Origin of the sequence: Francisella sp. 19S2-4, from assembly GCF_036281795.1 — a bacterium.
Taxonomy (GTDB): domain Bacteria; phylum Pseudomonadota; class Gammaproteobacteria; order Francisellales; family Francisellaceae; genus Francisella.
On the sequence record NZ_JAWUZH010000005.1, the window covers coordinates 1 to 57,671 of the forward strand.

Genomic DNA, 57,671 nt, shown 5'->3' on the forward strand with positions numbered 1-57,671 from the left:
TAAAATACTAATATCTGTAACATCTGTATTTTACAAAATATATCTAACAATTTGGGATATTAATTCAACAGTCTTTAAGAGATATCATCAACACAACGGTATACTTCAAAAAAGATCTTAGGGGTTGCATTATATTTTATACTAAATTCTGTCTCATGTAATATTTAGTTTAGCTTATTTATTAAAATTATTTTTAGGAAAAAATTGGAGATACTAAAAGTATGGCGACTAAACAAATTTCAAATTATAAAAAACTATAGTGTAAAAGACTTAATCACTAAATTCATAAACCCTTATAGTATATTTATTTAGGAACACTAAATCCACATTGGTGGAAAAATAATAGGTAAAATAACTATACAGAATAAACTAGCAACTACAGTTAGAATAATTATTAAGTAGCTAATCTTTGATATATTTATATTATCAACTGTTTGTACCTTTACCTTATTGGCAAATATTGATAAACAAAAACCAAATACAAAGACACAACCGAACAATCCTAAAGATGTCTTAAACATCGCATTTAGCATGCCATCTATCATGCCAGCTGTTAGCATCATTATAAATATACAATGGTAAGGGTTTGAGCATATTTCCACTCTATTTTTGAATAAATTCTTACCACTTGTGATAATAACTGTCGCTGCTGCCATAAATGCTGGAATACCCCACTGTGACCATATTTCAAGCAATAAATTATGAGGATAACCATGTTGTTGATATTTTGTAACCGCTATATAATTCCATTGACCGATACCTGTTAAAGGATGATCGATTCCAACCCAAAAAGCTTCATTCCATAAAGGGATCCTACCACTCGCACCAGTTCTTAAAAGATCTTCTGTTGAAACCACTCCAGAATGTACTGTAGACATAATAAAATTAGTATAAAAAAGATCAAGTAAATAACCACAAATCAATGCTGATATTATTAGAGCAAAGGCCAACTTAAAGTACTGACGCGCAAAAATAAAAAGTAATGGCAATATAATAATATACTCGGCAAATATTGTTCTAAATGCATGATTAATTAATATAAACCAAGAAAGAGTTAGAGCGATAAATGCCCCAATCTTATATATAGGCCTTAAATTAACAAACCATGGTAAAAGTAAAAGAGGTAAGAACCAACTAAAGTAATTATCTAAGAAGCGAGGATTTAAACAGTTATACATATACAGTAAAACTTTTTGTATATTTCCAGCTATAGCTGTTCCATAAACTGAGTAATTAGCTAAAGATAATTGTAAAAATAGTGCTCCTCCAAAAAATATCAATGATAATAATATAATTGTGAAAAATACCTGTATACTTTTAATATTGTTGCTAACGTAAGTCGCTATAAATAACACACAAAAGAACTGCAAAAATGTCACTGCAACACCTTTAAAGGCTATTGATGGTGAAATCGCAAAAGCCGATGAGATAATTCCAAATACAAAAAATATAACGATTGCATATTGAGCTATTTTTGAAAAGCTTTTAAATAACTCTACTATTTTTGATAATAACTGCTTATTGAGTAAAATTGCAATACTTGCTATACAAAGACTATAGTAAAATATATAATATCTATCTATAAATAGATAAAGATTTACTGATCGTATATCATTGAAATATTTACCTTTCTCTCTCGAAATTGGCATTATATTTAATGATGTATAATGCATAAATGGCATTAAAAAAACAAAAAATATTGATGCCGTTAAAAAATAAAAAATACAATCACTATATGTTATTTTTTTAAAAAGTTGCTTCATAAAATATTATTTTTAACTAAAAGTATTTATTAATGTAATAGTTTAGCAAAAATATAAATTTTATTCTTGGAAAAGAAGACTTTATTTTACTGAAACAGAGCCTTCAGCTAAGGTAGAATTATCTGACTTATTAACAACTGTTGCTGTCCACTTTCCTTGGCAAGTTTTATCATCACTAAGGACACTTTGACTATCAACTGTATAGTCTTGAGTATCTTTAAATTTAGTAATAGGGAAAGAAGTACTATAACATTTAGTATCTTTAGGAGCAGACCATGTTAAATAGATCGTACCCTGAGGTGCTCCATTCCAATTTGTAATAATTTTAGCATCAATTTCATGAGTTTGAGCTTTATATTTTAGATTTAATGTAGCCGTTGGTTTATCTACAGCTAAGTTTTCTCCATCTTGATCAGGATTATCTAAATGATCATCAGGATTAACTTTTACAGAATCATCACTACCATACAGTCCACTAATAAATGAGCTATAGGACTTACTAAACGAGTGATAAGTATCACTACAACCTGCTAAACCTAAAGCTATTATACAAAGTGCTATTTTCTTCATTAACTTTCACCTATTTATTTTATCTTTATTATTAATTACTAATCTCTTTTTTTAGCTGTTGGATCTGACTTTCAGTTTTCTCAATACTACTTTCTTTTTGTTTAGCTTGCTCTTCTAATTTTTGAGATTTTTCTTTATACATCTCTGCTTTAGTTAGATATCGTTTTAGTCTCTTATGTAAATGAATAGAATCCTGTGCCGCTTTTATAAGTTTGTCTTGGACAACTTTTTCATCATCTTCCGCTTGGGAGTTATTTTTCTTACTTAATTCTGAATATGTTTCTCTAAGCTTTTTAAGTTCCTCATCCTGCTTTGCTACTCGAAGTTTATATTGCTCAACTAACCTCTCATATTTTTCTGCTTTTTGTTCAGCTTCTTGAGCTTCTTGTTTTATAGCATACATTTGGCTTTTGAGCTGCTGATCATTCTTTTGAAGTTTTGCCAATTCCTGCTTCTTATCAACACAACTACTAATTAAAAAACCAGCAAAACAAGTCACTAGTAACAAGCAAATAGAAATTCTTTTTTTCATAAATTTTAAATACAATCTAATATAAACTATATTCTAACATTTGATTAAAGCAAGTAAAGAAGATTGGTATTATAAAAGTAAATATAAACTATTTACTTATCGTTTTTAACTGATTAATTTGCTGAGATATTTTTGCAGACTCATTTGCTTGAGTCTGTGAAGTAACTTTCAAATCATCAATTTTAGTTTGATATTCGTTAGCTTGGGATCTATATTTATTTATCTTTTCATCTAACTGTACTTTTTCTAATGTTTTTTGCACAAGCTCTTTATTTACTGCAATAGCACTACTATTATTTGGATCTTTGAATTGAGAATATGCTGCTTTCAAATCATTAATATCAGTTACCATTGCATTTGATTGTTTCTGCAAAGTATCCGCTTCTTGTCTATAACTTACTATCTTCGCTTTATAAGCTTCTATATTAGCTAGGTTTTGTGAAGCATCTTGATTTAACTGAGTTTGTGTTTGCTGTAGTTGTTGCAGTTGTTTTTGTGCATCTGAAGCACATGATGTTAATACAACAGCTACTACAAAAACCAAAGAGGTTGATATAATTTTTTTCATAAATCTCTGAATACCAAATAAATTAATACTTTAAATACATAATACCAAAGTCTTGATTAAAAATATATAAATAACATTTTTGAGTTTAAAAGAAATAATGATAGATTTTTTTTAAGAAAATTAAACAGTTATTGAATCAGTAGCAATTACATTTTTATCAAATACAACATTTGCTGTCCATGTACCATGGCAATATGTCTTACCTTGCTTGATTTCAACAGAAGCCCAAGTCTTATCTTTCTTATCACTATATTTAGTAATTGGGAAACTAGTATCATAACACTTAGTACCCTTAGGAGCTTCCCATTGTAATTTGACACTTCCTTGAGGGTTATTATTATATGTAGTGTATATTTTAGCAACAATTTGATCTTGGCTATTTTTCTTAAGTTTAATTGAAGCAGTTGGTGCAGTTGTACCAGATACAGTAGTTGTTTCTTGTGTTTTAGCTTGATCAGCTGTTTGCTGACTTTGAGAGTCTTTTGCATCTTTACTATCAAAACCTAGAGTTGAGCAACTAGCCAAACCAATAACAGCTAAAGAAATCGCACTTAATTTTAGTATATTTTTCATAAACAACACTCCTTTAAAGTAGTTTTATATTTTTTAATACCCAGTTAATATTATAACAATAATCAAAAAAAACACACAAATTATTTGCTAAATAATTATACAACTGACATTTCTATTTTCATTAACTAAAAGGTTATATGTTTTGCATGCTACATCACTAGCCATAAAGTCAATGCTTTTACCTCTTTTAGCTAGCTCGCCTATTATCTCAACAGGTGGTATAACCTGTGTCTTACCAGTTCCAATTATTACAATTTCTGGATTACTCTTGAGGATAAGTTGCAAATGACTTTTCTGAATATCTTTAACCTCTGCTATCTTCTCCTCATAATCAAGAACCTCGGTCGAGGATAAAATAAGAGGATAATCATACTCACCAATATTCAGTCTGAACTTACCATTGATATATTCTTTAAAAAAAACAGGGGCAGTTATTTTTTCTTCTTGTAAAGTCATCATAGTAAAAAAACCTTAATTATAATAATATAGTTAGCATATATAGAATTATAACTTATCAATATTATATCTAAACAATATTTTAAGGTGATTATGAACTCAATAACTCAAAGTACTGACTTACCTAATCTTTCACAATTTAAAGTAGATGAAGTAAAACCTGCAATAGATTCTTTATTAGAGATCGCTGATAGAAATTTAAAACAAGCTTTAAAAACTAAGGATCCAAGTTGGAGTACATTATTAAATTTAGAAGAGAATGATGAAAAAATTACCCAGGCATTTTCTTCTATCTCGCATATGAATGCTGTTTGTAATTCTAAAGAGCTCCGTGAAAGTTATGAATATGCCATAGCTAAGCTTACAGAATTTTATACAAAAGTAGGTCAGAATAAAGAGTTATACAACCTATATAAACAAGTTCAAAAACAAGATCTTAATAACGAGCAAGCTCAAGCAGTACGTAAAGCTATAGTTAGTTTTGAACAATCAGGTGTAAATCTCGATGAGGCTAAGAGAAAGCGCCTGCAAGAAATCTCTCAAGAGTTAGCACAACTAAATTCAAAGTTTGAAAATAATGTTTTAGATGCAACAATGGACTGGATATATTCTACAAGTGATGAAAAAGAACTTAAAGGTTTATCAAGCAGTACTATTGAGGCTGCAAAAGCTAAAGCAAAACAAAAAGAGCTAGGTAATGAATATGCTCTTGGTATTGATATCCCGACATATCTTGTAGTTTTACAACAAGCAGAGAATAGATCTCTAAGAGAAAAATTCTATAAAGCATACTGTACAAGAGCATCTAAAGAGGCAGATAACAAAAGTTTTGATAATGATGGAATAATCGAGCAAATACTTAATTTACGTATTGAGAAATCAGAAATTTTAGGCTTTAAAAACTATGCTGAAAATTCTCTTTTCACAAAAATGGCTGAAACTCCGGAGCAAGTCTTAGAACTTCTAAACAATCTTTTAGAAAAATCCACTCCACAAGCAAAAAAAGATCTTAATGAATTACGCAGATTTGCTGAAGATGCTGGCTTAGTTGATGGATTACAACCCTGGGATACAGCATACTATTCTGAGAAACTTAAAAAAGCTAAGTTTGATTTTACAGAAGAGGAACTAAGAGAATATTTTCCTCTAGAAAAAGTTCAACAAGGATTATTTACTATACTTAATAAGATATACGGCTTAGAAATACGCGAAAATACAGAATATGCTAAATATATAGATGAGCAGCAAACTTTCGATTTTTATAAAAACAATGAGTATGTTGGCAGCATAATTTGTGATCTTTTTGCAAGAGATAATAAACGTGGTGGTGCTTGGATGGATGGATCGCGCACAGCATTTATTAAATCAAACTCTCAAAAACAGAAGCCAGTAGCTTATGTTAACTGTAATTTTCTTCCTCCTTCAAAAGATGGCGCAAATTTAACTCATAACGATGTTGTAACACTTTTTCATGAGTTTGGTCATGCTTTACACCATATATTATCTCAAGTTACTATACCATCAATTTCTGGTACAAATGGTGTTGAATGGGATGCTGTTGAATTACCAAGCCAATTTATGGAGAATTTCTGCTGGAGCGAAGAAGGCTTAGAGTTAATATCAGGTTCTCGTGACGGTAAAATATTAACTAAAAAGCAAATTGATAAACTTGTTGGTACAAGAGAATTTCATGCCGCTTTAATGATGGTTAGGCAACTTGAGTTTGCTATTTTTGATATGAATATGCACTACAAAAAATTAACTACTGTTGAAGATGTTCAAAATGAGTTGGATAATATAAGAGAAAAAATAAATCTAATAAAAACTCCTAGCTATAATAAATTCCAAAATGGTTTTTCACATATTTTTGCTGGGGGGTATGCAGCAGGATATTATAGCTATAAATGGGCAGAGATACTATCTTCAGATGTCTTCTCTCGTTTTGAGCAAGAAGGAATTCTTAGTGAGAAGGTTGGCCAAGACTTACTTGAAAATATTATTTCAAAAGGTTCTTCACGTGATGCTATGGATAATTTTATCGCATTTATGGGTCGCAAGCCGAATGAAGAGGCACTACTTAGACATAGCGGAATTAGATAAATTATATTTTTTGTAATCCCGAACTCGTTTTAGGATTTCAATTATCACTTTCATAATAAAACAAATATGCAAACAACAAAAATTGGCAACAAAGCAGAGTTACAGGCTTGTAAGTTTTTAAATTCTCAAGGTTTGAAAATTATAGACCAAAACTTCAAGGCTCTGCCGTATGGTGAAATTGATATTATTGCTTTAGATAAAAATATTTTGATTTTTGTTGAGGTTAAATACCGCAGTAAAACTAAATTTGCCAAAGCTGAAGAGATGCTTACCTATAGCAAACAACAAAAACTTATAAATGCAGCAAATATTTTCTTACAGCAAAATCCTACTTATGAAAATTATGAATGTCGTTTTGATTTGATTGCCATAAATGAGAATGATATTAACTGGATAAAAAATGCTTTTGGAGTAATATGAAAGAACTTATAAACCACTACAAAGATCTGTAAAACTACCTGTTACAAAAGAAGCTTTATCACTTAGTAACCATATGATTGCTTCAGCAACCTCTTCAGGTTTACCTCCTCGATTCATCGGTAGAGTTTTAGCAATCCTATCAACTCTATCAGGCTCACCACCATCAGCATGTATATCAGTATAGATAAAACCAGGTCTGACACAATTTACACGAATACCCTCTGCAGCAACTTCTTTAGCAAGTCCAGTTGTTAGAGTATCAATAGCTCCCTTAGAAGCCGCATAATCGACATACTCAAATGGCGAACCACTTCTTGAAGCACCAGATGAAACATTTACTATAGAACCTCCCTTACCACCGTTAGCTTTAGACATCCTAACTATTGCTTCTTTACAACAATAAAAATGGCTCATAATATTTGTATTAACAACTGTTTTAATACGCTCACCACTCATCTGCATTAATGGCATTTTAGTTCTTAAAATACCGACATTATTTACTAAATGAGTAATAGTTCCCATTTCACTATCAATTGCTTTAAATAGCTCCGAAACTTCTTTTTCATCAGAAACATCCGCCTTTATAGCAATGCACTTAGCACCTATTTCTAAAATTTTGTCTCTAACTTTAAAAGCTGAAGCCTCATCATTTAAGTAATTAACACATACAGAATACCCTTCTTTTGCTGCCTGAATTGCTGTAGCAGCACCAATACCTCTACTTGATCCAGTAACTAGTAAAACTTTATTATCCATACTCATACTAAATTTTTCCATAATTACTAAAGAATATACTTTCAATTAGGTTTTTAAAATATATTAGAGAAATAAACTTAAGATAGACTATTGTATCTATGTAATTATGAGAGATAACTTTTGATTAAAGCACCTCAGAAAGAGCAATCAATTTTTTAGCCTGCAAAAGCTGATACTCATCTGTTTCATCATTAAGATTAAGGTTTAAATGTCCAACCTTACGCCCCTTTCTAGGCTCTTTATTATAATTATGGATTTTAACTCTATCTAAAGCAGATAAATCTTTTGTAGATGGCATACCACCTATACAATTTAACATCACCGTTTTTTTGCTTGTAGTATCACCTAGAATTAATCCAGCTATAGCTCTTACGTGATTTTCAAATTGTGAGGTAACTGCACCATCTATACTCCAATGACCACTATTATGCACTCTAGGAGCTATTTCATTAACAATTAACTCATCACCCTTAACAAAAAACTCTATGGCAAGTGTACCAACATAGCCAAATTCTTTAACTAATGTTTTTGCAATTTGCTGAGCTTTTGCTTGTAAAACATCATTTTCAAAAGGTGCTTCTGACTCAACTATTATTCCTTGCTTATGGATATTTTTAGCTAACGGATAAAACGCAACATTTCCCTTAATATCCGCTGTACATATTTGAGACACTTCATAATCAAAATCGACAAAAGCCTCATAAATAAAACCATCTGGTGCATCTTTTAAAGCATTCCAAGCTTTGGCAATATCATCTTGTGACTTAATCACAAATTGACCTTTACCATCATAACCAAATCTACGTGTTTTAACTATTGCTGGTAATCCATGTTCTTTAACAGCACTTTCAAGCTTATCTAAACTATCAATATTAACAAATTTTGCCGTCTCAATACCATAATCACGCATAAAAGACTTCTCAAGTAAACGATCTTGTGAAATTGCTATAGCTTTAGCAGATGGATAAACATTTACCTCATGATTAACAGCTTTTATAAGCTCATGGGATATATTTTCATTTTCAAAAGTTATCACATCAAATTGTTTAGCCCAATTTACAACATCATTAACTCTGTCTAAATCAATATCCGTAACACTTTTCACAACTTCTTCGGCACAATCACCTAGCTTGCCTAAACAATGAAACTCTAGTCCAAGGGGTGTGCCGGCAATACTTAGCATTCTAGCAAGCTGACCTGCTCCAATAATACCAATTTTCATACTTACTGCTCTCTGGGATTTGGATTTTCTAAAACAGCTTTAGTTTGATCTACTCTAAATTTCTCAAGTGCTTGTCCTATCTTAGGATTTGTATGTTGTAAAATACTCGCTGCAAAAAGTGCTGCATTTTTACTACCTGCCACACCTATTGCAAAAGTTGCAACTGGAATTCCTGCTGGCATTTGCACTATAGATAATAAGCTATCTTTGCCACTTAATGTACTAGATTTAACTGGAACTCCTAATACTGGTAGATCAGTTTTTGCAGCAACCATACCTGGAAGATGTGCAGCCCCCCCTGCTCCAGCGATTATAACTTTAAGACCTCTTTGTTTAGCAGTTTCAGCATAGCTAAACATTTTATCTGGAGTTCTATGTGCAGATACAACCTCACACTCATAGCTTATACCTAAACTATCTAAGATATCACAGCATTCTTTCATTGTGCTCCAATCAGATTTAGAGCCCATTATTACACCAACATCTATACTCATTGATTATATCTCCACATTATAGCCACCTGCTTTATAGTGACATACTATTTTATTTTTTCCAGTTTTTAATAACTTCAACCCAAGCTTTATTTTCTAGAACCTGCACCTTAGTTTTTAGACTTTCAGCAGTTTCACCATTACTAATATCACACTTAAGCTGTAAAACAATATCTCCACCATCAACATCTTCAGTCACTTGATGTATGGTGCAACCTGAATATCTATCATTAGCATTAATCACAGACTGATGAACATCAAGATCCATTAGTCCAGCATGTTTAGGTAAAAGTGAAGGATGAATATTTAGAATTTTATCTTTAAAGCTATTTATAAAAGTCGGACTTAAAATACGCATGAAACCAATTAACAGAATCAAATCGGGATTATGCTTCTGAATTTCATTAACGAGTATCTTATCGTACTCTTCTCGATCTAATCCTTTAGCACTTATAAATTTATTTGGGATATTATAGTTTTCAGCTCTTTCTAATATATATGCAGATTTCCTATTTGAAATAACAAGGTCGATACTTGCATCTATTTCTTTTGCAGATATAGCATCAATTATAGCTTGCATATTAGTGCCTCGAGTTGAACCTAATATTACAAGTTTTAACTTAGCCACAGTTTATAACTCCTGATACTTATTACCACGTAATAAATTCATATGTCTTATACGCTTATTAATAAGCCCCTTTGTACCAATATCTGGGCGATGGTACAACTTACCATAAATATTTTTTACAGCATTTTCAGCCTTTTGTTCTGCTTCTGAAATAGTATCTCCTAAACCAAGTACTGCAATTGCTCTTGATCCTGTACCAATTAATTTACCATCCCTATAATCAACAGCTCCAAGAAATAGCTCAACATTATCAGGGCATTGTGAAATATCAATTTCAAAATTTTTAACAGATTGGTTAGGATATCCCAAAGGTACTAGATACTTACATACACTAGCTTGATTTTTAAAACTTGGTTTTATTTTATCAAGTGTCCCTTCTGTTATGACTTTAATAATTTCAACAAAATCAGTCTCAAGTAAAGTAAGCAAATTCATCGCTTCAGGATCACCGAAACGTGCATTATATTCAATAACTTTAGTATCATTTTTAGTAGCCATAAAACCACCATAAAGAATACCTTGATATGGCTCACCAAATTTTTCAAATAATGCTTGTACAACTTTTTCATTGATATCCTTAGCTTTTTGGATATCTTCTTCAGATAAAAATGGCAAACTATGATTAGCATCAGAATACGTCCCCATACCACCAGTATTTGGTCCTTTATCCTCCTCATAAGCTCGCTTATGATCTTGTACTGCTGGCATATGGATAAAGTTTTTACCATCTGTAAATGATATTAAAGAAAACTCCTGACCAACCAATTTCTCCTCAATAACAAACTCTTTACCTGCATCTACCAATGATTGGCAATGTTTAACAGCCTCAGACATACTATGAAGATGATCTCCCCATACAAGTACACCCTTACCGCCACAAAGACCATCTGTCTTGATTACAAATTGTTTTTCGTATTTTTTTAAAGTTTCTTTAACCCCTTCCATTGAATTAAATTTTTTAAAGAATGGATTTGCTCCAATTTTATAATCATGAATTAAATCTCTAGTAAAACCTTTAGACGTTTCTAATTGAGCTAACTTCTTAGTTGGCCCTACAACACCAATTCCCTGCTCCTTCAACGTATCTGCTAATCCTGCTTCTAGTGGAGCTTCTGGACCAATTATAGCTATATTTATATTTTGAGACTTTGCATATTTTAGAACAGCATCACAATCACAGATATCAGCAATATTATAATCTTTCGCTATCTTATCAATACCTGGATTTACAGCTCCACTAATACAAAAAAGATTATTATCAACAGAGCTTCTCTTAATAGCTTCTGCAATAGCATGTTCTCTACTACCTGAGCCAACTAAAAGAATATTCATTTGCTTCTCCGTATTTAAATAATTTGTAACATTTTCAGCTATGCGCTTCTCTATATTTTCTAAGTCTCTTGGCAGCTCAAATTTCTGGCCTGTTATCATTTCAAAAAGTGTTATATATTTCTTAGATAACTCAATGACTAGCTCTTCTGGTGCTTCAGGTAAGACTTTATCATTATATGGGTCACAATTTTTGGCAAACCAAAGTCTAAAAAATTCTTTGTCAATATTTTCTGGCTCAGCACCATTTTCAAATCTCTCAACATAACTATCCTTAAGCCAAAATCTTGAGCTATCAGGAGTATGAATCTCATCTATAAGGATAATCTCGCCAGTTTGCTCATCAACACCAAACTCATACTTAGTATCAGCCAGTATTAATCCATGCTCTAACGCTTTTTGTTGCCCAAATTCAAAAAGCTCTAATGCCTTTTGTGAAGCAAAATTCCATTGTTCTTGAGTCAACCAACCTTCTTTGACAATGTCTTGTGCTGAAATTGGACGATCATGATCCTGCTCTTTGGTAGTTGGAGTTAAGATGTTTTGTGGAAGTTTTTGGTTTTTAACTAAACCTTCTGGCAAAATATTACCACAATAATCACGACTACCATTTTTATAATGAGTCCATAAAGACGTTGATGTTGAGCCTGTTATATAGCCTCTAACTACAAATTCTATTGGTAATACTTTTGCTTTTCTTGCAATCACAACATTTGGATCTGGGGATGCTATAAAGTGGTTTTTAACAATATGTGCCGTTTCTTTAAACCACCAAACAGATGATTGAGCAAGTATTTGTCCTTTAAAAGGGATAAATCCTAAAGATCTATCAAACGCAGACTGCCTATCTGTGGATATTAATATACTTTTATCATCAGTAAAGTACATATCTCTGACTTTACCAGTATATTTGTTCTTGATATCAAGATTCGTTGACTTTAAAACATTTTTTATATTATTTGCGATGATTTTCTTATCAATCATTAAATAACTTCCACCTTACCTGAGTTTGTAATTTTACCTATTTGATATAACTTTGTATTAGTATGTTTTTCAGCTAACTTTTGCATTTTTTTATACTGATCTTGGCTAGCAACAATAGTCATACCAATACCCATATTAAATGATCTATACATTTCAAATTCGCTAATCTGACCTATCTTTTGCATTACTTTAAAAATAGCGGGAGTAATAAAACTATCTTTAGATATTTCCGCACCCAAACCTTTTGGTAAAACACGTGGAATATTCTCAATAAATCCTCCACCTGTAATATGTGCCATACCCTTAATATCTACTCCATTATCTAAAAAATCATGAATAATATTTGTATAGTTAATATGTGGCTCAAGTAAAACATCACCTATTGTTTTACCCTCTAGCTCTGGATATGTATCTGTATGCTTATTACCAGCCACATCAAAAAACAATTTACGAGCAAAAGAATAACCATTTGTATGTAGTCCTGATGAGCTTAATCCAAATACAATATCTCCCTCTTTGATATTCTCACCATTGATAACATTATTCTTATCAACAACACCTGTAATCACGCCTACCATATCAATCTCACCGGCTTGATATACTCCAGGCATTTCTGCTGTTTCTCCACCTACTAGAGATACTCCACATTCTGCACAGGCTTTTGACATCCCTTTGACAAGCTCTTCCATGATTTCTGGATCTAACTTATCGTGAGCAACATAATCTAAAAAAGTAATTGGTTTAGCTCCCATTACAACAATATCATTAGTAGCAGCAGAAAAAAGATCATAGCCAAGGTTCTCAAATTTGCCACACATAACAGCGACCTTTGTCTTAGTTCCAACACCATCAATAGACTGAACTAAAACAGGATCATCATAGCTATTTATCACGTCTTTTAATGAGTACAACGAACCAAAGCTTCCTAAACCTGTCAAGACATTTTTAGTAAAAGTCTTTTTCACATGATCTTTCATTTTTTCTACAGCTTGGTTTCCAGCTTCGATATTTACACCAGCATCTTTATACTTTAAGCTTGCCATTCTATTTTCCTTTTTAATCATATGTTTTATAGCGACTACACATCTCTGCTAACCTAAGATAAAAGTTAACAAGTAAACTATCACTATTTAATAAATATCAGTTCTCATTTTGCTCTTTACAACATTGAAATGTATTATATAAAAGCTCTGTAATTGTCATAGGTCCAACACCTCCTGGTACTGGAGTAATAGCAGAAACCTTGTCTTTTACCGCATCAAAATCGACATCGCCACATATCTTGCCATCAACATGGTTTATTCCAACATCAATTACAACAGCTCCTGGTTTAACCATATCTTCAGTAAGAAAATTATGCTTACCTACCGCAACAATCAATATATCAGCTTTAGTTGTATGCGATTTAAGGTCTGTAGTAAATCTATGACAAGTTGTTACCGTAGCTTTAGCATTTAATAAAAGCTGTGATACAGGTTTACCAACAATATTACTAGCCCCTACAACTACAGCATAAGCACCTTCTGTTTTTATGCCATATTCTCTTAACATCGTCATTATACCTTTAGGAGTACATGACTCTAGACATTTTTTATCTCTTAGTTGAAGTCTACCAACATTCGTAGGATGAAAACCATCGACATCTTTCTCTGGTTTAATATTATATATAACTTTTTGCTTATCGATATGCGCTGGTAAAGGAAGCTGCACAAGAATCCCATTAACACTATCATCATTGTTTAACTTATGAATCAAATTTAATAACTCTTCTTCTGAGGTTGCTCCTGGGAGTGTAATTACATCAGAATCAATACCGACTTTTTTACATCCTTTCTCCTTAGATGCAACATATGTTTTACTTGCCGGATCATCTCCGACGATAATAGCCACAAGTTTTGGAGTTATGCCAGTACTATCTCGATATTCTTTGACTTGTTGTGATAATCTCTCTTTTAGACTCAGAGAAAGAGCTTTTCCATCGATTAAAATCATAGTTGTTTTTATTAGGAGATAAAATTAAGATTTATGTCCTATATAATAGCAAATTTGAATAAGCTTTTGAGATTTTTTTGAAACTATTTTTCAAGCTAAAGATAGAATAAATTTAGATTTAATTTTACAACATTTTTCTATTCTTCATCCAATAATATATATATGTTGTAGTATACAGTCCTATAGCTACTCCAAATATAACATCGCTCGGGTAATGCGAGCCAATAATAATTCTACTACCCGCAAATATCACTATTAGAACATACCACATATATTTTAGTCTTGGGAACATATACAAAAATGCTAAAAACATTGCTGCTACAGTTATTGAATGTCCTGATGGCATACTTGCAAAATCATATCCTGGGGCATGAAAATGCTCAAAATAATGAGAGCCATACTGTAAAAAATATTTAGGACGTGCTCTACCTATGATCATTTTTAATATTTGTCCAACAATACCACTAATAGCAACTGTCGCGATCATAAATCCCGCATAAACTGAAAACTTATTGAAAAGGATTTTTATTTTCTCTGACATTTTCTCAGGATTACAAACCAATCTTAACAAAACGATAGCTACACAAATTATCAAAATATACTCAGCCTTACCAACATTTGTAATATCTCTGAAGATAGTATCTATAATATGTGGCATAGAATGCTTAATATAATCTTCAACTGGAGTATCAATATTATAAAATGTAAAAATCACAACTAACATTATAGGAATGAAAGTATATTTTAACTGTAAATATTTAGGAATTTTCTCATCCAAAACTTTAGGCTTCTTGAAAAATTCTTTTAATTGATCAAAATTATTTTTAACGATTGATTTCATTTTTTTAAGTTATAAACTATTTTCATAAGGTATAGTATAGCAAAGATTCTATAACCACATCAAAAGATTCCTTATAGGTTTATTTTCACAATACATTTTTTAGTTCTATTTAAAGTAACTTTAATAATTTTCTTTTAAAAAAAATCTTGAATGTTATTTTTTTATCTTTATAATTTAACTTACCTGATGATAAGGGTAATTTATTAACCGAGTTGTCAGCGATATGAAAATAAACTATAAGGAAAATATCATGAAAAATTTAAAAACAAAAACTCAAAAGGGTTTCTCACTTGTTGAGTTAATGGTTGTAATCGCTATTATTGCTATCTTAGCAGCAGTAGCTATACCTATGTATTCTAATTATACAACCCGTGCGAATCTTGGTGCAGAACTATCTAAGCTTGGTAGTGTAAAAACAGAAATTGCTGAAGGAATCGCAAACAACAATGGTAGCGCTTCAGGTGTTACTGTTGATGCCGCAAATAGACCATCTGGAGTAACAGTGGCGGATGGAGTTATTACTGATAGTAACGTTTCTAGTATTGTTTCTGGTGCTAGCTTAACTTTAACTCCAACAGTTGCTTCTGGTGCAATTACTTGGGCTTGTAATATATCTGGAGTAAGCTCTTCTCAAGCACCAAATAACTGTACAGTATCTTAGTATTATTCTTTAAACATCAGTTCTAACTATTTCTTTTAATTTTTTTAAGTTCCTTTTCCTATTCTAAGATATCATTAATGATGTTTATTAACTATCAAATAAACCTTATTAATAATCGTTTTCTTGGAATTAATCTCCTTTACATTTACAATTGTATATACTAAAAGAATTATTTAATATTTTTCTTTTAGATATATTTAAATATTATACAAGGAAGCTATGCCATGAAAACTAAACAAAAAAATATAAAAGGATTCTCACTAGTTGAGTTAATGGTTGTAATTGCTATTATCGCCATACTAGCTGCTATTGCTATACCAATCTACTCCAATCATAGAGAAAGAGTGGAAATGATTGAAGCAATTGGCGTTATAGCTGGTATAGAAGCAAACATATCAAATGATCTTAATAACAATAAAAATATTTCTAATCAAAGCTATGATACTCCTCTAGGCATCTCAGTTATCAATGGCACTATTTCAGGAGCCACTATTGAGATTAATATGAATACTCGTAACTCAACCATCTTTCCAAACGCTAACGATACTCTAAGACTTGTTGGAGTAGTTAGTGGTAGCACTATTGCCTGGTCTTGTTCTCATAATGAGAATGCTTCTGATATTACCACACATAATGTCCCTAATAAATGTAGAAACACTTTTACTGCTTAGACTTCAAAATACTCTACAATCTGTCATACTACGGATTCTGAACTAAGCATCCATTTTCTAGCACTAATTTTTGAATTTTCTACAGTCATACTTCAACAAAAGTTACAGATGCACTTCTTTTGGATGATATCTAGGATCCACAGTCGAAAATAGCAACCTTTTGTTTAGATAAATCATAAAACATAACAAGGTATTTTTTTACAATCACAATCTCAAGAGTTCTTTCGCATGCTTTAGAGTATTCTCTGAAATATCCACCCCACCCACTATTTTAGCTATTTCTGTGATACGCTGATCATAAGTTAACTCTATAATCTTTGATTCTGTTGTATCTTTAAGGTACTTCTTACTTACATGTAAATGTATCTGCCCTTGAGCTGCTACTTGAGGTTGATGTGTGATACATAGAACTTGTAGTTTCTCAGAAAGTTTTTTCAAAAGCTTACCAACTATTTCAGCAGTCGCCCCAGATATACCAACATCAACCTCATCAAAGACTAAAGTTGGATATGATCTTTTTTCAGCAGAAACAGCTTGGATTGACAGCCCTATTCTACTTAGCTCTCCCCCTGATGCTACTTTTTTGACAGGTGCAAGTTGCTCGCCTAGATTAAAATTAATCATAAACTGACAATCATCAAATCCTTTTGATGTATTTGATTCAGTTTTTATAACTTGAGCAACAAAGCTACCTTTAGGAATATTTAAAGAACGAATATTTTTCTCTACTTGCTTCGAAAACTCTTGTGCCGCTTTATTTCGTACTTCACTAAGCTTATTAGCATAATTATTATATTCTTTTTCTAAGCTTTGTTTTTGTTCGTTTAATTGTTCTAATTGCTTATCATTAGAGACAAAACTCTCTAACTCAGTTTGTAACTCCTGAATATATTGATATAAATAATTAGGTTCTACTTTATGTTTACGTGCAAAATCATATATCTGGCTCATTCTTTGTTCTACTTTTGCTAACTCTTCTGGATCTTGCTCTAGAGTATCTAACTTATTTTGCGCCTCTTCATAAGCTTCTTGAGCATATACTTTTGCCTGAGATATTAGCTCTTGTAAGTTACTAAAATCAGCCCCTTCTAATTTTGATGCTTCTTTTTCAAGCTCAGTTAACATTGCTGTAATATTTGTTTCCTCATCATACATTAGACTAGATATAAGGTTTAAGCTATAACTAATATCATCAACATTCGATAGGCTTTTATGTCTTTGTGATAGCTCTTCAAACTCATTTTCCCCTAACTCTAAAGTTACAAGCTCCTCTAACTTATACTCAGCCAATTCTCTTTGGTTATTTTGAGCATCTATATACTCTTGTAGATCCTTTATTTGGCTATCTACTTTTTGTAACTGATAAAAAGATTCTGCTACTTTACTTAATAATTCATCATTATTAGCAAAACTATCTAATAAGCTTAGTTGGAACTTTGAATCTAACAAATCCTGATGCGAGTTTTGGCTATAAATATTGATTAATTTATCAGATACTTTTTTCACATCTGCTGCTTTAACCACACTACCATTTATGAATAAGCGACTTTGTTTTGACTTATTGATAACTCGTCGAAAAGTACATTCATTATTTTCATAATCAATAAAAAGCTCATCAAGAAGTCTCTTTGCTTTTTGGTTATCTTTTATGCAAAAAGTAGCCGATACTTCAGTAATTTGATCATCATGCAAGAATATCTTTTCAAGCCTTGCCCCAAGGACAAAACTTAAAGCATCAAGTAAGATTGATTTACCTGCCCCTGTTTCACCAGTTAAGACCGTCATACCATTTTTAAAATCAATTTCCGTAGATTTTATAATCGCAAAGTTTTTTATTGATAAATGTAACAACATAAGTGATCTTTTATTTTTTTATTGAACATACTTAATATATATCCTAGTCTAGCTTTATACAAGTTTTGTCAACAAATATAATTTATTAGCCTTTCTTTAGTAGATAAAAATATATTATAATTCACAATGTGAAACCCAAAATATAGGATCAACGAAAATGCAATTATCAAAAAGAGTACAGGCAATGCAAGCCTCTCCAGTACGTAAGTTAGTACCATATGCAATTCAAGCTGAAAAAGAAGGTAGAAAAGTTTACCACTTAAATATTGGCCAGCCAGATATTAAAACTCCTCGTGAGTTCATGGATGCTATTAGAGCTTATGATAAAGAAACTATTGCTTATTCAGTAGCAAATGGTGAGCCTAGCCTAATTAAAGCTATATCAAAATATTATAAAAGATTTGGTATGGATTTTGCAGAAAATGAAATCCTAATCACTAATGGTGGATCTGAGGCGCTTATATTTGCAGCAATTGCAACTTGTAATGCTGGCGAAGAAATACTTGTACCTGAACCTTTCTATACAAACTACAATGGCTTTACTACAGCTGTTGATGTTGTTATTAAACCTATTACTACAAAAGCTGAAGAAGGTTTCCATTTACCATCAAAAGAAGAAATCCTAGCATGCGTAACTGATAAAACTCGCGCAATTATGATCTCTAATCCAGGCAACCCAACTGGTGTTGTTTATACTAAAGAAGAACTTGAAACTTTAGCTGAAGTTGCTAAAGAGAAAGATCTATTTATTATAAGTGATGAAGTTTACCGTGAATTTACTTATGACGGGCTTACTTGTACTTCTTTTGGTAATATCAAAGGTGTTGAAGACAGAGTTATAATAGTTGATTCAGTATCTAAGCGTTATAGTGCTTGTGGAGCTAGAATAGGTTCTCTTTGTTCAAAAAATACCGACTTTATTAAGCAGGTAACTAAACTTTGTCAAACTAGATTATGTTCACCAACTCTTGAGCAAATTGGTTCAGCAGCTCTTTATGAAGTATCTGAAGATTATCTAAAAGAAGTAAATGAAGAATATCAAAAAAGAAGAGATATCACTTATGCTGCTCTTTCTAAAATGGAGAATGTCATTTGTGAAAAACCAACAGGTGCTTTTTATGTAATTGCTAAACTTCCAATTGATGACGCTGAGAAATTTGCTCTTTGGTTATTAACTGACTTTGAAGATAACAAAGAAACAGTAATGGTATCTCCAGCAGCAGATTTCTATGCTACAAAAGGACTTGGTAAAGATGAAGTCAGAATTGCATATATTTTAGAAGAAAAGTCTCTTAGAAGAGCTTTAGATCTACTTGAAAAGGCTATTAAAGCTTATAACCAAAGATAACTTAATTTTTCTGATTATTTCAATCTTATTTCTGATCAAGAATCTTCTTAACTTTCTGTTTAGCTTGTTTGACACTTACTTTATATTGATTATTTTGTTCTAGAGCATTCATAACAAAACCAGAAAGCACTCTTGAGGCTTCTATATCACTTTGCCAATGATCTCCACAAATCACTCTACTATCACCATACTCCATACCTCTATGAAGTAGTTGTTCTCTATATTTATTGGGTAATATTTCTGCTAAAACCCTTGCCACTGTTATACCTCTAATAGAGTGCCCAGATGGATATGATAACTCTCGCTTCTTAGATGATGAATCTTCACCAACACAGCTAGATTTCTCATAATAATATGGTCGTGCTCTGTGATATTTTTCTTTTGCTGCTGCAGTAGAATTAGCTGAATCCAAAACAACATTAGTTACTATATCTTTGACAACTTCTTTGATTTTCCTTTTATCTTCATCATTTATACCCACCATAGGATCTATAAATATTTTCAGAAAATATTCAGTACTTTTATTATTATCATCTATTGCTTCTTGTAACCTCTCTTTGGGTATAGGTTTACCATTAAAATAAACCTGATTCTCATCATCGAAAAGCTTTTGTGAGATAGCTTTATCTTGAGCAAATGCTGGATAATTCTTACCATCAGAATCTAACTGCATAATTGGAGGCGCTGGCAAAAGTTTATAACTATTTGGTAACTTATCCTTAGATAAAAAACCATAATTTGTTGAAGCAAAAACACATTCACAAGCAAAAACTGCTAAAGATATTGAAATTATAATCTTTTTCATTTATCTATTTTCATTAAAAAATAATCAAAAAGTAACAACTGTTCTAATATTATTGTGCATATTTTCAAAGCCTTTATTGATATCTTCTATTTTAATATTTGAAGTAATAAGATTATCAATATCTATACGGCCATCCATATACCAATCAACTATCATTGGTACATCTGTTCTACCACGCATTCCACCAAATGCCGAGCCTTTCCATGTACGCCCTGTCACAAGCTGAAATGGTCTAGTACTAATTTCTTGACCAACTCCAGCGACACCTATTATCACACTTTGGCCCCAGCCTTTATGAGCACACTCTAGAGCCTGACGCATAACTTTTGTATTACCAATACACTCAAAACTATAGTCTGCACCTCCTCCAGTTAGACGAATGAGATGCTGAACAAGATCTTCATCTATCTCATTTGGATTAACAAAGTCTGTCATACCATATTTTTCTGCCAACTCTTTTTTATCATTATTAATATCAACACCAACTATCTGGCCAGCTCCTACAAGCTTAGCTCCTTGGATTACATTTAATCCAATCCCACCAAGACCAAATACAACAACACTAGCTCCAGCTTCAACATTTGCAGTTTTAACAACAGCACCAACACCAGTAGTTACACCACAACCTATATAACAAACTTTATCTAAAGGAGCATCTTTACGGATCTTAGCCACTGCTATTTCTGGTAAAACTGTATAGTTTGAAAATGTTGAGCAGCCCATATAATGAAATATCTCTTGACCATTTTGTGTAGTAAATCTTGAACTGCCATCAGGCATTAAGCCTTTTCCTTGAGTTTCTCGAATTGCCTGACACAGATTTGTTTTTGGATTTAAACAATACTCACATTCTCTACATTCTGGCGTATAAAGAGCTATTACATGATCACCTGGCTTTACAGATGTGACATTTTTACCAACCTCAACTACAACGCCTGCTCCTTCATGTCCCAATATTGCTGGAAATAACCCTTCCGGATCTGCTCCTGATAAAGTAAAAGCATCTGTATGGCAGATACCAGTAGCCTTAATCTCAACTAAAACCTCATTATCTTTAGGTAAAGATACATTAACTATCTCAACTGATAATGGTTGACCTGCCTTATATGCAACAGCTGCCTTTGATTTTATCGCCATAGAGATACTCCTATCATTAAAATTTAAATACAATAACTATTGTAAATGAAGGAGTCTAGAATAAATATTTTTTTTGGTATTTTTTTAGAAATTAGTCACGCTTGTAGATATCTTCTAAACGTACGATATCATCTTCACCAAGGTAATCACCTACTTGAACTTCAATAATTTGAATATCACTATCTGTAAAGTTCTCTAGTCTATGTACAGACTCTTTAGGGATAAATATATGCTCACCAACACTATATTCTTTAACACTATCATCAACTGTTATAGTTGGCTTACCTGTTACAACAACCCAATGCTCAGCTCTTTTAAAATGTTTCTGTAAAGAAAGTTGTCCTTTAGGCTTTACTGTGATGATTTTAGTTTGACTTTTTTCTGTAAAATTAATTGTTTGATAAGTTCCCCAAGGACGTTCATAAACTTTACCAACTTGATTCATTTCAGACATTTTGATCCCTTTATTTAATACAATTTTTAACTACAGAATATTATTTAGCAAAACTAAAATAAATTCAAGTTGAATAAAGCTGTAATTTTTTATTGACAAAGTAAATTTCAGGTCTATAATTCGCTCACCTCATACATGAAGTACATGAGAATACAGAGGAACCATATCAAAGTATTTTTGTATGAGCTTAGTACTAAGAATTGCTGATAATAACTGATTTTAAGCAATGCCAAAAGTACTACAACTAAAACAACCAATAAATAAAAAAATAAAAATCTGTATTTTCAGGTACTTTGTGTATAACAATTTTGGAGGTGATGATATGGCGTTAGCTAAAACTCTAAAACCTCGCCATATTGAGCTAATAGCTCTTGGCGGTATTATTGGGTCTTGTTTCTTCTTAGGAACTGGATATGTTCTCTCAGAAGTTGGTCCTGCAGCTATTTTAGCTTATATATTAGCAGGAGCCATCGTATATATAGTTACTTTATGTTTGGCTGAATTAACCGCTAACTCCCCAAATTCTGGATCTTTCATTTACTATACAGCCAAATATGTCTCACCATCTATAGCATGTGGCATGGGATGGTCTTATTGGCTTAATTGGGTAGTTTATATACCATCTGAATGTATTGCTGGTGGAATAATTATGCATACATTCCTACCATCAATTCCTACTTTTATGTGGGCTACTTTATTTGGGTTATTTATAACTATTATAAATCTTACTAAAGTAAAGATATTTGGTGAAATTGAATTTTGGCTGGCACTTATAAAAATCATAGCCCTTGCTCTATTTAGTATAGTAGCAATATTAATATTTTTTAACATTATTCATAATGACACAAATACAATTATAGGCAGCACTTATATCATTGGGAAAGAAGGTTTCTTTCCTAAGGGAAAACTTATATTAATAACAACAATGGTAATCCTATTAGTAAACTTCCAAGGTTCCGAAATTATAGGCTTAGCTGCAGGTGAATCTAATAATGCTGGTAAACAAATGCCAAGAATAGCAAAGCATGTAGCTGTAAGAATAGTTGGCTTATATGTAATACCTGTTTTTCTATTAGCAACAATTTTCCCTTGGCAAAAAATGAATCTTAATGATTCTGTTTTTGCTGTTGCATTACAGCACTATCATCTAGATAAGCTTGCTGGGATGTTTGCCTTTGTAGTTTTAATAGCAGCTTTTTCTTGTGCTAATAGTGGTTTTTATGCTGCTGTTCGTTCACTATATGGCTTATCTAAATCAAGAATGGCTCCAAGCATATTTAGAAAATTAAATTCAGCTTCGGTACCTCATTACTCTGTTTATGTAAGTATTGCAGCAATATGGATATTCCTAATATTATCTTTTAAATTATCAGCATCTGCTGCCTTTACTAACTTGCTAGCAATGTCAGGATTTACTGCTACAATTTGCTGGATCTGTATATGCTGGTCACAGTATAATTTTAGAAAACAGCTCATAAAGAAAAAAGAAGATAACAAAATGTTATTTAAGGCACCATTATTCCCATATATTTCTTTATTTGGTATATGGATACAAGTGCTATGCTTAATTCTAACACTATTTAACCATGAATTAAGAGGTGCATTTTATTTTGGGGTGCCTGCAGTAATTGTACCTTGCTGCGTGTACTTCTATTTATCAAAAAAAAAATCTACTAAATTAGTAAATAGTCCTACTTCCTTAAAAAAGGTATTTTAAGCATACTATCAAGTCTTTGAGTTATTTTAGGATCTTTATATTTATCTAATCCTATATCCATTAATATATGACCTTTTTGTGGTTGCTTTTTATATGTCCCAAAAAGCTTATCCCAAATAACTAAATTAAATCCAAAATTTGAATTAGTTTCAGATGGTATAACTGAATGATGAACTCTATGAACATCAGGAGTGACAATAAAAAATCTTAAAAAATCATCTAACCTTTTTAAAAGTTTGATATTACCATGATTAAACAAAGCAAGTCCATTTAATGTGACCTCAAAAATAATTACTGCTAATATAGGTGCTCCAATAAAACATATTACAGCAAATTTTATTAGCATCGATAAAACTATCTCAGCAGGATGAAACCGTAAACCTGTAGTGACATCATAATCCAAATCAATATGGTGAACCTTATGAAATCTCCATAATAAAGGTAAGTAGTGAAATAATACGTGCTGTATATATATAGCAAAATCCAAAACCAAAAGAGCTATCAAAATCTTAGACCAGAAAGGTATATCTAATATATTAAGTAAGCCTAAGCCATAATCATTGCAAAGTAACGCAACACCAACTGCTGTGGTTGGAAAAATAAATCTAACCACTAAAGTATTTAATACTACTAATACAAGATTATTACTCCATCGTTTTTTCTTTGAAATCTTTGATTTTCTCATTGGTGCGACAAGCTCCCATAAAGCTACTATCAAAAAAATCCCAACAAAGAAAAATAAACGAATTATTGCTTCATAGTTCATATAATTAATCTGCTATTATTCCACACCACATTCTACCACCTCCACCACCAAGAGGTTCAGGACTATCTGAATAATTATCAGAACCTTCATGAATCATTATACTATGTCCAACTAGTTCTTCTAATGAATCCAATTTAGGTGCTAGTATAGGTGTAGTAGCCGTACCATTAGAATTGACAACCAAAATTGGTAGATCACCTTTATGACCATTTTCATTATACGGCCCTAAATGTTTATTATTATCTTGAGGATCCCAATGTCCACCAGCTGCCTTACCGTTATTATCACAACTTGGATTAATATGGATATGCATTCCATGAGTACTAGATTTTGGTAAATTATATAGATGTGGAGTTATTAACATTCCTTCTTGTTTACCATTTTGGATATATGGTGATATTGTTATCGTTCCAACTTCTTTATTCGTTTCGGTATTTTTCATATGGACAATTAATTCACCATCATGCCCTCTATCATATGTTTTTTCACCAAATAGAGAAAAGCTTGATAATAAAACTACAGTTAATCCCATACCTAATATCTTATAAGATGTTTTTATAGCCATAATATAACTCCGGTGCTATTTAATATCTATATCAAACATAATACAAATATTTAAAAATATAATCCATATCAGAAATACAATAAAGTATTTATTATCATAAGTAAGCTTTATGATAGAATCGAAATATAATTATTATAGATTCATGGCTATTATGAGGAAATATTTAATATTACTAATATTAATTGTTGCTCCACTATTTTGTTTCTCGGAGGTTCCAAAGTGGCAAAATTACGATAAGTCAAAAGCTTTGAGTAAACTTACTAAATTACAGTATTATGTAACTCAAAAAGGTGGAACTGAAAAAGCATTTCATAATAAATACTGGGACAATCATGAACAAGGTATATATGTTGATATAGTTTCAGGAGAGCCTCTATTTAGCTCAACAGACAAATACAATTCTGGAACCGGATGGCCTAGTTTCACTAAACCTATAAGCAAGTCATTTATAATCACTAAAACTGATAACAGCTGGTTTATGAATAGAACAGAAGTTTTATCAAAGTATGGAAAATCTCACTTAGGTCATGTTTTTAACGATGGTCCACAACCATCTGGCAAAAGATATTGCATGAACTCAGCAGCTCTTAAATTCATTCCAAAAGCAGATATGCAAAAAGATGGCTATGGTTCGTACTTGTATCTTTTTAATAAAAAAGAAAAATAAAGATAATATATTCTATAAAAAAATTATATAATTATTAATAACATATTAACTTAAGCTGGGGTTAGAGTTATTACTAAAGATCTTATTGGAGCAATAATACTTAATACAGGTTTTTTGGCATACTCTATACAATATGTGCCTCAAGTCTTGCACAATATAAATCACAGGCAAGGACTATTTAATATAAGTGTTTTTTCCCAGTTTGCTATTTTTGTTTCAGTTCTATGTGATATGGTTATAACTATAGGGTGTGGATATGAGTGGCAGTATGCCGCTATAGCAATATTCTATTTGCTTGGAGTATGTATACAACAATTGCAAATTACTTTTTTATCTACAAAAGTTCCTGAGTTAACAAACCTCCTTTTTATACTTTGTTTTGCAGTAGCAATGCTTGCAATGGGGTCAAACTCTCAAATTGTTTATAAAGTTGCTCAATATATCGGCTTTACAATTAGTATATTTTTTTGGGTTCCTCAAATATACAAAAACCACAAACAAAAAAGAGCCGATGGATATAGTTTAGCCTTTATTCTAATAGCCTTAACGGGTACTAGCCTATATTTATTAAGTTGTATTTTCTTTTCTTGGGATAGAATCTATAAAATTAATGCTATTGCAATCTTCCCAGCAATATTAATTTTATTAACCCAAAAAATCTACTATAGAAATTATCTCAAAACTGAGTAAACTTGTTTCTAATATACTTTAAAAAGTTATATTTAATATAGGAGCTTATTTTGTTAGATCTCAAAGCTTTATATTTTTTGATATCTCTCTTATTGTTAATAATATTTTCAAAAATAAGCTTTAACTTAGGAAGATCTATTCCTATAACGTTGCAAACTTACGCTATAGGTCTCATTATTTTATTTGCTCCCGCAGAAATAGTATTAATGAGTATATTTATTTATGTAATATTGGGAGCTATAGGCTTACCTGTATTTTCAGATAATTCTAAAGGAATGCATGTTTTATATGGCCCAACTGGAGGATATATTATTGGCTTTCTTATCACAGCTATTCTTTTCTACTTTCTAAAAAAGAACTTCTATTTCTTAGATAACGACATACTTCTTATTTTTATTTGGATGCTTCTTATTCATTTTATAATTATAACTTGTGGCTTTATTAGACTTATTTTTTTAATCGAATTTAGAGAAGCTTTTTATAATGGTATTGTTGCTCTAATACTACCTGCAATAATTAAATCCTTAGCACTAACTCTAACTTTTATAATTGTGAAATATTTATTCTTATCATAATTTATAACCCCCAAGTTTATAAAATCATGCTTAGATACGCATAAAATAAAATTAATATTTATGTTATTATAAATAAATAAACTATTTACTATTCTAAAGCATGTCAGGAAATACTTTTGGTAAAATTTTTACAGTAACAACATGTGGTGAGAGTCATGGAGATTCTCTTGCTGCGATTATTGATGGTTGCCCTAGCAATATACCTCTTAATGAAGAAGATATTCAACTAGAATTAGACCGCCGTAAGCCAGGACAATCTAAGTTTACTACTCAACGTAAAGAGCCAGACGAAGTTAAAATAATCTCTGGAATTTTTGAAGGTAAAACAACAGGAACACCTATTGGCTTAATAATAAAAAACCAAGATCAAAAATCAAAAGACTATGGTGAAATAAAAGATAAATTTCGTCCCGGCCACGCTGACTACACATACTTCAAGAAATATGGTATCCGTGACTATAGAGGTGGAGGCAGATCTTCCGCAAGAGAAACAGCTATGCGTGTTGCAGCTGGAGCAATAGCAAAGAAAATCTTAAAACATTACAATATAGAAATTTATGGGTATTGTTCACAAATAGGAAGCCTTAAAATTGATTTTAAAGACAAAGACTTTATAAATCAAAACCCCTTCTTTATCGCAGATAAAAACGCTATGCAAAACTGCGAAGACTTAATTCATAAAATTCGTAAAGAAGGTGATTCTATTGGAGCAGAAGTAACTGTTGTAGCAACAGGTCTAGAAGCAGGATTAGGTAGACCTGTTTTTGATAGACTTGATGCAAATATTGCTCATGCATTAATGAGTATAAATGCTGTAAAAGCTGTAAGTATTGGTGATGGTTTTGACTGTGTCGCTCAAAGAGGAAGCCAACATCGTGATGAAATAACTCAAGATCAAGGATTCTTGACTAATCATGCCGGAGGAATCTTAGGAGGAATCTCGACTGGCCAAGATATAACAGCTAAATTAGCATTTAAACCAACCTCAAGTATTCTACAACCAGGCAGAAGTATAGACATTAATGGTAATGATACAACTGTTATAACAAAAGGACGTCATGATCCTTGTGTTGGTATACGTGGTGTACCAATAGCTGAAGCTATGTTAGCTCTAGTTATAATAGATGAATTACTAATTTCAAAAGCTTACAAGATATAGTAATGAGTGAGCAAGAGTTTTGGAGTTTATTAGTCAACTGGGGTTATTTAGCTGTTGCATTAGCTGTTTTTGTTGAGGGGGAAATCTTTCTAATTATGGTAGGTATTGCTACTGCAGCAACCCTTTTTAGCTATCCTTTAGTTATTATAGCCGCTACTCTAGGAGCTATTGCTCACGATAATACTATATTTATCCTCTCTAAATTTATTGGTAAAAAACTAATTCTAAGAAAAGCTTCATGGAGCTATAAGGCTAGAAAAGCTTCAAAACTTCTAGAAAAATACGAGTCACTAGCTATTCTTAGTATTAGATTTCTATACGGTTTAAGGACTATAACTATATTAATAGTAGGTCTTAGTAGAGTTAGTAAATATAAGTTCATCAGCCTTGATGCTCTAAGTAGCTTTATCTGGTCTTTTATTTATATAACACTAGGATATTTATTTGGCCATGCCATCCTAAAATTCATTAATCATTTTGATATATCTAACTGGATATCTAATAATAAATATTTATCTATATTTATACTTATTCTACTTTCAAGTATTATATACCTTAGTTATAGAATACTCAGATCAAGATCAAAGAGGCGTATAAGATGAATAGTAGATTAGACCTTCTAAAAAAAGGTGCTGGGAGTAATAAGGATAAAGATACTGATAAAAAACCTCGAGCTGGTATGCTTGATGAAGAAACTCAGAAACATAAACAACATAAACATGATGAACTTCTAGATAACGATCATGATGATGATTTTGACAACGAGACTGCTGATTCTCAATCTTCTGAGTTTGACATAGATGATGATCTAAACAATGATAACTCAGATGAAAATGTCAACGTCATTGAAATTAATTTGGATGAGAGTCAAAGTATAGATATAGACCCTTCATTAATAGATGATGATTTTAATGATGAAGAAAAAATTAAAGATACGCCTGAAGATGAATCTGAAGCTAATTCAGAAAAAGACTATAATAGCTTTGATAACGATATAGTCGAAGGTAAAATAACAGTTGATTATAGTGAAGAAGATATAAAACAAGAACTAGAATACACATTTGACCACCGTGAGCAGGTTTATAATATTCACCTTAGAATAATAAAAGATGGTGGCATGGAAATTGACACGACTAAAGTTCTTCATCTTGGAGATATTATTAGGATATCAATAACATTAACAGAACTTAAAGAACAAGTTGGTTGTGAAGCACGAATAGTTTCAGTATATCCCAAAAATATCCGCTTATCTAATAATGAAAATAGCAACACATATCGTTATATAGTACAATTTATTGGTCCGAATGCTTCTGAAACTGAAAGGGTTCTTACTAAATACTTACTAGGATATAAGATAAAGTAATCTTCTATGTCAAAACAAAAAACTATTTTTATTTGTCAAGAGTGTGGCGCCACTTCTCATCGCTGGCAAGGACAGTGCCATAGTTGTAATCAATGGAATACTTTTGTAGAAGAGATTCAGGTAGACCTTAAGAAAGCTCCAAAATCTCGAGCTGGCTTTTCAGGAAGTATCTCAAAAGCTACTGCTCTTTCAGATATTAAAGGTAAGGAACACTCTCGCACATCAACAGGAATATCTGAGTTTGATCGAGTCCTTGGTGGAGGAATTGTTAGAGGTTCTGTAACTCTAGTTGGAGGAGATCCTGGTATAGGAAAATCTTCTATACTTTTACAAATAATGTCATTTTTATCTCTAAACAAAAAAGTCTTATATGTAAGTGGTGAAGAATCTTTAGAACAAATTGCTTTAAGAGCAGAAAGACTCAACTTGGCTAAAGATGATCTTCTAGTAATGTGTGAAACCAATATTGAACAAATATCTAATTATATTATAAAGAATAAGCCCGAAGTTATAGTTATTGATTCTATTCAAACAATATACAATCCTGAATTTCAGTCTATGGTGGGCGGAGTATCTCAAGTACGTGAATCAACAGCATATATAACACAAGTTGCCAAACAACATGAAATAGCTATCTTTCTTGTTGGACATGTCACAAAATCAGGAGATGTTGCTGGGCCTAGAGTTTTAGAGCATATAGTTGATGCTGTAATCTTTATTGAGTCACAAGATAATGGTAGATATCGTATGATGCGCGCTCTTAAAAATAGATTTGGGGCTGTTAATGAAATTGGTATATTTGCTATGACTGATAAAGGGATGAGAGAAGTTAAAAATCCTTCTGCTATCTTTTTGAATAATGGCCGTACTAATCTTGTTGGTAGCGTAATAGTCTCTGTATGGGAGGGGACTCGACCATTACTAGTTGAACTACAGTCTTTAGTTGTTGATAAAAATATCAACCAACCTCCAAGAAGGCTATGTGTAGGTATTGATAGCAATCGCTTAGCAATGATCTTAGCAGTTATACAACGTTATATGCACATTGACCTATATGATAAAGATGTTTTTTTGAATGTTGTTGGTGGTATTAAAATAAATGAAACAAGTATAGATTTAGCTCTTATTTTAATAATTTATTCAAGTATCAAAGAGTTAGAAATACCTCATGATATGCTAATAATGGGAGAAGTTGGTTTATCTGGAGAGATACGCCCTATTCCATATGGAGTTGAAAGGATAAATGAGGCTAGAAAACATGGCTTCAAAAAAATAGTTGTTCCTAAAGCAAATATCTCAAAATCAACCTCTCATAAAGATATTGAGATTATTGGAATATCAAACCTTAATCAGATAAAAGATATAATAACAGGATAATAAAATATGGCTTTTTTAGAGAGTATTAATTTTTTAGATATCTTAATAATAGTAGTGATTTTAATATTAAGTCTTTTTGCATCAGTAAAGGGGTTATTTAAAAATATAGTTTTATTAGTATTAATGATTTTTGCTATAGTATTAGCAGGAGTTTTAGCTCAAAAGATACAACAATCATATATTAACTCTCTTATAAGTGATCCTGGAACAGCATATGTTGTATCATTTATTCTAGTTCTTCTAGGCGCCTATTTAATAATTTTTGGTATTATGAAAGTATTTCTACGCAACAATAAAGAAAAGGAAAGTCTTTCAAATACAATATTTGCTTTTTTCATAGCTTTAGTACGCTTTAGCTTTATTTTTGCTATAGTTTGTTCAACACTAAACTCTTTTGATTCAATAAAAGATAATAGTCTATGGGAAAATTCAACTCTTGTTAAACCTCTTATAAAGGCAGGAAATTATGCATTTAATACAAGAGTTAGAATGCAAGAAACAAATCTTAAAGACTATGTACCTAAAGAAGTTGCTGGAGGCTAAGCTTAGTTTTCATTTTTTAACTGGCGAGTCATTAACTCTTTGACTATATCTTTAGGCTCCACAAATTCATATAGAACTTTATAAGTAGCAAAAACTAAAGGCATATCTACATCATACTTTTTAGCCAGTTTATAAACTGCTTTGGCTGTGGAGTAACCTTCGACAACATTATTAACTTTTTTTAGTGATTCCTCGATACTCATTCCTTGACCAAGATAAAGCCCAAATCTACGATTACGTGACTGATTATCTGAGCAAGTTAAAAGCAAATCACCTAGACAACTAAGTCCAATAAATGTTTCTGAATTTGCCCCTAGTCTAATTCCTAGTTTCTTAATTTCCGCAAGACCTCGTGTAATTAAAGCAGCATGTGCATTAACACCAAATGCCATACCATCAGCGGCTCCTGCAGCAATAGCTAAAACATTTTTAACCGCACCTCCAACTTGAGCTCCTATAATATCTGTAGTTGTATAACATCTAAAATTTTCATTACTAAATAATTGCTGGACATATTTTGCATAATCGATATCTTTTGATGCTACTAACACTGCTGTTGGTAACTTATTTGCAACTTCTTTAGCAAAGCTAGGGCCTGTCAATAATGCAAATTTCACACCTGGTAAGATACTCTCAACAATTTCACTTAATAGCGCATAAGTATCATGGCAAAAACCTTTTGTTGCACTAATAATATTTTGATGTGGTTGTATAACCTCTTTAAGCTCTAGAATAATACTTTTAAAACCTGAACTTGGAGTTGCTACTAATATATCATTAAAATCCCTAATATGAGTTTTCCAGTCTTGAATAGCTTTTAGTGTATCTGGAAACTTTTCTATGCTCGGAAGATACTTTAAATTATTATTATCTTCTAACATTTGCTGATTATGCTCTTTTCTCCAAGAACTAATCTTGACATTATGCCCTTTATAAGCAAGTTGTAAAGCTAATGCTGTGCCCCATGCCCCTGCTCCTAAAACTAGTATATTTTTCTGCATAATATAAAATCATCTGACTACTTTATTTCTACTATATTCTATAGTTACTAAAGTGTAAACACTTGTTATGTTTTAATATAAAAGTTCATAACTATTAGTCTTTCATAGGATAATTATAGACATGATTATTTTTTAGGAATGGCTATTAGATATATGCCCTTAACTCCTTTAGAATCTTGCCACATATACTGGAATCTATCTGGGTTTATAGCACTAAGTCCATATACTGTCTTGACATTATTAAAGTGTACAGCCGGATCAATCATAAATAGCATATCCTTATCGTCATCTATTGTCTTACCTAGCTTTTGGTACCCTGATACTAAAGTCCAATGCCCTCCCCAGTCGATCCAATCCACTAATACTGGAATCCCTTTGTCAATATTTTGATAAAGAAGATTAATATCACCATCTGTACCAAACTTAACTTCAAAACCTTGTTTTTGTAGCCATGTTGCCATTTGCTCAACAGTAGTCCCATAATCATCATTTGTTCCCATTTCTTTTGCTATTTTTAACTCAGTTTGCTTATTCATATCAGAGTCTTTAATAACACCATAATAGTTAAGCAAACTCATAATCGCAGATGGACCACAAGTATAATCTGTAGTTTGTTGATAATCTTTCACATTAAGAAGCTTTAAGCCTTTATCTGTCGATAAATTAAATGTTTTCACCACATTTTCATCATAAGTTTTATTTGCATATTTTCTATAAGAAAATCCTATAGTTATCGTTGATAAAAATATAAAAACACACATAAATAGAGTAAACACTTTCTTATTATCCATAGTTAAGAGCTATATATATTCTAAGTAAAAGGATTTTAGCACTATTTTAAAAAAATGAATCATAAAATTGCTATATCTATTGAAAACAAATATGTTTCTATATATTATTTCGTTATTTAGCGAAACATAGTTTTAAAAATGAAATTAGCAGACATTGTAGATTTTCAAAAAGCCCTAAGTGATGAAACGAGAATTCGAATTTTAATGGTGATATACCAACATGAATTATGCCTTTGTCATTTAGCACATATTTTTAAGCTTGCTAACTCAACCATATCTAAACATTTAGATATTCTTAGGAGAAATGGGTTCATTCATAAACGTAAGCAAGGACGATTTCATTATTTTTATTTTAACTCTATTTATAAAGAGCAGCTAAACTGGCTTTTTCAAATGCTTGGTGATGATAGCACTATCCAAAGCGATCAAAAATTAATTAAACAGATGATTAAAGAGAAGCTCGAGCATCTACCTGAAATACATGCAAAGGAGAATTTATTATGAATGATAGAAATCAATACTTAGAATTCAAAGTCTATGGCTTAGATTGTATCGAGGAAGTCAACATTATCAAAAAGGCTCTAAATAAAGCCATTGCAGAAGAAAATATGCAGTTTGATTTACTCAATGGCAAACTTCTAATAAACCAATCAAATATTTCTTCAAAAGAAGTTATTTCTTTAATTAAGAAATCTGGACTAAATGCTACATCATGGAAAGATCATATTTCAAATAATCAAAATCCTAGCTTTATAAACAAGCATCTTCGCTTAATTACAACATTAATCAGCGGAATATTAATAATATTTGCATACTTATTTCATGCTTTTGATCATGGTTTTATAGGAGCATTTATAGATAGTGATAATGGCTCTAATACGGCAACGATTTATATATCACAACTTTGTTATGTAATAGCAATATTATTTGGCAGTTGGTTTGTTTTTCCAAAAGCCTTTTCTTCGCTAAAACGTCTAGATGCTGACATGAGCTTACTTATGGTAATCGCTATCGTCTGTGCTGCAGCTATTGGACAGCTTTTTGAAGCTGCAGTTGTAAGTTTCCTATTCTCTTTATCTCTTGTTTTAGAAGCATGGAGTGTTGGTAATGCTCGCTCAGCAATAACCAAACTTATGGATCTAACACCAGATACTGCCTTAGTATATTGCTGTCACGATAAGGAGTTTGAAGAGAAGCCTTTAGCTGAAATCAATGTAGGTAAAAGATTACTCATAAAACCTGGTCAAAAGATTGCTCTTGATGGTATTATTATAAAAGGCGATAGTTTTATAAACCAAGCTCCTATTACAGGTGAATCAATACCTGTAGAGAAACAAATCGGTGATGAAGTTTTCGCAGGCAGTATAAATGGTAACTCAGCTATTGAAATTAAGACTACAAAAACAGCTAGTAACTCTTCTATAGCAAAAATTATTCAGGCTATAGAACATGCTCAATCAAAACGTTCATCGTCAGAGAAATGGGTTGATAAATTTGCTAGAATCTATACACCTTGTATGATAATACTAGCTATATTAATCGCGATATTTCCACCATTATTTTTAGCTCAACCTTGGATTAAATGGATATATCAAGCTTTGGTTATTCTTGTCATAGCTTGTCCTTGTGCATTAGTTATATCAACTCCGATATCAATAGTCTCTAGTTTAGCAAGAGCTGCGCGGAATGGTATCTTAATCAAAGGTGGTAACTTTATTGAAATTCCTACAAAGCTTAAAGCTATCGCATTTGATAAGACTGGAACTTTGACTAAAGGCCAACCTGTAGTTAAGCAGACTATAACTAATGATAACTTCTCTAAAGACCAATTAATATCTATAGCTGCAAGTTTAGAAAAAACGGTAGATCATCCAATATCTAAAGCTATTATTGACTATGCTAAACAAAATAATATAGAAGTTGATGAGGCTACTAATACTAAAGTTCTTGGAGGAAAAGGTATTTCTGGAGAAATAAAAAATACTTATTATTGGCTAGGTAGTCATGCTTTTTCTCACGAGAAACAACTTTGTAATAACAAAAAATTACATGAGCAAGCAACAAAACTTGGTGATAATGGTTTTACATTAATATTTGTCGGAAATGATGAAGAAATAATTGGAACTATTGCTATACAAGATGGCATAAAAGACAATATAAGTGAATCTTTAAAACAACTAAAAGACTTAGGCATCAATAAAACTGTAATGCTTACAGGTGATAATTTAGGTACAGCAAAAACTATTGCTCAACAAGCCAATATCGATGAATTCTATGCTGAGCTCTTACCTGAAGATAAAGTTACTAAAGTTGAAGAGCTTGTAAATAAATATACTAATGTTGCAATGGTTGGTGATGGTATCAATGATGCTCCAGCTCTTGCTAGATCAAATCTAGGTATTGCTATGGGAGCTATCGGTAATGATATAGCTATAGAAACTGCTGATATTGCTTTAATGTCTGATGATATAAGCAAATTACCATGGCTAATTAAGCACTCTAAAAGAACACTAAACATAATAAAACAAAATGTAACTTTTGCTATAGCTGTAAAAGCTATATTTATATCACTAGCTATGGCAGATTTAGCAACATTATGGATGGCAATCGCAGCAGATATAGGAACAACACTTATTGTGATAATAAATGCGTTAAGATTATTAAAATAATTTAGATATCATATTTCTCCCATAAAGGTAACATTCTTTTTATGTCTTTCATAAACTTAAATAAACCAACGTTTAATTCAACATTACCATTAGGATCTGTAACTTTTTGAGGGAATCCAATGCCAACACCAAAAAGCCCTGGGGCTATAATTCCTGTTGTAGGATCGTAACATCTTACATCAACGCCCTCTGCACTTGGAACTCTTTGTTGGAATCCTGTAGCATAAATAACTTTATTATATTTATTTAAATGTTTATTAACATGCTCTTGCGTAGATGAGTATCTTTTAACTCTACTATCTAAATTCTGAGAAATATTCTTTCTAACCCATTTAGCTGTTTCACCTTTTAGACCTGAATTGTCATAAAGGATATAATCACCCATATTAACAGCATACTTTAATGGCTCTAGATAAAAATTAGCTACATCATTAACACCAGCTTCTAATAGATTTCTAATAATTATCATAGCTGAATGAGAAGAGCCAAAAACTGCCACTCTATCATCAGACTTAAGCTCTTGTTTTAGCTTACTAGGCTTTAAAGCTGTTGATAGGTCGATCTCTTCAGTTACTTCAAAATTATGAATATTCAAAGATTTTGGTAAAGCTCCAGTAGCAAGAACTACTTTTTTAGCAACATAGCCACTATTCTCACCACAAATATTCCAAACACCATTAGATACTTTCAGATCTGTGATCATATCTTTATTATGATCAACTCTCTTTAAAAGATCATTTGTAACCCATTGTAGAGGCTTAGTAACTTCTTTTAATTGTGTAAATCCATTTCTATCAAAACCTTCTATAGCAAATTGCTGATCATTTTTTTCATAATTAAATGATTTTATATCTTCTATAAATCTAAAGAAAAGCTCTACAGATGTATTACTACTTACTTCGCCCCATTTTTCGCCAAAATCACCAACTTCAAAAAGAGGATCAACCCACAACACATCACTAGTCTTAACACCATTATCTAATAAAAGCCCTAACGTAGCCATTCCTGCAGGGCCAGCTCCAATTATAGCCCATTCATATTTTTTAGACTCTTTCATCAATATCTCTCTTAAATGCTTTAGTGCACATTCATTTTATATTAATTTTATATTATATCGAAGTAATTGCTATCGAATTAATTATTAATTCTAATATTGCATATAAGAAAATCTTATAATACAATCTGAAAATATAAGCCTAGCTAAAATTACAGATATGAGAATTACATTAAAGCAACTTCAGGTTTTTGTCAATACAGCTAAAGCTGAGTCAATTAGTGCAGGGGCAGAAAAATGTTTTATCTCTCAAGCTGCCGCAAGTATGTCACTTTCTCAACTTGAGAATATGCTTGATACCACCTTATTTGATCGTGTTGGCAAACGTATGAAACTAAATGCTAATGGTAAAAATCTTCTAACAAAAGCTATAAAAATATTAGATGAAGTTGAAGAGTTTGAGACTTTTAGTAACAGTAATTCTTCTCTATCAGGAAAAATAATAGTTGGTGCTAGTACAACTATCGCAAATTATATACTTCCTAAATATGTAGCTACATTTAGAAAAACTTATCCTGATGTGAATTTTGAAATAATCTCTGGTAATACTAAAGAAATTATTAACCATGTTGAATCTTTAACTTGTGATGTCGCTTTTATAGAAGGTGAGTGCGATAATCAAGCTATAGAAACTAGTTTATGGAAAAAAGATGATCTAAAGATTATTTGTCAACCAAACCATCCGTTATGTGACAAGAAAAATATAAAGATAAAAGATCTTTTAAAATATGAATGGGTTACTCGAGAGCAAGGCTCTGGGACTTTTGATATTTTCTTTAATGCTCTTGAAGAAAATATGTCAAGCATAAAAAAAGCTATAACATTAAGTAGTTCAGAAGCAATCAAACAATATATAGCTAATAGTGATTGTTTAGCATGCTTGTCTGAAATAATAACAAATCACTCTGAAGATATTAATAACTACAAGATACTTGAAGTGCAAGACCTTGATCTTAGACGTAATTTGTACAAACTACTGCATAAGAAAAAATATCACACAGCATTAACAAAAAAGTTCTGTGAATTTATAGAAGAAAAGATAAAATAAGCTTGAAAAAATAGTAATTACATACCACTTTTATATTTAGATAATTTATCAAGAGGAGAAGATAATGTCATTTGGAATAATCTTATTAATCATTATTGCAATAGTTGCAATATATATAGTGATGACCTATAACAAGCTAATAGCTGAAATAGAAACAGTTAAAAATTCTGAGAAACAGATAGATGTTCAACTAGATCGTAGAGCTAAAGTTTTTGATTCTTTAGTTAATGTTGTAAAAAAATACATGGACTACGAACAAACAACTCTTAAACAAGTGGTTGCTCTAAGAAGTAAGGCTAATATTGCAAAAGAGCAAGGAGATATTCAAACAAGAATTGCTGCTGAAAATAAAATTTCAGATTTAGCTAGAAGCATAAATGTACAATTTGAAAACTACCCAGAGCTAAAAGCTAATCAAAACGTAATCCAACTACAAGAAGAAATTACATCTACAGAAAATAAACTTGCTTTTGCCAAACAGGCTTTTAATGATTCAATAGAAAGATATAATGCTCACAAGAAATCTTTCTTTGCTGGTATTGTGGTTAATTTCTTCAAAAAGTTAAATGAAAACTTTATTTACTGGAATATTTCCGAAGAGAAAAAACAACAGCTAGAAGACACTAGAGTGGAACTATAAAATGTCAAATACTGATAATCTGCAATATGGCTCAGTAAATTGGCGTGATGTTGTCCGCAAAAATACTCGCCGTACTTACTTTGTAATAGCAACATTTCTAATTGTATTTTTTTTATTAGGAATTTTCGTTGACACCTTTTGGCATTATAGTGAACTTGCGAATTATTATTATTCCCATACAGGCAAGCAACTCCCTATCAGTCAAGTATTTATGTGGCTAGCAACTTTCCAGATACCTCCATATGCTACTATGATAATATCAGTAATTGCTATAGTCTGGGTATTTATAACTTTTAGTATGTATGACAAAATCATGCTCTCGGGTACAGAATATCATGAGGTAACTACAGATAACCAAGATCCTCTAGCAAAAAGAGTGTATAACGTTGTTGAAGAAATGAAAGTAGCTGCAGGTATGAAATATATGCCTAAAGTATTTTTGGTTGATGCTAACTATATGAATGCTTTTGCATCAGGATATTCTGAGAAATCTGCAATGGTTGCTATCACAACAAAACTTGCGAATGCTCTAAATCGTGATGAACTACAAGCTGTAATGGCCCATGAATTAACTCATATCCGTAATCAAGATATAAAACTAAATCTATTTACGATGGTTTTATCAAATATGATGCTTATTATTATGGACTTTCTATTCTATTCAGCACTTTTCTCAGGCAATAATCGCAATAGCAACAATCGAAACAATAATGCTGCAGCATTTTTTATTATAATTATGGTTTTAAGATATGCATTACAGATATTTACAATATTTATGATGCTATTCTTAAGTAGAACCCGTGAATATATGGCAGATGCTGGAGCTGTTGAGTTAATGCGAACAAACATGCCTATGGCAAATGCTTTGATCAAAATTGCAAATGATAGTCATACACAAGAAGCTCAGTATAGCTATAAACATAATAAAAATGAGAATCTTCGTCGTGCATCATATATATTTGATCCACTAAGTGCAGGATTTAGTGGCGGCGATATGTCAGATCTTTTCTCTACTCATCCATCTATAGAAAAAAGACTTGCATCAATTGGCGTTAAATCACGCTAAATGATAGGCATAATTATAAAAAATCATGTCAATTAAATATTAAGAAGTTGTTAAATCTACAATTTCTTTAACAAATATATTATAATTGCTAGGAAATTTTATTCATAACTATGATTCTAAAGTAAAAATTAACGCAAAAATAAGTGAAATAAATGTCAGATCAAGAACCACGTAAAAAGCTTTCATTAGGTAGAAAAAAATTATCTACAACAAGAACGTCGAGTATTAGCTCTAACCTAAAAACAAAATTACAAGCTAAAAAAGAAGATAATATTCAGAGCTTCTTCCAAAATACTAATAAAGAACTTAGAGATTTATATCAACAAAGAAAAACTCTAGAAGAGCAAATCAAACAAATAGAACAAAGACTTCTTTTTGCAAAAAGTGAACCTCTTCAAGACTTCTTATTTGAGCTAAAATCAAAAGACTTTGATTTACTAGTAGAAATAAACTCTTATATAAATAATATCTAGAAAACTATTTTTAGAATATTGATGCAAATATTTCTTTAATGCCTTTCTTAGCAAGACTTAGCATTTTCGCAAACTCTTCTTCTGAGAAATCTTTACCTTCAGCTGTACCCTGAATCTCGATCATACCTCCATTTGAGTTCATTACAACATTCATATCTGTCTCAGCATTTGAATCTTCATCATAATCAAGATCCAATACAGGCTCATTATTATAGATGCCTACTGAAATAGCCGCAACTTGTGATAAAAGTGGCTCAACATCAGACTCTATCATAGAGTTTTCTTTCATATAGTTAATAGCATCTTTAATAGCTAGCGATGCTCCTGTAATAGAGGCTGTACGAGTTCCTCCATCTGCTTGAATCACATCACAGTCAACTTTGATAGTATTCTCACCTATTTTAGTTAAATCAACACTTGCACGTAATGCTCTACCTATTAAGCGTTGAATTTCTTGAGTCCTACCAGATTGCTTACCACGTGCAGCTTCTCTGTCCATTCTAGTATGTGTTGAACGAGGAAGCATACCATACTCAGCAGTTAACCATCCTTCACCAGAATCTTTTTTAAATCTTGGAACGCCTGGAATCACAGATGCTGTACAAAGAACCTTAGTATCACCAAACTCTATAAGAACAGAACCTTCCGCATGCTTTGTAAAATTATGTGTAGCTTTGATATTACGTAATTGATCACTATTTCTACCACTTGGACGCATTTTATAATCCTTTTATTAATTTCATAACTTTATAAGTGTATAATTATACAAATCGAAATTAAAATAAGAAACCTTAACATTAAGGTATTTCTAATATATGAAGATAATAGATAAAGATAGCCTAATAAAATCTCAAAGGTACTGGCTTAATGATGCTAAAAACTTGGTTACTACTCTATCTAAGTTTTATGGTGATATAAAGCTAGATGTAGTTTCACAGAAATTCACAAAATTAATAGCATTAGAAGCAGATTTATTAAAAACTAATGAAGCTCTTGTTAGGAAAATCACTCTCTCTAATACTGATAAAACTTTTGTTTTTGCTAGAACGATTGTACCAAAAAATACTTATGATTATTTTACTCAAGATATAGATAACTTAGGTACAAAACCTATCGGTGATAATTTACTTTTTGATAAATCAAAATTTGATAGGGATGAATTCATAATTCGTAAATTAAGTGCAAATGACTTTCTGCAAGAAACAGCAAAAGAAATAGAGACTGAAATATTTTCACGTAGTTCTCTATTTGAGTACAAAGATAATAGAAAACTTAAATTTCTAATCACAGAATATTTTCTAATTTTGCCGGAAAAACATGATGCTTAATAGAGAAAAGTTAAAGGCATATTTTATGCTAATGCGGCTACATCGCCCTATTCCAATACTTTTGATCCTATGGCCAACACTGACTGCTTTAGTATTAGCAAGTCATGGATTAGCAAATATTAAATATTGGATTATCTTTACTGTCGGTGTTGTAATTATGCGCACAGTTGGATGTATTGTTAACGATATCGCTGATATTGATTTTGATAAGCATGTTGCTCGTACAAATACTCGCCCACTAACTAGTGGTAAACTTACTGTTAAAAATGCTATTTGGCTCTGTACTTTTCTAACACTAGTTGCATTTATATGTGTATTATTTTTGAACTTATACACAATCTTATTATCATTTATTGCATTATTTTTAGCTGTACTTTATCCATTTTGTAAAAGATTTTTTGCAATACCTCAACTAATATTAGGGCTAGCTTTTAACTTCGGTATTTTTATGGCTTTTTCAGCTATACAGAATAAGATACCTTTAGAGGCTTTGATTTTCTATTTATCAACAATATGTTGGACTATAGCTTATGATACGGTATATGCGCTAGCCGATAGGGAGTTTGATTTAGAAATAGGTATAAAATCATCCGCTGTTTTATTCGGTGATAATGTATTTAGATATATATTCTTATTTAACCTCATCTCTTTAGTATTACTTTTTGTTCTAGGCATATACTGCAACTTTAATATGATTTTCTATTTAGGCGTAATAATATCAGCATTATTTTTTATCAAAAATTATTTTATCTACAAAAAGCTAGGTATAACTAACTGTATAAAAGCCTTTTCTGATAATCATTGGGTTGGATTAATAATTTTTGTTATTGTATTACTTCAATATATCTAGGAGAAAAAATGAACTTAGTAATAGGCGCTATTTTAGGATTTATTTCAGTAGCTCTGGGAGCATATGCAGAACATGGTTTAAAGGCTCAAATTTCAGCTGAACATTTTGATTTCATAATGACGGCTCTACGCTACAATCAAATATATGCCATCATAATTAGCTGTATTGGTATAGCTCTACTAAGTAGTAGAAATTTAGCAGGTTGTTTTACACTTAAGCTAAGTAGCTTGCTATTCATTATAGGTACTATATTTTTTAGTTTTAGTATCTATATTTCTGTAATATGGAATATCTCGGATATTCTGAGACTAGCTCCTATTGGTGGGACTATTTTAATGCTCGCATGGCTTAGCCTAGCAATAGCAGCCATCTCTATGAAAAAGCTTCTTTTGAAGTAATCTTCCGATGTACATAATTAAGCTAAAAATATCCAATAAATAAAAATATTAATTAATGTCATTGGAATTCCAATTTTAGCAAACTCTAAGAAAGTTATTGTTATAGATGCTTTTTTTTCTGCATTATGGATTATGATAATATTACTTGCAGCTCCAAGTATTAATAAGTTACCTGCTATAGTACTAGCTGCTGCCAACACCATAATCTCTTTGTCACTTGCTCCTAAATGACTAAGTAATGGTAGATACATAGCTACTAATGGTACATTTGATATTAACTGGCTAAGCACAACACTTACTACTAATATAATGGGAATAGAAACAAGGTTTATATTAAGATTATTTATAACTAATTGGAAAAATCCACTTTGCCATACACTTGCCATTAATACAAACATTGCCGCAAAGAAAATTAAACTATGCCAATCTACTTTGGCTATTATCCTAATCCTATTTTTGCTAAAAAGTAAAATCGGTATAGCTGCAATAACCGTTATATAAACTAATTTAATTTGTATTTGAAAATGTAAAAATGTCAGAATAATCTTAATAAATATTAAACTTAACAATATAATCAAAGACATTTTAGCCAATGATGCTAAGCGATGGTCTTTTATTGATTCATAAGTATGATTAAGCTGATAATCATGATTAATTTGTTTTTTATAGAAAAGCTTTATCAAAAAAAATGCTGCAAACAAATTTATTAGTGTTGGTATACACAAATAACGGAAAAATGTTATAAATGAATTATCTAAATTAGCTTGTGTAGCAATAAGGAAATTTTGTGGATTACCTAGAGGACTCATCACACTACCTATTGTCACAGCAAATGACAATGTTAATAAAAGTATCTTTGGGTTAATAGCATATTTTCTTGCCATTAATAAAAGCATAGGTGTACCAATAATAGCCAAAGTATCATTCATAAGAAATGTAGAAGCTAATCCTGCTCCAAACAAAACATATAATAATAGCTGATTTATATTTTTTGCTCTTCTAAATAGCCTGTAAGATAAAAAGCTAAGATAACCACTCTCCTCAAGTGCTACCCCTATAACAAACATGCTAAATAAAAACATCATTACATCTAAATTTATAGACATCAAAGCATTAGTAATAGAAATTTGTCGTGTTATTAATACGATAATTGTACCTAAAAGCATTATCTGCCAAATTTGGAATCGTATATTACCAACTTGTCTAATTGCAATAAGTATAAAAACACCTATTAAAACTATTATGGGAATTATCATATTTCTTATAGCCTATAAATTTATTAGTAGAATACAATAAACAAAACTTAGATTCTGATTTTTTAGCCAAAAAGATTAGATAAACTTAGCATAACACATAAAATAATGAGAAATATCACAAATAAAGGAATAATAAATCGTAACCAGCTTAAATAATTAACGCGAGCAGTAGCTAAATATGCTAAAAGCATTCCAGATGTTGGAGTAATCATATTCGATAATCCATTACCAAATAAGAATGCTGAAACAGTACTTTGCGCAGATACATGAAGCTGATGCCCAACAGGAACCAATATAGGCAATGTCACAGCTGCTTGGCCTGATGTTGAAGGAATTAAGATATCCAAAATCATCTGGATAAACATCATAATATTAGTAGAGATAATTCCATCACCAAACTGTAACAAATTACTTAAATCATAAATTATCGTATCTAAAATCATGGATTTTTTTAATAATATATCAACAGCCCCAGCCATTCCAATTAAAACTGCTGCTAAGACCATTCTACGCATTCCTGATATAAATGCTTCTGCAGCCACACTTGGATTTAAACGAGCGACTACTGAAATCAATAAAGAAAATATAATATAGAAAGTACTTAATTGGTTAGTATTCCAAGCCCAATGATGCTGAGCATAAATTAAGAAAACTACTGCTACGACTATTAAAACTAGTAGTGAAAAACTAGTCTTATCAAGCTTTTCTGCTTTATCATGATTTATAGCCACAGGTGTAACAGCCTGCTTCTTAATATAAAAAAACATATATGCACAACCAGCGATCAATAATAATATATATGCACAAAAACGAAATGGGATACCACTTAATACTGGGATGCCCGCAATTGGTTGTGCAACAGATAAAGCAAATGGATTTGTTACTGATGCTATATAACCTAACTTAGCTGAAATAGCTACTACAGCAAGTCCTACTAAATTAGATAGTCCAAAACGTGCCATTAAAGCTACTATAATAGGAATAATAATTAGATATTCAGATATCAAACCTACAAATGTACTTCCTAAACTTAGAATAACCATCAAAGTGAAAGTAAGCAGGTATAAATTTGCTTTAGTCAATACCAATAAACGATCTATACCTTTCTCTATCAACCCTGTTTCTTGTAACACACCAAACATTCCACCAATAATTAATACCATCATTATTAAAGTAGAATAATTTTTAAACCCATCAGGTATAGCAAGAAATACATCTAGAATCCCCAAACCTGAAGATGTTTGCTTGGCATGAACCATAAATAAATTTGTCAAACTAAAGTGAACATTCTTAATCGCAGTATAACTGTTTGGAATAACATTTTTACCATCATAAGAAAAAGTTCCAGATGGAATTAGGTAACTTAAAACCAAACAGAGAAAAAGAACTATTAACATCAACAGCACAGGATGCAATAGCTTCTTTGATTTATTGTCTTTATTATTCATAACTCTTCCTAATTACTAGCTAATTTAGTTTTAACATAATCAGAAAGCTTTTGACTTAAGATACCAAGATTAGTCTGTAAATCAATAAATCCTTCTTTTTTTACATAACGAGTTTCGTCCAAATACAAAGCTCGATTAATTTCTATTTGCACGCTATGAATATTCATACTAGGATCACCACAACTACGAACAATATCTCCCCCTTTATAAGGATGATTATAGCTAACGCTATAACCTTGCGATTCTAATGTCTCAATACATAGTTTTACAAATTCTTTCTCACATGTTGTTCCTTCTGCATCACTTATCACAAAATCTGGTCTCGATGCTCCAGCGTCAATATTCATCTTATTACCTTTTGATTTCATTGAGTGACAGTCAATATGATATACTTTTCCAAACTTTGATTTTTTTTCTTGAAGTAAGTCTGCTAGTGTATTGCGATAAGGAAGATAGTATTTATCAATTCTACCAACAACTTCTTCAACAGATAATTTATCCATATACATTGGCTGATTTGGTAGTGCATACCTACGGATAAGTCCCATTCCTCTTTTTGAATAATCTGTAGTATAGATTTCTCTAGTCCATTCACCATTGATCAAATCTAAATCTATATCAGTAACTGCTCTATTTGGATCAATAAATGCTCTAGGAAAAGATGCAGCTAATATAGTTGCTCCATATTTCAGTGACTCTTGCCATAATTGATCTACATACCAATCACATCCACTTTTTAATGCATCAATAGTCGCACATGTTTTAAATTCTAAAGGAAAAATAAAACCACTATGTGGAGAGTCAAATAATAAAGGAATTTCTTCGCAAAAAGGCTTATGAATAGTATATGACATAAATTTTAATTATAAATTTTTTATTTCATTGTACTTTTAATCTACACGTATTAGAAGAAAGTATACGACACTTATTTTAGTTATCTAGTTTATAAGCATTATGAAGATATTTGAAAATATGGCGGAGAGGAAGAGATTCGAACTCTCGATAGCCGTTAAGCTATACACGCTTTCCAGGCGTGCTCCTTCAACCACTCGGACACCTCTCCAAAGAAATATAAAGTATACAGTAAAAGCTTATATTTTCAACTTTTTAGATCACCATAATGATGCCAGAAACAAACATCAAAATTATAAATAAAGACTTAAGTAGTTTAGGAGATATAACTCCTAGATAATTAACTGCCATAAAACTACCTAACAAAGCAAATGGAATAGAAGACAAAAGTAAAGGTATACTTAAATACCCAAGTGTTGATGGGACATTTACTGAAACTCCAAGAGTAAGCATAAGTGTACCTATACCTGCAGTAATAAACACACATACACTAGTAATTGCTATCGCTTTTTTAATATCAGTTCCAATCTTAACAAAGAACATTGTCGCGAATGTTGTTGAACTAGCTAATACACTCAAAACTCCACAAAGACCAAATATACTATACCTAGAAGTTCTTGGAAGTCTTATAACTTTATTATCATTATGAGATATCATCCAAATTCCACTACCAAATAATAAGAATGCAAATATTATCTTTAACAAATCAGTATTTATATATTTAGCTATGAAACCTCCTAAAATAGATCCTATAGCTAAATATAGCAAATAATACTTTAGTTCCCCTAAATGAATATTGTCTCTTCTATAATGCTTGTATGTAGCCATCAAACTAAGAAAAACTGACATCCCAAAACAAGTTGCCAAAGCTATTTGCATAGCAAAAGATGACCCATAAACATGAACTATAATATAGTAAAATGCTGGAACAGCTATTAAACCTGCCCCTCCGCCTAATAATGTTGAGATAAAGCTAGCTGTAAAGCCAACAATAGCTCCTAAAATAATTACTAACATATTTTTTCCTTTTAGAATTAAATTATTTAAGATAGTTATAAACAGTAGCTCTACTAACACCTAATGCCCTAGCAATGTATTGACTTGCATTCTTACCATCTAGTGCACCTTGGTTTTTGAGCTCCAATATTAAATCTTTTTTCTGAGAACGAGTCATATTATCTATAGATAAGCTTTTTTCTATACAATACTTTTGTACGAATTTATTTATTTTTTCATACAATGTATCTTTGAATAAACTCTGTTTTTGCTCAGACATTTTATTATCATTATTATTTATAAATGCATTTATTAAACCTTGATATTTATCAAAGATAGAAATATCTAAATTCACACACAGTGTTCCAATAACATTTCCTTGATCACTCTTAATTATAGTAATAATGCTTTTAATTTTACGACCATCATAGTTAAGCTTTTCATAAGGTCCTATTACTTTAGGAAGCTCATCATAGACATCTAATCCTATATGATCCATATATGAAGAATCGCCAACTTCTCTTTTAGATATAGGATTAAAAATAGCTTTTATTTGCTTCTTTTTTAGATCATGAATAACAACTTCAGCAAATGGATATAGCAACTTACTTATAGCTTCGGCGACATTAGAATATTCTTCAAACTTAGAATTCATAATAACAACAATATTGCATTTTTTGATATTATATTCTAATTTAGAATATTTTGTCAATAAAATAATTTAAAAGTGGTTTATATTACCTTTTATTTCTACGTATATTTATAAGGTTAACAATTATCGGTCCAACAATATTTTGCCAAATAGCATAAAATGTTGCTGCTATAGCCGCCTGATCACCAAAAAAGACCAACGCTATAACAATTCCTAAACCAACATCTAATATACTAAACTCAAAAAGTAACGCTAACCTACTTTCAAAATCTAAACCTAAAATTTTTCCCACCAAATACCCAAAAATATTAGCAAAGGTACTAAGTACTATAACACTTAGAATAATATCAATAGGCACAAGCATTATAGTTTTTTTATTTAAAGCCGTGACTACTATTACTATTAATATAATTAGAAATATTGGGATGTTAGATATTTTTCTTAAGTTTGACTCATTTAATTTAGTGAACTTACTAATTAAAATTCCTAATACTATAGGCAATATAACTATTATTGCCATAGTTTTAAACATCCCAAACCAATCTAAATTAATACTCTTTGAAAAGAAAATATAAATAATTAATGGCATAAATACTGGTGCTAATAAAGTAGTCAAAAAAGTCAAACTGACTACCAAAGAAATATTGGCTCTAGCTAATAATGCCATCACTCCAGAAGCTGTGCCTCCAGGACAAGTTCCCACAATAACAATACCTATTAAAGCCATCAGATTTAACCCAAAAACTTTACCTACTATAAAAGCAGCTGTAGATATTACAACTAATTTCAAAAAAAGTATAACCAATAACTTCCATCTTAAATTAGCTACTTGTATAAAGTCTTTGGCCTTTAAATGTAACCCTATAATTAACATAATCGCAGCTAGTAAATACGTAATGTAAGGTTTTAATGGCACAAATATAGAAGGTACTGAAACCGCCATAATAACACCTACTATAACTATAATTGCAAAGTATTTTTGAACAAAATTCATTTTCATATAAAACTATTTTTAAGTTTAATTAATTCCTTCGGAGTATTTTACATACTAGTTAGCAATAATAAACATATTTTTATATTTCAAATATGTACCTCTAGCTTAAATAGTTCATATTAAAAACAAAAACAAGTTTGGAAAAGCATATTAGCTTGCTATAATGAGTTTGTTAGACTATTTTAATTCATGTAACAACAATAGTATGAGGTAAAATTATGATGAAGAAAAAAATAATGATAATCGCGACGCTATTAGCAGCCTCTGTAGCAATTACATCGTGTACGGCTGAAGCTGTTGCTGTGACAGGTTTAGTTTTAGCCAGTGTTGCTGTAGGTGCTTTAGCGTATAAGTGGATGGAAGACCCTGATGCTTACAATGCCTATGCAAAAAATAGAGAGACTGTATTTGCTGCTGCTACACAGGTATTAAACGAAAATAAATATGTTACAAAAGAACAATCTGTTGATGAAAAAAAATCAGAAATCAAATCTGTTTCTCCAACAGGTGACACTATTGATATTGTAGTTCAATCAGCTAAAGATAATCCTAATCAATCTGCTATCTATATTAAAGATGATAGTAAAACAAATGCTACTATTATACTTAATCAAATTAATCAAAAACTTGCAGATTCAAAATAATCTTTATAGATAACTTTCTATCCATAAGACTAATATTTTATAATCTTATTTACTTAAGCTATATATAGCAAGTTAAGTTCTTTTAAATTACTATGGAAATATTTCCTTACCATCCCATGCAAAACATTTACCACTATCATCTGCTTTCAAACTTTCTAGTACTTTAATAAGTTTGTCAGCAGAATATTCTGGAGTAAAAAGCTTTTCTTGAGGTACTCTTGCTTGAAAAGGTTGTGATAAATGACTATCCACAGTCCCCGGATGCACTCCGACTACTATAGCATTTGAATTTACACGCTTAGTTTCAATACTTGCCGTTTTGATAAACATATTTAAAGCAGCCTTTGAAGCCCTATAAGCATACCAACCACCAAGTTGATTATCAGAAATACTACCAACTCTTGCCGAAATAGCAACAAATACAGACTTAGAATCTTTAGCTAACTTAGGTATAAAATGCTTAGCAACTAAGGCTGGAAAAACTGTATTTGCTTTAAAAAGTTCAATAAATTTGTCAGCTGATAATTCTTTTAATGATTTTTCTGGTTTTATCTCAGATGTGTGTAATATACCAGTAGCTACAAAAACTAAATTAATAGCTCCTGATTTTTCATAAACATATTTTGCAGCTTTCTCGATTGTTGACTCATCAGAATAATCAATATGGTGATAAACCACTCTTTCTACACAATTAGTGACTTCCGTACGTAAAAAAGCATATATGTTAGCATCTGGGTACAAATACCTTAATCTTTTGGTTACAGCATGACCTATAGAGCCAGAAACTCCGATAACAACTAGATTACTACTCATAATACTTCCTCAAATAAAGGTTTAGTATGATAAGTATACAAATAAGATTATTGATTTTTTATACAGATAAATAAATATTAAGAAAGTTTAATAAAGAAAATTAATCTGCTATTAGATCATACTCAGTAGACTCGGTGATTTCAACATTAGCAAACTCACCTACTTTTAGACCTCTTTCTAAAGCATCACCTACAATTACTTGTCCATCGACTTCTGGAGCATCATATCTAGTACGGCCAATTGCATAATTTTCTTCATGATTTACTGAATCAATTATAATCTGTTGCTCTGTACCAATAAACCCTTCAAGCTTATCAGCACTTATTTGAGCTTGTAATCCCATAAATTCATCTAATCTTTGTTGCTTAACTTCTTCAGAAATCAAATTATCAAATTGGTTAGCTTTTGCACCTTCTACTTCTGAATATTTAAAACAACCAACTCTATCAAGCTGTGCTTTTTCAGCAAAATCTAATAAATGCTCAAAATCAGCTTCTGTCTCACCAGGGAAACCAACTATAAAAGTACTACGAATCGTTATATCTGGACAAATATCACGCCATTTATTAATTCTATCAAGAGTTTTCTGTGTATGTGCCGGGCGTTTCATTCTTTTTAGAACCTCTGGAGAGGAGTGTTGCAAAGGTACATCTAGATAAGGAAGTATTTTGCCTTGAGCCATAAGCGGGACAATCTTATCAACATGAGGATATGGATATACATAATGTAGCCTTGTCCACATATCTAAATCACCAAGTGCTGTAGCAAGATCTAAGATATTACTTTGATATTCTTTATTATTCCAAATACCAGACTTATATTTAATATCGACACCATACGCAGAAGTATCTTGAGATATTACAAGTAACTCTTTAACACCAGCATTTTTAAGTTTTTCAGCTTCTTTCATGATATTGTCTATGGAACGACTTTTTAACTTACCACGAATATCAGGAATAATACAAAAAGTACAAGTATTATTACATCCTTCAGAAATTTTCAAATATGAATAATGTCTTGGAGTAAGTTTAATTCCTTGTGGAGGAACTAAAGATACAAAATCATTAGCAAATATAGGTGCATGTGTATGTACTGCTTCTATTAAATTCTCATAATCCTGAGGTCCTGTAATACTTAGAACTTCTGGATGTTTTTCTTTAATTAAATCAGCCTTATTTCCAAGGCACCCTGTTACTAAAACCTTACCATTCTCAGCTATCGCTTCACCAATAACCTCTAAAGACTCATCAATAGCAGAATTTAGAAATCCACATGTATTTACAATAACCATATCAGCATTATTGTAGCTATCAACTAAGTCATAACCTTCTGCTTTTAATTTTGTTATGATGCGTTCAGAATCAACAAGATTTTTAGGACAGCCTAAACTAACAAAACCAATCTTAGGAATTTTAATCATAATAATTAAATTAAATAAAAAATTATTCGACTATTGTAGATTAATTTGATAAAAAAAAATAGATAAAGATAAAATTAGATTTAGTTAATAGCCTGGCTAGATGATTCACTTTGATCACACTTAACGCCAAAATCAAGCTCTGTTCTTCTATCTAGATAGTATGCTTTTTCAGAAGCTTTATACATACAAGCATCATTTACACCATCTGTACAGAATTCATCATAGAATTTAGTTGGTTCAGCTGCAGGTTTTAGTTTTCCATAACTAACCACACATATTTGATCTTTCTTCACACCTTTATCTAATAGATAGTTATAAACAGATTCCGCACGTTTCTGACCTAGATTAAAGTTGTATTTTTCGCTTCCTCTTGGGTCAGTATTACCTGATAATTTAATAGGTTGATTTGGATGTGCTATTAGATAATCAGCTGTTTTATCTAAACATTCTTTAGCATCATCTGTAACATTATAGCTATCAAAACCAAAGTATACAGATCTACAATTGATATCCATAAGTTCTTTTTTCATTTGATCAACTTCGTCAGAGCTTAAACTATCAGAACCAAAAATTTGTGAAGACATTTCTAATGCTTGAGAACTATCCACACCAGCATATTTATCTTTAATTAAATCACTATTATCTGGTCTAGTACTAGAACAACTCGCTAAAATAAGCATAGAACTTATCACTACTATTCCTAAAAGACTTTTTTTCATAACTTACAACTCCTATTTATTTTATTACGCAACATTATCAAAACTTGTGGTTTCAAAATTACCACCATTATCAGCAAACCCAGTATCTCCACTTCCATACTTTTGTCCAGATTTAAGTGTACTAAAAAATCCTGGTCCTGTTGTTTCATTTAATGCAGAACCATCAAGATTAGCATCTGCATTTGCTTGTAAAGGAGGACCTTGATACCAAGCACACCCTGTCATCAAGGTTGCAATAACAGTAAAAGCATAAAATTTAGTAAAAACCCTCATTATCTAGAACCTCTTAATAGTTTTTTGGTGACCAACTTGGTGACTGAATTAAGGTATTACCATTCTCAGCTTTTTCAACACTAAATTGATTACTTCCATCTAATGATACCATATCTAAAGAACTATAACCTTGCGAATTTGTAGAAATATACGCAATCATATCTCCATATGGTGAAACAGTCGGCGAGCTATCAGATTTACCTTTTGTCAAAGTTGTTATATCTCCACTAGCTAAATTAAAATCTGCTATTTGGATACCACTTGAACGAGATTTTTGATACATAAACACTATATCTTTACCATTAGGTGTATAGTTAGGCTCATAACCTTGATATATCTTACTACTTAATCTTGAAGATTGTGGATATTTTGAGTTTACTGGAGCTACATAAATATTTGGTTTGCCATTATCTCTATCTGATGTAAACACTATACTTCTACCATTTGGTGAAAATTTTGGTGCTGTATTTATGCCATTAATAGTTAATCTCTTAAGAGCTTTTGTAGCTAAATTCATTATATATATATTTGTTTGGTCTGAGTAACCTTTAGATAGGGCTAATGCTATATCTTTACCATCAGGTGAAAATGACGGTGAACTATTAATACCTTGATAGTTAGATAAACGAGTAACTTTTCCTGTAGCTATTTGTAGCTCATAAACTCCCATACTACCACCACTATAGCTTGAATAAACTATATATTGCCCATCTGCTGACCATGATGGTGTTGCAATAGGATTATCTGACTGTCGTAGTACAGTATGTTTATTAAATCCATCATAATCAGAGATAATAAGCTCATAAATTCTGCCATATCTAGCATATGGATTACTTACTTTAACATATGCTAATTTTGTCAAGAAAAAACCTTGCTCTCCTGTAAGCTTTTTATAAACATAATTTGAAATCTTATGTGCTAATGTTCTCATAAGAGAAATATTTATATTTTTATATGTGATAGCCTGGATGTAGCTTGTATCATTTCTCTTTAGAATCTCTACTTCTACCGTATAGTTATTATAAGAATTTTTTGTATATTTAGTTAAAACTACATAATCAGCTTTTATTTTACTCCAAGGAACATTTTCTTTTTGTTTTATTTCATACTTTATAGTATCTGAACCTTGTAATTTAGCATTATGATTAAGATCGGCAACTATTACAGAGTCTACATCTTGAGGAAATTGATCTATAACATTATTACTCATTACCGAAACTAAAGGTTTTTGTATAACACCTGTTGTTACTTCTGCAACTAAATCTGCGTATATATTTGATACTAAAAAAATTAATATTGAAAAGCTCGCAATGATTTTTTTCATTATTATTCCTTATTTAAGTTTGTTTAAATATAAAACTTATATTTTCTGTTTGTATTGTTTTTCTTGCCGCACTATTTGAAATTTGCGGAGGTGTTGTATTCTTAATAGCATTAATCAGAGATTGATCGCACATATAACTACCAGAAGTACCTGTTAGCTTAATAAAATTACCATTTCTAATAATAGCTCTAGGTAAATTATAAATTCCTCTACATGGATCTTTAATCCAATTATCGCCAACTCTAGTTTGATACTCTAATATATAACTAGCAATTGCCCTCTGAGCCTGGTTCTGCTCTGCTTCTTTTTTAGCTGCTGCTATAGCTTCAGCTCTAGCTTTTGCTAATCTCTCTTGACGTGCTTTACGTTCTGCTTCTAATTTAGCCTGCTTCTCTTGCTCTATTTTACGTTGTTTCTCTTGTTCAGCCTTTTTCTTAGCTTCTTCTTTTGCTTTTTGCTCTGCTTCTAATTTAGCCTGCTTCTCTTGTTCTATTTTACGTTGTTTTTCTTGTTCTTTTTGTTGAGCTTCTAAAGCAGCTTGCTTTTGAGCTTCAATTTTAGCTTTACGCTCTGCCTCGGCTTTTTGTTTCATCAAGAGTTTATGTTTCTGTAAGGCTTCTTGCTTAGCTTGTTTTACATCTTGTCTAGCTTGACGTATCTCTTGCTGGCGGTTTTCATAATTTGCTATCTGCTTATTAAGCTCACTACTACTTATTGATGTAGCCTGGATAACTTGTAATTGCTTTGGAGTATTTGCAACTTCGGCACTTAATGAAGCTGAAGTTGAATCAAATTTTAATACACTTATATAAGATAAAATATATAAAATCAGAACTATGCCTACATGAATAAGTAAGGCCTTAACTACATAAGGATTCTGATCGATTTGTTTTTTACAAAACTGTAGTATTTTCTGGTAATTAAGATTTGCCATCTTCTGTGACTAACCCCACTTTGTCAATCCCTGCTCTTTGAATAAGAGCCATTGCTTTTACTACCTCACCATAACTAGCACTACTATCACCTCTGACATAAACTGGTTTACCAGGATTTTGCTGTGACAAGTTAACTACAGCATTAGCAAGCTCATTTGGGCTTAATGGAGCTTTAGGATCACTAACACCTTGGTTGACAAAATACTCGCCTTGCTTATTTACAGTAACTACTATTGGCTTACTATCATTAGATGGAATTTTCTCTGACTTCGCTTTTGGTAAATCAACTTTCACACCTTGAGTTAAAATAGGAGTGGTAATCATAAAAATAACTAATAGCACAAGCATAACATCAATGTAAGGAACTACATTGATCTGTACCATTGGTCGTCTTTTTCTATAAAATCTTTTATTTCTTTTTTTCATATCTAAAAGCCTTTATTAGCTTTCTTGATTTTGATGTTGTACTTGATCCCTATGTGCTTCTTTTAAAAGCAAAATACATAAATCATCTTGGAATGACTCATAGCTTGATAGCACATCATCAACTTGATTTGATAGTCTACTATGACCTATAACTGCAGGAATAGCAACAAACAAGCCTAAAGCTGTTGCTATCAAAGCTTCTGCAATATGAGGAGCCACAACAGATATTGTCGCTTGCTCAACACCACCAAGAGTATTAAATGATGACATAATCCCCCAAACAGTCCCTACTAAACCTATATATGGAGCAACAGCACCTATAGTACCTAAAGCTGGAAGCTTTCTATCTAGTTCTTTAGCTTCCTGAGCAATTGCTATACTTACAGTCCTTTCCATACCTTCAAGTATAGTATCTCCTTTTAAGACACCTGTTTCTTTAAGATTGTTAAACTCTCTTAATGCCGAGCAAAATATTATTGATTTACCAAAGATATTCTCTTTATGCTGTAAGTAGTAATCGTATAATTTTTGGATATGATGACCTGCCCAAAATAACTTATCAAACTGCGCCTGTTCATTAGAGTACTTTTTAACACGATTATTTACCTCAAGCATAATAGCCCAAGAATAAACAGACATTGCAATCAAAGCTATCATTATAAGCTGAACGATAAAGTTTGCATGCCATATCAACTGAACTAAAGAAAGAGAGTTATCTTGCATAATTAATCCTAAAAATTTATGTTTCTATATTTTTTGCCCACACTTGTCCGCAACATTATACGTAAACATTTCAAAATTATAAACAGTTTAGTTTACTTAAATTATACACAAATCTGTTATTATTAATAATAAATAACTTATTCATTAATAAATATTTAATATGAAAACAATAACTTTTTTAACACTTTGTACCCTTTCTGTAATATTAGTCTCATGCTCAACTTCTGAAGATCAATTTAAATATGTATCTCCTCCACCTACACAACAAAACACTAACGAGAACAATCTGAACATAGGAAATCAAGCAAGTAAAACAAGCACCAATCTGAGTAGTGAGCAAAATCTAAATAATGATTAATATTTATAGATAAGAAAGTGAAAAACTAAGAGTCAGCGTCAACTATTTTTTTGCCATCAACACTAGATTTAGCATTAAAATCGCTATTCTTAATTTTTTGTTTATATTTATAGTGAGAAATTGGACCAGATAATGCATAACCTATCATTATTAAATAAAGTAGTTTTTCTGGCATAGTAAACAACATTAAAATAATCAATATAAAACAAATCACATAAATTTTGCTAATATTACCGTGACCATCACTATCTTTAAAGCTTCTAAATTTAATATCGCTAACCATCATAAATGCTAGATATAAAGCCGTAAAAGCTGTCAGAAGAACCGTTATAAATACATAATCTCCAACAAAAGTTTTCTGTCCCATCCAAATAAGTCCTGAGATTGTAACAGCTCCTGCTGGGCAAGGCATACCATAGAAATATAACTTACGTTCAATTATATCATTTTCACTAAGATCTTTAGGTGCTAATTGAGTATCAAATTTAGCTAATCTTAAGGCTACTGCTAACAAATATAGAAAACAAATTGCCGCACCTAAAGAACCTAAATTATGCAATGTCCAAAAATACATAACTAAAGCAGGAGTTGCTCCAAAAGAAACAACATCTGCCAAACTATCTAAAGCCGCACCAAATTCTGTCTGTGTATGTGTATATCTGGCTACTCTACCATCAAATGCATCTGCAAAACCAGATAGCAACATATATACTGCACATGAGACAAAGCTCCCTTGGAACGCTGATATAATAGCCAAAAATGCAAATAACAAACTAGCACTAGTAAATAAACTAGGAAGTATATATTTAGATTTTTTCATATCTATATTTTCTAATAACCACATAGCAAACCCTTTATTCTATTACTAAATCAGGCCTTAATTTTTTTGCCTCATGCAAATACACATGCCTAATATCTTCTTGACTCTTTTCTGTATTATATG

The 57,671-nt window shown here is 31.3% G+C and carries 65 protein-coding genes and 1 tRNA gene (1 of these 66 running past the window's edge); 25 read left to right on the forward strand and 41 right to left on the reverse strand.

All coding sequences use genetic code 11. The features are described 5' to 3' along the window. Window positions 1-317: 317 nt before the first annotated feature. The 6 genes from R8535_RS01875 to R8535_RS01900 all read right to left on the reverse strand — a co-directional run bounded on the left by R8535_RS01875 (window position 318) and on the right by R8535_RS01900 (window position 4,465). Entirely contained in the window at window positions 318-1,763 is a 1,446-nt protein-coding gene (locus R8535_RS01875; protein ID WP_329496176.1) for an O-antigen ligase family protein, read from the reverse strand. 81 nt (window positions 1,764-1,844) lie between these two features. After that, window positions 1,845-2,333 carry a TUL4 family lipoprotein gene (locus R8535_RS01880; protein ID WP_329496174.1) on the reverse strand — a complete coding sequence of 163 codons (489 nt, stop codon included), beginning with the start codon at window positions 2,331-2,333 and terminating at the stop codon, window positions 1,845-1,847. A gap of 31 nt (window positions 2,334-2,364) precedes the next feature. Next, complete coding sequence (locus R8535_RS01885) at window positions 2,365-2,865, reverse strand: hypothetical protein (protein ID WP_329496172.1); 501 nt, start codon at window positions 2,863-2,865, stop codon at window positions 2,365-2,367. Between the two features lie 88 nt (window positions 2,866-2,953). After that, complete coding sequence (locus R8535_RS01890) at window positions 2,954-3,433, reverse strand: hypothetical protein (RefSeq protein WP_329496170.1); 480 nt, start codon at window positions 3,431-3,433, stop codon at window positions 2,954-2,956. A gap of 120 nt (window positions 3,434-3,553) precedes the next feature. Continuing rightward, on the reverse strand, window positions 3,554-4,006 hold the full coding sequence (locus R8535_RS01895) for a TUL4 family lipoprotein (RefSeq protein ID WP_329496168.1): 453 nt from the start codon (window positions 4,004-4,006) through the stop codon (window positions 3,554-3,556). Window positions 4,007-4,093: 87 nt separating this feature from the next. Further along, a complete protein-coding gene (locus R8535_RS01900; RefSeq protein ID WP_329496166.1) occupies window positions 4,094-4,465 on the reverse strand; it encodes an Mth938-like domain-containing protein in 372 nt (123 codons plus the stop codon). A gap of 90 nt (window positions 4,466-4,555) precedes the next feature. On the opposite strand from R8535_RS01900, the gene R8535_RS01905 reads away from it, so the two are divergent. Both R8535_RS01905 and R8535_RS01910 read left to right on the forward strand, forming a co-directional pair. Continuing rightward, complete coding sequence (locus tag R8535_RS01905; RefSeq protein ID WP_329496164.1) at window positions 4,556-6,562, forward strand: M3 family metallopeptidase; 2,007 nt, start codon at window positions 4,556-4,558, stop codon at window positions 6,560-6,562. Window positions 6,563-6,628: 66 nt separating this feature from the next. Continuing rightward, window positions 6,629-6,982 carry a YraN family protein gene (locus R8535_RS01910; protein ID WP_329496162.1) on the forward strand — a complete coding sequence of 118 codons (354 nt, stop codon included), beginning with the start codon at window positions 6,629-6,631 and terminating at the stop codon, window positions 6,980-6,982. A 6-nt stretch (window positions 6,983-6,988) separates the two neighbouring features. On the opposite strand, the gene R8535_RS01915 is transcribed toward R8535_RS01910, so the two are convergent. The 8 genes from R8535_RS01915 to lpxE all read right to left on the reverse strand — a co-directional run bounded on the left by R8535_RS01915 (window position 6,989) and on the right by lpxE (window position 15,225). Continuing rightward, on the reverse strand, window positions 6,989-7,759 hold the full coding sequence (locus R8535_RS01915) for an SDR family oxidoreductase (RefSeq protein WP_442902155.1): 771 nt from the start codon (window positions 7,757-7,759) through the stop codon (window positions 6,989-6,991). 103 nt (window positions 7,760-7,862) lie between these two features. After that, window positions 7,863-8,960, reverse strand: a complete 1,098-nt coding sequence (locus tag R8535_RS01920; protein WP_329496160.1) for a 5-(carboxyamino)imidazole ribonucleotide synthase — start codon at window positions 8,958-8,960, stop codon at window positions 7,863-7,865. 2 nt (window positions 8,961-8,962) lie between these two features. After that, window positions 8,963-9,454 (reverse strand): 5-(carboxyamino)imidazole ribonucleotide mutase, encoded by a 492-nt coding sequence (purE, locus tag R8535_RS01925; protein ID WP_329496158.1) that lies wholly within the window; start codon window positions 9,452-9,454, stop codon window positions 8,963-8,965. A gap of 49 nt (window positions 9,455-9,503) precedes the next feature. Beyond that, a complete protein-coding gene (gene purN / locus R8535_RS01930) occupies window positions 9,504-10,079 on the reverse strand; it encodes a phosphoribosylglycinamide formyltransferase (RefSeq protein ID WP_329496156.1) in 576 nt (191 codons plus the stop codon). 3 nt (window positions 10,080-10,082) lie between these two features. Continuing rightward, window positions 10,083-12,392, reverse strand: a complete 2,310-nt coding sequence (locus R8535_RS01935; RefSeq protein WP_329496154.1) for a phosphoribosylaminoimidazolesuccinocarboxamide synthase — start codon at window positions 12,390-12,392, stop codon at window positions 10,083-10,085. After that, the gene (gene purM / locus R8535_RS01940) at window positions 12,392-13,435 is read right to left on the reverse strand and encodes a phosphoribosylformylglycinamidine cyclo-ligase (protein ID WP_329496152.1); all 1,044 of its coding nucleotides are present in this window, start codon (window positions 13,433-13,435) and stop codon (window positions 12,392-12,394) included. The genes R8535_RS01935 and purM overlap by 1 nt, the downstream gene beginning before the upstream one ends. Before the next feature lie 97 nt (window positions 13,436-13,532). Next, window positions 13,533-14,384 carry a bifunctional methylenetetrahydrofolate dehydrogenase/methenyltetrahydrofolate cyclohydrolase FolD gene (folD, locus tag R8535_RS01945; protein WP_329496150.1) on the reverse strand — a complete coding sequence of 284 codons (852 nt, stop codon included), beginning with the start codon at window positions 14,382-14,384 and terminating at the stop codon, window positions 13,533-13,535. A gap of 124 nt (window positions 14,385-14,508) precedes the next feature. Further along, window positions 14,509-15,225, reverse strand: a complete 717-nt coding sequence (lpxE, locus tag R8535_RS01950; RefSeq protein ID WP_329496148.1) for a lipid A 1-phosphatase LpxE — start codon at window positions 15,223-15,225, stop codon at window positions 14,509-14,511. Between the two features lie 250 nt (window positions 15,226-15,475). Between lpxE and R8535_RS01955 the strand changes: the two genes are divergently transcribed. Then, window positions 15,476-15,886 carry a pilin gene (locus tag R8535_RS01955; protein ID WP_329496146.1) on the forward strand — a complete coding sequence of 137 codons (411 nt, stop codon included), beginning with the start codon at window positions 15,476-15,478 and terminating at the stop codon, window positions 15,884-15,886. Between the two features lie 224 nt (window positions 15,887-16,110). Beyond that, a complete protein-coding gene (locus R8535_RS01960; protein ID WP_329496144.1) occupies window positions 16,111-16,557 on the forward strand; it encodes a prepilin-type N-terminal cleavage/methylation domain-containing protein in 447 nt (148 codons plus the stop codon). 204 nt (window positions 16,558-16,761) lie between these two features. Here R8535_RS01960 and recN read toward each other — a convergent pair whose 3' ends face one another. Continuing rightward, window positions 16,762-18,411: a DNA repair protein RecN gene (recN, locus tag R8535_RS01965; RefSeq protein ID WP_329496142.1), complete on the reverse strand. Its 1,650-nt coding sequence runs from the start codon at window positions 18,409-18,411 to the stop codon at window positions 16,762-16,764. 157 nt (window positions 18,412-18,568) lie between these two features. On the opposite strand from recN, the gene R8535_RS01970 reads away from it, so the two are divergent. Next, window positions 18,569-19,759 (forward strand): pyridoxal phosphate-dependent aminotransferase, encoded by a 1,191-nt coding sequence (locus R8535_RS01970; protein ID WP_329496140.1) that lies wholly within the window; start codon window positions 18,569-18,571, stop codon window positions 19,757-19,759. Window positions 19,760-19,784: 25 nt separating this feature from the next. Here R8535_RS01970 and R8535_RS01975 read toward each other — a convergent pair whose 3' ends face one another. From R8535_RS01975 to R8535_RS01985, 3 genes are all read right to left on the reverse strand, one after another. After that, a complete protein-coding gene (locus R8535_RS01975; RefSeq protein ID WP_329496138.1) occupies window positions 19,785-20,564 on the reverse strand; it encodes a phosphatase PAP2 family protein in 780 nt (259 codons plus the stop codon). Window positions 20,565-20,588: 24 nt separating this feature from the next. Continuing rightward, window positions 20,589-21,701, reverse strand: coding sequence for an S-(hydroxymethyl)glutathione dehydrogenase/class III alcohol dehydrogenase (locus R8535_RS01980; protein ID WP_329496136.1), 1,113 nt, complete (start codon window positions 21,699-21,701; stop codon window positions 20,589-20,591). A 91-nt stretch (window positions 21,702-21,792) separates the two neighbouring features. Beyond that, the gene (locus tag R8535_RS01985) at window positions 21,793-22,155 is read right to left on the reverse strand and encodes a phosphomannose isomerase type II C-terminal cupin domain (protein WP_329496134.1); all 363 of its coding nucleotides are present in this window, start codon (window positions 22,153-22,155) and stop codon (window positions 21,793-21,795) included. 322 nt (window positions 22,156-22,477) lie between these two features. Between R8535_RS01985 and R8535_RS01990 the strand changes: the two genes are divergently transcribed. Beyond that, window positions 22,478-23,872 (forward strand): amino acid permease, encoded by a 1,395-nt coding sequence (locus R8535_RS01990; RefSeq protein WP_329496132.1) that lies wholly within the window; start codon window positions 22,478-22,480, stop codon window positions 23,870-23,872. On the opposite strand, the gene R8535_RS01995 is transcribed toward R8535_RS01990, so the two are convergent. After that, entirely contained in the window at window positions 23,847-24,638 is a 792-nt protein-coding gene (locus tag R8535_RS01995; RefSeq protein ID WP_329496131.1) for a sterol desaturase family protein, read from the reverse strand. The two genes, R8535_RS01990 and R8535_RS01995, sit on opposite strands and share 26 nt — an antisense overlap. Before the next feature lie 4 nt (window positions 24,639-24,642). Then, complete coding sequence (locus R8535_RS02000) at window positions 24,643-25,203, reverse strand: superoxide dismutase family protein (protein WP_442902154.1); 561 nt, start codon at window positions 25,201-25,203, stop codon at window positions 24,643-24,645. A gap of 151 nt (window positions 25,204-25,354) precedes the next feature. Between R8535_RS02000 and msrB the strand changes: the two genes are divergently transcribed. The 8 genes from msrB to R8535_RS02040 all read left to right on the forward strand — a co-directional run bounded on the left by msrB (window position 25,355) and on the right by R8535_RS02040 (window position 31,577). Beyond that, window positions 25,355-25,870, forward strand: a complete 516-nt coding sequence (gene msrB / locus R8535_RS02005) for a peptide-methionine (R)-S-oxide reductase MsrB (RefSeq protein WP_329496184.1) — start codon at window positions 25,355-25,357, stop codon at window positions 25,868-25,870. Between the two features lie 69 nt (window positions 25,871-25,939). Further along, a complete protein-coding gene (locus R8535_RS02010) occupies window positions 25,940-26,560 on the forward strand; it encodes a PQ-loop repeat-containing protein (RefSeq protein WP_442902157.1) in 621 nt (206 codons plus the stop codon). A gap of 92 nt (window positions 26,561-26,652) precedes the next feature. Further along, window positions 26,653-27,135 (forward strand): biotin transporter BioY, encoded by a 483-nt coding sequence (locus R8535_RS02015; protein ID WP_329499471.1) that lies wholly within the window; start codon window positions 26,653-26,655, stop codon window positions 27,133-27,135. Window positions 27,136-27,235: 100 nt separating this feature from the next. Continuing rightward, window positions 27,236-28,294 carry a chorismate synthase gene (aroC, locus tag R8535_RS02020; protein WP_329496126.1) on the forward strand — a complete coding sequence of 353 codons (1,059 nt, stop codon included), beginning with the start codon at window positions 27,236-27,238 and terminating at the stop codon, window positions 28,292-28,294. Between the two features lie 2 nt (window positions 28,295-28,296). Then, complete coding sequence (locus tag R8535_RS02025) at window positions 28,297-28,896, forward strand: DedA family protein (RefSeq protein WP_329496124.1); 600 nt, start codon at window positions 28,297-28,299, stop codon at window positions 28,894-28,896. Continuing rightward, entirely contained in the window at window positions 28,893-29,657 is a 765-nt protein-coding gene (locus R8535_RS02030; protein ID WP_329496122.1) for a PilZ domain-containing protein, read from the forward strand. The genes R8535_RS02025 and R8535_RS02030 overlap by 4 nt, the downstream gene beginning before the upstream one ends. A 6-nt stretch (window positions 29,658-29,663) precedes the next feature. Then, the gene (radA, locus tag R8535_RS02035) at window positions 29,664-31,034 is read left to right on the forward strand and encodes a DNA repair protein RadA (RefSeq protein ID WP_329496120.1); all 1,371 of its coding nucleotides are present in this window, start codon (window positions 29,664-29,666) and stop codon (window positions 31,032-31,034) included. A gap of 6 nt (window positions 31,035-31,040) precedes the next feature. Beyond that, on the forward strand, window positions 31,041-31,577 hold the full coding sequence (locus tag R8535_RS02040; protein ID WP_329496117.1) for a CvpA family protein: 537 nt from the start codon (window positions 31,041-31,043) through the stop codon (window positions 31,575-31,577). A 2-nt stretch (window positions 31,578-31,579) separates the two neighbouring features. On the opposite strand, the gene R8535_RS02045 is transcribed toward R8535_RS02040, so the two are convergent. Both R8535_RS02045 and R8535_RS02050 read right to left on the reverse strand, forming a co-directional pair. Beyond that, entirely contained in the window at window positions 31,580-32,578 is a 999-nt protein-coding gene (locus R8535_RS02045; protein WP_329496116.1) for an NAD(P)H-dependent glycerol-3-phosphate dehydrogenase, read from the reverse strand. Between the two features lie 125 nt (window positions 32,579-32,703). After that, complete coding sequence (locus R8535_RS02050; protein ID WP_442902156.1) at window positions 32,704-33,339, reverse strand: C39 family peptidase; 636 nt, start codon at window positions 33,337-33,339, stop codon at window positions 32,704-32,706. A 168-nt stretch (window positions 33,340-33,507) separates the two neighbouring features. Between R8535_RS02050 and R8535_RS02055 the strand changes: the two genes are divergently transcribed. Both R8535_RS02055 and R8535_RS02060 read left to right on the forward strand, forming a co-directional pair. Then, window positions 33,508-33,873, forward strand: coding sequence for an ArsR/SmtB family transcription factor (locus R8535_RS02055; protein ID WP_329496112.1), 366 nt, complete (start codon window positions 33,508-33,510; stop codon window positions 33,871-33,873). Continuing rightward, complete coding sequence (locus R8535_RS02060) at window positions 33,870-36,038, forward strand: heavy metal translocating P-type ATPase (RefSeq protein ID WP_329496110.1); 2,169 nt, start codon at window positions 33,870-33,872, stop codon at window positions 36,036-36,038. The genes R8535_RS02055 and R8535_RS02060 overlap by 4 nt, the downstream gene beginning before the upstream one ends. A 1-nt stretch (window position 36,039) precedes the next feature. Here the strand turns inward: R8535_RS02060 and R8535_RS02065 are convergent, their stop codons facing one another. After that, window positions 36,040-37,095, reverse strand: a complete 1,056-nt coding sequence (locus tag R8535_RS02065; protein ID WP_329496108.1) for an FAD-dependent oxidoreductase — start codon at window positions 37,093-37,095, stop codon at window positions 36,040-36,042. 157 nt (window positions 37,096-37,252) lie between these two features. On the opposite strand from R8535_RS02065, the gene R8535_RS02070 reads away from it, so the two are divergent. The 4 genes from R8535_RS02070 to R8535_RS02085 all read left to right on the forward strand — a co-directional run bounded on the left by R8535_RS02070 (window position 37,253) and on the right by R8535_RS02085 (window position 40,319). Then, window positions 37,253-38,140: a LysR family transcriptional regulator gene (locus R8535_RS02070; RefSeq protein WP_329496106.1), complete on the forward strand. Its 888-nt coding sequence runs from the start codon at window positions 37,253-37,255 to the stop codon at window positions 38,138-38,140. Between the two features lie 64 nt (window positions 38,141-38,204). Further along, window positions 38,205-38,780, forward strand: coding sequence for a LemA family protein (locus R8535_RS02075; protein WP_329496104.1), 576 nt, complete (start codon window positions 38,205-38,207; stop codon window positions 38,778-38,780). A 1-nt stretch (window position 38,781) separates the two neighbouring features. Continuing rightward, on the forward strand, window positions 38,782-39,846 hold the full coding sequence (gene htpX / locus R8535_RS02080; protein ID WP_329496102.1) for a zinc metalloprotease HtpX: 1,065 nt from the start codon (window positions 38,782-38,784) through the stop codon (window positions 39,844-39,846). Between the two features lie 152 nt (window positions 39,847-39,998). Next, on the forward strand, window positions 39,999-40,319 hold the full coding sequence (locus R8535_RS02085; protein ID WP_329496100.1) for a hypothetical protein: 321 nt from the start codon (window positions 39,999-40,001) through the stop codon (window positions 40,317-40,319). Window positions 40,320-40,329: 10 nt separating this feature from the next. Here R8535_RS02085 and rph read toward each other — a convergent pair whose 3' ends face one another. Further along, window positions 40,330-41,037: a ribonuclease PH gene (gene rph, locus R8535_RS02090; protein WP_329496098.1), complete on the reverse strand. Its 708-nt coding sequence runs from the start codon at window positions 41,035-41,037 to the stop codon at window positions 40,330-40,332. 97 nt (window positions 41,038-41,134) lie between these two features. Here rph and R8535_RS02095 point away from each other — a divergent pair, with 97 nt between their 5' ends. From R8535_RS02095 to R8535_RS02105, 3 genes are read left to right on the forward strand one after another with little or no spacing between them, the layout of a single operon-like run. Next, window positions 41,135-41,647 carry a chorismate--pyruvate lyase family protein gene (locus R8535_RS02095; protein ID WP_329496096.1) on the forward strand — a complete coding sequence of 171 codons (513 nt, stop codon included), beginning with the start codon at window positions 41,135-41,137 and terminating at the stop codon, window positions 41,645-41,647. Then, on the forward strand, window positions 41,640-42,497 hold the full coding sequence (ubiA, locus tag R8535_RS02100; protein WP_329496182.1) for a 4-hydroxybenzoate octaprenyltransferase: 858 nt from the start codon (window positions 41,640-41,642) through the stop codon (window positions 42,495-42,497). The genes R8535_RS02095 and ubiA overlap by 8 nt, the downstream gene beginning before the upstream one ends. Window positions 42,498-42,505: 8 nt before the next feature. Continuing rightward, the gene (locus tag R8535_RS02105; protein WP_329496094.1) at window positions 42,506-42,895 is read left to right on the forward strand and encodes a DUF423 domain-containing protein; all 390 of its coding nucleotides are present in this window, start codon (window positions 42,506-42,508) and stop codon (window positions 42,893-42,895) included. Between the two features lie 17 nt (window positions 42,896-42,912). Here R8535_RS02105 and R8535_RS02110 read toward each other — a convergent pair whose 3' ends face one another. From R8535_RS02110 to R8535_RS02140, 7 genes are all read right to left on the reverse strand, one after another. Further along, on the reverse strand, window positions 42,913-44,151 hold the full coding sequence (locus tag R8535_RS02110) for an SLC13 family permease (RefSeq protein ID WP_329496092.1): 1,239 nt from the start codon (window positions 44,149-44,151) through the stop codon (window positions 42,913-42,915). 62 nt (window positions 44,152-44,213) lie between these two features. After that, entirely contained in the window at window positions 44,214-45,599 is a 1,386-nt protein-coding gene (locus R8535_RS02115; protein WP_329496090.1) for a hypothetical protein, read from the reverse strand. Between the two features lie 8 nt (window positions 45,600-45,607). After that, window positions 45,608-46,453 carry an N-formylglutamate amidohydrolase gene (locus R8535_RS02120; RefSeq protein WP_329496088.1) on the reverse strand — a complete coding sequence of 282 codons (846 nt, stop codon included), beginning with the start codon at window positions 46,451-46,453 and terminating at the stop codon, window positions 45,608-45,610. Between the two features lie 119 nt (window positions 46,454-46,572). Beyond that, window positions 46,573-46,662, reverse strand: a tRNA-Ser gene (locus R8535_RS02125). A gap of 44 nt (window positions 46,663-46,706) precedes the next feature. Beyond that, window positions 46,707-47,468: a sulfite exporter TauE/SafE family protein gene (locus R8535_RS02130; protein WP_329496086.1), complete on the reverse strand. Its 762-nt coding sequence runs from the start codon at window positions 47,466-47,468 to the stop codon at window positions 46,707-46,709. A gap of 22 nt (window positions 47,469-47,490) precedes the next feature. Further along, a complete protein-coding gene (locus R8535_RS02135; protein WP_329496084.1) occupies window positions 47,491-48,102 on the reverse strand; it encodes a helix-turn-helix transcriptional regulator in 612 nt (203 codons plus the stop codon). Window positions 48,103-48,184: 82 nt separating this feature from the next. Next, window positions 48,185-49,093, reverse strand: a complete 909-nt coding sequence (locus R8535_RS02140) for a bile acid:sodium symporter family protein (protein WP_329496180.1) — start codon at window positions 49,091-49,093, stop codon at window positions 48,185-48,187. 218 nt (window positions 49,094-49,311) lie between these two features. Between R8535_RS02140 and R8535_RS02145 the strand changes: the two genes are divergently transcribed. After that, window positions 49,312-49,737, forward strand: a complete 426-nt coding sequence (locus tag R8535_RS02145; RefSeq protein WP_329496082.1) for a DUF3568 family protein — start codon at window positions 49,312-49,314, stop codon at window positions 49,735-49,737. 90 nt (window positions 49,738-49,827) lie between these two features. On the opposite strand, the gene R8535_RS02150 is transcribed toward R8535_RS02145, so the two are convergent. From R8535_RS02150 to tolQ, 8 genes are all read right to left on the reverse strand, one after another. Beyond that, on the reverse strand, window positions 49,828-50,550 hold the full coding sequence (locus R8535_RS02150; RefSeq protein WP_329496081.1) for an SDR family NAD(P)-dependent oxidoreductase: 723 nt from the start codon (window positions 50,548-50,550) through the stop codon (window positions 49,828-49,830). A gap of 100 nt (window positions 50,551-50,650) precedes the next feature. Next, window positions 50,651-51,970, reverse strand: a complete 1,320-nt coding sequence (rimO, locus tag R8535_RS02155; protein WP_329496079.1) for a 30S ribosomal protein S12 methylthiotransferase RimO — start codon at window positions 51,968-51,970, stop codon at window positions 50,651-50,653. Window positions 51,971-52,050: 80 nt separating this feature from the next. Further along, window positions 52,051-52,689 carry an OmpA family protein gene (locus tag R8535_RS02160; RefSeq protein WP_329496077.1) on the reverse strand — a complete coding sequence of 213 codons (639 nt, stop codon included), beginning with the start codon at window positions 52,687-52,689 and terminating at the stop codon, window positions 52,051-52,053. Between the two features lie 24 nt (window positions 52,690-52,713). Further along, window positions 52,714-52,962, reverse strand: coding sequence for a hypothetical protein (locus R8535_RS02165; RefSeq protein ID WP_329496075.1), 249 nt, complete (start codon window positions 52,960-52,962; stop codon window positions 52,714-52,716). Between the two features lie 13 nt (window positions 52,963-52,975). Next, window positions 52,976-54,286: a translocation protein TolB gene (locus tag R8535_RS02170; protein WP_329496073.1), complete on the reverse strand. Its 1,311-nt coding sequence runs from the start codon at window positions 54,284-54,286 to the stop codon at window positions 52,976-52,978. A 13-nt stretch (window positions 54,287-54,299) separates the two neighbouring features. Beyond that, window positions 54,300-55,220, reverse strand: coding sequence for a cell envelope integrity protein TolA (locus tag R8535_RS02175; RefSeq protein ID WP_329496071.1), 921 nt, complete (start codon window positions 55,218-55,220; stop codon window positions 54,300-54,302). Further along, window positions 55,207-55,647, reverse strand: a complete 441-nt coding sequence (tolR, locus tag R8535_RS02180) for a protein TolR (RefSeq protein ID WP_329496069.1) — start codon at window positions 55,645-55,647, stop codon at window positions 55,207-55,209. Before tolR ends, R8535_RS02175 begins: the two co-directional genes overlap by 14 nt. Before the next feature lie 15 nt (window positions 55,648-55,662). Continuing rightward, window positions 55,663-56,370, reverse strand: a complete 708-nt coding sequence (tolQ, locus tag R8535_RS02185; RefSeq protein ID WP_329496067.1) for a protein TolQ — start codon at window positions 56,368-56,370, stop codon at window positions 55,663-55,665. A gap of 160 nt (window positions 56,371-56,530) precedes the next feature. Between tolQ and R8535_RS02190 the strand changes: the two genes are divergently transcribed. Continuing rightward, window positions 56,531-56,728 (forward strand): hypothetical protein, encoded by a 198-nt coding sequence (locus R8535_RS02190; protein ID WP_329496065.1) that lies wholly within the window; start codon window positions 56,531-56,533, stop codon window positions 56,726-56,728. Between the two features lie 25 nt (window positions 56,729-56,753). Here R8535_RS02190 and R8535_RS02195 read toward each other — a convergent pair whose 3' ends face one another. Then, window positions 56,754-57,572 carry a CDP-alcohol phosphatidyltransferase family protein gene (locus R8535_RS02195; protein WP_329496063.1) on the reverse strand — a complete coding sequence of 273 codons (819 nt, stop codon included), beginning with the start codon at window positions 57,570-57,572 and terminating at the stop codon, window positions 56,754-56,756. 10 nt (window positions 57,573-57,582) lie between these two features. After that, window positions 57,583-57,671, reverse strand: partial view of a chorismate mutase gene (aroH, locus tag R8535_RS02200; protein WP_329496061.1) — the 3' end only. Its footprint extends 274 nt past the window's final position; 89 of the gene's 363 nt are visible here — the last part of the coding sequence; its start codon lies beyond the right edge, outside the window — the gene reads right to left on this strand; its stop codon occupies window positions 57,583-57,585.

Excerpts from the sequence above, each read along its gene's own strand:
- R8535_RS01875 (WP_329496176.1), bottom strand. The coding sequence starts at position 1,763 with ATGAAGCAACTTTTTAAAAAAATAACATATAGTGATTGTATTTTTTAT.
- R8535_RS01880 (WP_329496174.1), bottom strand. The coding sequence starts at position 2,333 with ATGAAGAAAATAGCACTTTGTATAATAGCTTTAGGTTTAGCAGGTTGT.
- R8535_RS01885 (WP_329496172.1), bottom strand. The coding sequence starts at position 2,865 with ATGAAAAAAAGAATTTCTATTTGCTTGTTACTAGTGACTTGTTTTGCT.
- R8535_RS01890 (WP_329496170.1), bottom strand. The coding sequence starts at position 3,433 with ATGAAAAAAATTATATCAACCTCTTTGGTTTTTGTAGTAGCTGTTGTA.
- R8535_RS01895 (WP_329496168.1), bottom strand. The coding sequence starts at position 4,006 with ATGAAAAATATACTAAAATTAAGTGCGATTTCTTTAGCTGTTATTGGT.
- R8535_RS01900 (WP_329496166.1), bottom strand. The coding sequence starts at position 4,465 with ATGATGACTTTACAAGAAGAAAAAATAACTGCCCCTGTTTTTTTTAAA.
- R8535_RS01905 (WP_329496164.1), top strand. The coding sequence starts at position 4,556 with ATGAACTCAATAACTCAAAGTACTGACTTACCTAATCTTTCACAATTT.
- R8535_RS01910 (WP_329496162.1), top strand. The coding sequence starts at position 6,629 with ATGCAAACAACAAAAATTGGCAACAAAGCAGAGTTACAGGCTTGTAAG.
- R8535_RS01915 (WP_442902155.1), bottom strand. The coding sequence starts at position 7,759 with ATGGAAAAATTTAGTATGAGTATGGATAATAAAGTTTTACTAGTTACT.
- R8535_RS01920 (WP_329496160.1), bottom strand. The coding sequence starts at position 8,960 with ATGAAAATTGGTATTATTGGAGCAGGTCAGCTTGCTAGAATGCTAAGT.
- purE (WP_329496158.1), bottom strand. The coding sequence starts at position 9,454 with ATGAGTATAGATGTTGGTGTAATAATGGGCTCTAAATCTGATTGGAGC.
- R8535_RS01935 (WP_329496154.1), bottom strand. The coding sequence starts at position 12,392 with ATGATTGATAAGAAAATCATCGCAAATAATATAAAAAATGTTTTAAAG.
- purM (WP_329496152.1), bottom strand. The coding sequence starts at position 13,435 with ATGGCAAGCTTAAAGTATAAAGATGCTGGTGTAAATATCGAAGCTGGA.
- folD (WP_329496150.1), bottom strand. The coding sequence starts at position 14,384 with ATGATTTTAATCGATGGAAAAGCTCTTTCTCTGAGTCTAAAAGAGAGA.
- lpxE (WP_329496148.1), bottom strand. The coding sequence starts at position 15,225 with ATGAAATCAATCGTTAAAAATAATTTTGATCAATTAAAAGAATTTTTC.
- R8535_RS01955 (WP_329496146.1), top strand. The coding sequence starts at position 15,476 with ATGAAAAATTTAAAAACAAAAACTCAAAAGGGTTTCTCACTTGTTGAG.
- R8535_RS01960 (WP_329496144.1), top strand. The coding sequence starts at position 16,111 with ATGAAAACTAAACAAAAAAATATAAAAGGATTCTCACTAGTTGAGTTA.
- recN (WP_329496142.1), bottom strand. The coding sequence starts at position 18,411 with ATGTTGTTACATTTATCAATAAAAAACTTTGCGATTATAAAATCTACG.
- R8535_RS01970 (WP_329496140.1), top strand. The coding sequence starts at position 18,569 with ATGCAATTATCAAAAAGAGTACAGGCAATGCAAGCCTCTCCAGTACGT.
- R8535_RS01975 (WP_329496138.1), bottom strand. The coding sequence starts at position 20,564 with ATGAAAAAGATTATAATTTCAATATCTTTAGCAGTTTTTGCTTGTGAA.
- R8535_RS01980 (WP_329496136.1), bottom strand. The coding sequence starts at position 21,701 with ATGGCGATAAAATCAAAGGCAGCTGTTGCATATAAGGCAGGTCAACCA.
- R8535_RS01985 (WP_329496134.1), bottom strand. The coding sequence starts at position 22,155 with ATGTCTGAAATGAATCAAGTTGGTAAAGTTTATGAACGTCCTTGGGGA.
- R8535_RS01990 (WP_329496132.1), top strand. The coding sequence starts at position 22,478 with ATGGCGTTAGCTAAAACTCTAAAACCTCGCCATATTGAGCTAATAGCT.
- R8535_RS01995 (WP_329496131.1), bottom strand. The coding sequence starts at position 24,638 with ATGAACTATGAAGCAATAATTCGTTTATTTTTCTTTGTTGGGATTTTT.
- R8535_RS02000 (WP_442902154.1), bottom strand. The coding sequence starts at position 25,203 with ATGGCTATAAAAACATCTTATAAGATATTAGGTATGGGATTAACTGTA.
- msrB (WP_329496184.1), top strand. The coding sequence starts at position 25,355 with ATGAGGAAATATTTAATATTACTAATATTAATTGTTGCTCCACTATTT.
- aroC (WP_329496126.1), top strand. The coding sequence starts at position 27,236 with ATGTCAGGAAATACTTTTGGTAAAATTTTTACAGTAACAACATGTGGT.
- R8535_RS02025 (WP_329496124.1), top strand. The coding sequence starts at position 28,297 with ATGAGTGAGCAAGAGTTTTGGAGTTTATTAGTCAACTGGGGTTATTTA.
- R8535_RS02030 (WP_329496122.1), top strand. The coding sequence starts at position 28,893 with ATGAATAGTAGATTAGACCTTCTAAAAAAAGGTGCTGGGAGTAATAAG.
- radA (WP_329496120.1), top strand. The coding sequence starts at position 29,664 with ATGTCAAAACAAAAAACTATTTTTATTTGTCAAGAGTGTGGCGCCACT.
- R8535_RS02040 (WP_329496117.1), top strand. The coding sequence starts at position 31,041 with ATGGCTTTTTTAGAGAGTATTAATTTTTTAGATATCTTAATAATAGTA.
- R8535_RS02045 (WP_329496116.1), bottom strand. The coding sequence starts at position 32,578 with ATGCAGAAAAATATACTAGTTTTAGGAGCAGGGGCATGGGGCACAGCA.
- R8535_RS02050 (WP_442902156.1), bottom strand. The coding sequence starts at position 33,339 with ATGTGTGTTTTTATATTTTTATCAACGATAACTATAGGATTTTCTTAT.
- R8535_RS02055 (WP_329496112.1), top strand. The coding sequence starts at position 33,508 with ATGAAATTAGCAGACATTGTAGATTTTCAAAAAGCCCTAAGTGATGAA.
- R8535_RS02060 (WP_329496110.1), top strand. The coding sequence starts at position 33,870 with ATGAATGATAGAAATCAATACTTAGAATTCAAAGTCTATGGCTTAGAT.
- R8535_RS02065 (WP_329496108.1), bottom strand. The coding sequence starts at position 37,095 with ATGAAAGAGTCTAAAAAATATGAATGGGCTATAATTGGAGCTGGCCCT.
- R8535_RS02070 (WP_329496106.1), top strand. The coding sequence starts at position 37,253 with ATGAGAATTACATTAAAGCAACTTCAGGTTTTTGTCAATACAGCTAAA.
- R8535_RS02075 (WP_329496104.1), top strand. The coding sequence starts at position 38,205 with ATGTCATTTGGAATAATCTTATTAATCATTATTGCAATAGTTGCAATA.
- htpX (WP_329496102.1), top strand. The coding sequence starts at position 38,782 with ATGTCAAATACTGATAATCTGCAATATGGCTCAGTAAATTGGCGTGAT.
- R8535_RS02085 (WP_329496100.1), top strand. The coding sequence starts at position 39,999 with ATGTCAGATCAAGAACCACGTAAAAAGCTTTCATTAGGTAGAAAAAAA.
- rph (WP_329496098.1), bottom strand. The coding sequence starts at position 41,037 with ATGCGTCCAAGTGGTAGAAATAGTGATCAATTACGTAATATCAAAGCT.
- R8535_RS02095 (WP_329496096.1), top strand. The coding sequence starts at position 41,135 with ATGAAGATAATAGATAAAGATAGCCTAATAAAATCTCAAAGGTACTGG.
- ubiA (WP_329496182.1), top strand. The coding sequence starts at position 41,640 with ATGCTTAATAGAGAAAAGTTAAAGGCATATTTTATGCTAATGCGGCTA.
- R8535_RS02105 (WP_329496094.1), top strand. The coding sequence starts at position 42,506 with ATGAACTTAGTAATAGGCGCTATTTTAGGATTTATTTCAGTAGCTCTG.
- R8535_RS02110 (WP_329496092.1), bottom strand. The coding sequence starts at position 44,151 with ATGATAATTCCCATAATAGTTTTAATAGGTGTTTTTATACTTATTGCA.
- R8535_RS02115 (WP_329496090.1), bottom strand. The coding sequence starts at position 45,599 with ATGAATAATAAAGACAATAAATCAAAGAAGCTATTGCATCCTGTGCTG.
- R8535_RS02120 (WP_329496088.1), bottom strand. The coding sequence starts at position 46,453 with ATGTCATATACTATTCATAAGCCTTTTTGCGAAGAAATTCCTTTATTA.
- R8535_RS02130 (WP_329496086.1), bottom strand. The coding sequence starts at position 47,468 with ATGTTAGTAATTATTTTAGGAGCTATTGTTGGCTTTACAGCTAGCTTT.
- R8535_RS02135 (WP_329496084.1), bottom strand. The coding sequence starts at position 48,102 with ATGAATTCTAAGTTTGAAGAATATTCTAATGTCGCCGAAGCTATAAGT.
- R8535_RS02140 (WP_329496180.1), bottom strand. The coding sequence starts at position 49,093 with ATGAATTTTGTTCAAAAATACTTTGCAATTATAGTTATAGTAGGTGTT.
- R8535_RS02145 (WP_329496082.1), top strand. The coding sequence starts at position 49,312 with ATGATGAAGAAAAAAATAATGATAATCGCGACGCTATTAGCAGCCTCT.
- R8535_RS02150 (WP_329496081.1), bottom strand. The coding sequence starts at position 50,550 with ATGAGTAGTAATCTAGTTGTTATCGGAGTTTCTGGCTCTATAGGTCAT.
- rimO (WP_329496079.1), bottom strand. The coding sequence starts at position 51,970 with ATGATTAAAATTCCTAAGATTGGTTTTGTTAGTTTAGGCTGTCCTAAA.
- R8535_RS02160 (WP_329496077.1), bottom strand. The coding sequence starts at position 52,689 with ATGAAAAAAAGTCTTTTAGGAATAGTAGTGATAAGTTCTATGCTTATT.
- R8535_RS02165 (WP_329496075.1), bottom strand. The coding sequence starts at position 52,962 with ATGAGGGTTTTTACTAAATTTTATGCTTTTACTGTTATTGCAACCTTG.
- R8535_RS02170 (WP_329496073.1), bottom strand. The coding sequence starts at position 54,286 with ATGAAAAAAATCATTGCGAGCTTTTCAATATTAATTTTTTTAGTATCA.
- R8535_RS02175 (WP_329496071.1), bottom strand. The coding sequence starts at position 55,220 with ATGGCAAATCTTAATTACCAGAAAATACTACAGTTTTGTAAAAAACAA.
- tolR (WP_329496069.1), bottom strand. The coding sequence starts at position 55,647 with ATGAAAAAAAGAAATAAAAGATTTTATAGAAAAAGACGACCAATGGTA.
- tolQ (WP_329496067.1), bottom strand. The coding sequence starts at position 56,370 with ATGCAAGATAACTCTCTTTCTTTAGTTCAGTTGATATGGCATGCAAAC.
- R8535_RS02190 (WP_329496065.1), top strand. The coding sequence starts at position 56,531 with ATGAAAACAATAACTTTTTTAACACTTTGTACCCTTTCTGTAATATTA.
- R8535_RS02195 (WP_329496063.1), bottom strand. The coding sequence starts at position 57,572 with ATGTGGTTATTAGAAAATATAGATATGAAAAAATCTAAATATATACTT.